The organism is Kluyvera sp. EC_51, from assembly GCF_019584505.1.
Lineage (GTDB): Bacteria > Pseudomonadota > Gammaproteobacteria > Enterobacterales > Enterobacteriaceae > Kluyvera > Kluyvera sichuanensis.
The window spans coordinates 1-56,872 of record NZ_VDAG01000081.1 but is presented as its reverse complement, the minus strand read 5'-3'; the positions used below and the strand labels follow the sequence as shown (position 1 = coordinate 56,872).

The following is a 56,872-nucleotide window of genomic DNA, read 5'->3' as shown; positions in this document are numbered from 1 at the left end:
GAATCGAGGCCTTCACAAACGCAATCGAACTGCAGTTCAGGATACCGCAGACGGTATACATACAGATTCCGACCGGCGGCGTGTTTGCGCCCAGCAGCGTCAGTACCACAAAAATTAAACCAAAGTGAATGGGGTCAAAACCTGCTTCAAGGGCGATCGGCAACAGAATTGGCGTGAGCAGCAAAATGATCACGCTACCATCAAACAACATCCCTGCAACGGCAATCAGCGCCAATAATAAGAACAGGATGCCGTACCTATTCTCTGTCAACTGCAGGATAGTTTCAGCGAGTTGCTGAGGGATCTGATCCAGGATGGTGATATGTCCCAGGATAGCCGCAGACATAATAAGCAACATGACAACGCCAATATCGCTGATAGTTTGCTTCAGAACATCCCAAAGCACGGCATTGTCCAGCGCTTTATAGACATAGCGACCGATAATAAACGAATAAAGCACGATAAATGCGCCAGCTTCTGTGGTGGTAAAAATGCCAAGACGGATCACGACAATCAATACCACCGGGAACATTAACGCCCAAAAACTCTCTTTGAAACTACACCATACTTCATGCCGATTAGGGAGTCTTTCCACTTCGGGCTTGATATTCATCTTTCTGGCTAAAAGATAATTGGTACCCATCAGAATAGCCGTCAACAGTAACCCCGGAAATATCCCAGCCATGAACAGTTTTCCGATAGAGACGTTGCCAACAAAACCATACAGGATCAGTAAAATGCTCGGCGGTATTGTTGCCGTAATCAGCGAGCTAAAAGCAATAACCACGGCGCTAAACGCTTTTGGATAACCCCGGGCAATCATCGGTAACCCCAGCACTCGCGCCTGCATCGCGGCATCGGCAGTCGCTGAACCGGAAACACCGCCCAGCAGGCAAGCTAATAGGACGTTAATTTGCGCAAGGCCCCCCACCATCCACCCTGAGATTATTCGGGCAAAATCTAACAGGCGTGTTGTAACTCCAGACTTATTGAGCAGATTACCCACCAGCAAAAAAAGCGGCGTCGCCAGAATAGGAAAAGATTGCGTCGGTGCAGAAAATTTCTGAAAGGCGATGCCAATCGGGAGGAAATCGGCGGTGAAGAAAAAGCTTAAGCTGGAAATAGCAATGACCATCCCCACCGGCATACCAATAACTAACAGTATGACGAACAGAATAACTGTTAAGAGCATATTTCCTCCTGATCATCATGCTGTTGAAATTCAATGCAACAACCATTTAACAAAAAAGTTAAAGAAGAAAAAACCATTAATAAACATCCCGTGGGAACGGCACTATTCAGCCAGGCAAGGGATAATTCTGTTACCGGGAGCATTTGGTTGTGCGTAGCCCAGGTAAAATTAAAACCATACCAGACCCCACAGAGTAAGAAACTCAGTATCAGAATCTCATTAAACCAAATACACGCCCTCTGCATTTTAGAGGGAAATAAATTGGTCAACGCATCAATACCAATATGTCGACGTAACTGAAATGCATAATCTATTGCCAACATACTTATCCATGCAAAAATGACCATCGCAATTTCCAATGACCAAATAACGGGGTGCCCAATCGCGCGGCCTAACCCGCCGATCAGAATAATAATAACAATAGCGACAAGGCCTATTCTTGCACAGGCTAATTCAAAATCTCTTAGCATCTTCATCGACAGAAAAACCTCTACAAAAAAGCAGGGCAACTGCCCCGCCTGTTCGTGGTTAGTTGATTACGCTTTCAACCTGTTTTTTCGCTTCGCTTAAACCCAGTTTTTCCGGTACGTACTGGCAACTATCAATAAAAGGTTTTACATCCACCGTGGCGATGGTCATACCTTTATCTGCCATGTCTTTCAACATGGTCTCTCCGGCCGCAATAGTATTCTCGGAAGCCAGGTCACCATGTTTTGCAGCCTCTTCTTTCAGAATGGCCTGGTTTTCCGGGCTCAGCGTTGATAACCATTTTTGTGACACCACAATGCCGGTCATCAGATGAATATGGTTCGTTTTAGTGATATTTTTCGTTATTTCATAAAGCTTAGATCCATATACTGCCGTTGGTTGCGCTTCCGCCGCATCGACAACGCCAGTCTGAATAGAGGAATAAATCTCTGACCATGAAAGCGGCGTTGGCGATCCCCCCATACATTTAATCGTTTCTATGGTGACTGGAGCTTCTAACGCCCGTACGCGTATGCCGTTCAGATCGGCAGGCGTCACAACAGGTTTCTGCGTTACCAGCATACGCGCCCCCTGATACCAGTTGAACGAGAGCGCCGTCAGCCCGGACTCGCTGGCCATTTTATTATTCCACTGCGCAAAAACAGGACTATTAATAAATGTCTTTAGCGTGGCATAGTCTTTAAAAACAAACGGTGCAGGTATAATCGCCATTTCAGGAACAAATTGGGCGAGTCTGGCGCCATCCACGACTACCCCAACATTGCTACCCGCCTGCGCATGCTGTAGCAATTCATTATCTGCACCGAGTTGACCGCTGGAAAATAATTTTATTTTAATGTCACCTTTGCTGCGCTCTTCTACTGATTTTTTAAAATCCTTTAGACCTTTATATATAGGGTCGTCAGGGGATAATGAAGTACTGACATTCAGAGATTCAGCTCCCCAGCACGCGCTAGCGCTTAAAAGGGGAATCGCACAGCATAATTTCGCCAGCCTGGATGAAGAAATAGTCCATTTTCTCATGTCACTCACCTGGAGGTTATTAATAATATGAATATATTTTTCTGATGTATGTCTGTAGCAAACTTATTCACTGCTAATCGCTCATTTCAGTGAAAATAAAAAAACGATCAGTTAAAAAAACATTTAACGTGATGTTATTTTCTTTCTTAATTGCTAACGATTACCCCGATGAACTTACCGCCACAATAACTACCATACAAGTATCTATAATGTATTTATCTAGCAGGCTCACAAAAAAAGTCGCCTGATTTTCAGACGACTTTGCTTTGCTATAACCGCTATCAAGCAAACTGCTGGTTAGCGTTCTTTTCTTTCGCCACCGAAAGATCGGCAGCATCTTCAGCAAGGCTGAGGTCACGGTCACAAACTTCTGGCATCAACAACGCTGCAATAAGACCAATCACCGAATAACAAATCAGCATAATCACAATCGGATACCACGACCCGGTCATATTGCAGAAGATCCCTGCCAAAACGGGTCCAAAACCAACGGCAACCAGACCACCCGCCTCTTTCGAGATAGCCATACGAGTAAAGCGGTTACGCGAGCCGAACATCTCAGCCATCGTAATATTTTCCAGTGCAAACAGGCCCAACACTGCAAAGTTATGGATAATAATGATAGACATCATTATCACGCTGGCGCTGTAGGTTTTATCGACAATGATGGACACCATTGGATACGCCAGAATAATGGCGGAAATACAGAGCAAAATATAAGGCAGACGGCGACCATATTTATCGGATAGCCAACCAAGCAGCGGAATGGTCAGGAAACCGATAACGGAACTGATCATCAGCGCATCCGTTGGGATCCCTTTATCAAACAGCAATGTCTGTACCAGATATCCCGCCAGGAAGGTCTGGATCAAGCCGGAATTACCCGCCTGACCAAAGCGCAGACCCGTGGCTAACCAGAAGGATTTGCTACGGAACATCGCGCCGATGGTATTGTCATTCGCCGGAGATTCACTGACAACAACATCGCCTTCACTCACTTTTTCAAACACTGGGCTCTCTTTCAGGTTCATACGCAGCCAGATAGCGAAGATCATCACCACAACGCTTGCCAGGAACGGAATACGCCAGCCCCAGGCGACCAGTTCTTCGCGGTCAAGCAGGAAGAACATTACCGCCCAGATAGCCGTCGCCGTCAGCGTACCGCAGTTGGTCCCCATCGCCACCAGAGAGGAAATCAGGCCACGTTTGCCTTTAGGAGCATATTCAGCCAGCATGGTACCCGCACCAGAGATCTCTGCGCCGGCCCCCAATCCCTGAATAATACGTAGCGTTACCAACAGTATTGGCGCAAAAATACCAATCTGTGCATAGGTCGGTAACACACCAATTAACGTGGTACAGATCCCCATCATGGTGATGGTAATAAAGAGCACCTTTTTACGCCCGACGCTGTCACCCATTTTGCCAAAAATAAATGCTCCAACAATACGTGCAATATAGCCGGCACCGTAGGTCCCCATCGCCAGAATTAATGCCATTGCAGCAGACTGTTCAGGGAAAAATATTTCATGGAAAACGAGCGCTGCACCTAATGAATAGAGCTGAAAATCCATAAACTCTAATGCAGTCCCCAACCAACCGGATACGGCGGCCCTCACTAAATCAGATGTCGTTCTTTCATGTGTTAATTGCGTCATTGCAATCATCTCCGGGTAAGATGCGTACGGCTTAATCGCATGATCTCGTTATTATTAGTTAAACGTGAGTAAGACCTTGCAGCAGGATTTCTGATCCTTTTCAAATAATTCGATTGCATCAACGACATGGTGATAGTCAAAGTAATGCGTAATCAGTTTGTCAGGATCAATTAACCCTTTTTCTAACCACTCCAGAACCACCGGGAATTTATTCGCATTAAGTCGCGAAGAATAAACGGAGAGTTACTTACCGGTGATACCTTGTTGAGTAATGGTCGACGGATCGCTAGAGAAGCCCATCAGAACAATACGGGCTGCAGGCGAAGCCAGGGTGATGGCTTCTTGCAAAATCGTCGGATGACATGCGGCATCGACAATCAGCGTCGGTTTAATCCCCTTCTCATCGAGCCATTCCGCTAGCGGTTTCTCACCGTTGTTAATGACCCAATCGGCACCACAGCGCTCTGCCATGGCCAGTCGTTCGTTAATTCGGTCAGCCACGATGACCTGCTTAACGCGATAAACGCCTTTCAACGCCTGCAGGGTGGTTAAACCCATCGGGCCCGCGCCATAAATCAACGCTACGTCAGCTTCCGTTGGATTCACCTGACCGGTGACGTTTGCCGCAATCGTAAAGGGTTCAACCATCACGGCGTGGTGATCGGCAATATTATCCGCAACGCTCCAGGCATTTTTCGCCGGGACGACGGCATATTCACTGAAACCACCATCACGATGGACGCCGAGTACCACCAGAGAAGTGCAGACGTTAGGTTTACCTACAGAACAGGGGTAGCAATGACCGCAACTGATCACCGGATCAACACAAACGCGCTCCCCCATCTGCTTATCGGTGACACCTTCGCCAACGGCATCAATCACGCCAAAAACCTCATGACCGATAACGCGTGGATAGCGCGCAAAAGGGTTATGGCCGCGATAAATATGGCTATCAGAGCCGCAGATACCGGCTATTTTCACTTTAACGCGGACTTCACCCACTCCAGGTTCTGGCAATGGACGTTCTTCAATAACCAGTTCTTCAGGCTGTTTAATCACAATACTTTTCATTTCGCGTTCCTTATCACCAGTTCCACAACGTGCCATCTTCCAGACGAGCTACCGGCAGATAGGCAGGGTCGTACGGATATTTCGCCGCCAGTTTTTCGTCAAACTCGATGCCTAAGCCCGGTTTGTCGCCTGGATGCATATAGCCATTATCGAAGGTCCAGTTATGCGGGAAGACTTCCAGCATCTGCTCGGAGTAGCCCATGTATTCCTGAACGCCGAAGTTTGGTACCCACAGGTCGAAGTGCAGCGCGGCGGCCATGCAGACCGGAGAGAGGTCTGACGGGCCGTGAGAGCCGGTACGCACCTGATAAAGAGAGGCAAAGTCAGCAATTCGGCGCATGCCGGTAATGCCGCCCGCGTGGGTAATGGTGGTACGGATATAGTCAATCAGCTGCTCTTCAATCAGCTGTTTACAATCCCAGATGCTATTGAACACTTCGCCAACCGCAATCGGGGTAACGGTATGCTGGCGAATCAGGCGGAAGCACTCCTGGTTCTCCGCAGGGGTTGGATCTTCCATCCAGAACAGGCGGTACTGTTCAATGCTCTTACCAAAGCGGGCCGCTTCAATTGGGGTCAGGCGGTGATGCATATCGTGCAGCAGATGTTCGTCAAAGCCGAACTGATTACGTACCGCATCAAACAGTTTTGGGGTGAAATCGAGGTATTTCTCGGTGGACCACAGTTGTTCATCTGGCCACTGCCCTTTGGTGGCCGGTTCGTAGGCCAGCCCTTTGCCTTTAGACATACCGTAGGTCGTTTTCATGCCCGGCACGCCGCACTGAACGCGAATGGCCTTAAAGCCCATCTCTTTATGACGCGCGTAATCTTCCAGCACTTCATCAATGGTATGGCCGGTAGTGTGGCAGTACACCATCACGCCCTCACGGGACGCGCCGCCCAGCAACTGGTACAGCGGCATATTGGCGGCTTTAGCTTTAATATCCCACAGCGCCATATCAACCGCAGAGATGGCGGACATCGTCACCGGGCCGCGACGCCAGTAAGCGCCTTTATAGAAGAACTGCCAGATATCTTCGATGCGGTGCGCATCGCGCCCCACCAGTTGCGGGCACAAATGATCCTTCAGGTAAGAAGCAACGGAGAGCTCGCGACCATTTAACGTTGCGTCACCATAGCCGACTAAGCCGCTATCGGTGGTAATTTTCAGCGTGACAAAGTTACGTCCAGGACAGGTTACAAAAACCTCAGCGCCCACAATTTTCATCTTCAATCCTTAGCTTTACATCTCATCGGTTAGTGAGGCGAAATTACGCCCGACCAAACTACCATACAAGTATAAAGATCAAAATTTACCGGATAAGATCACAAAAATGAGGGGACAAGCTCAGTTCAAAAGACGAGAAATACGAAGAAAAAAGAAGGGGTATGGCCCTTTAGGGCCAGACGTCAGGCGCGTCCCCAACCGGCGACGATAATCAGCATACCGCAAAGAGCAACGGCTGCACCGAGCCAGTCATACATCGTCAGCTTTTCACCTTCAACGACACGTAGCCATAGCAGAGCAGTAAAGATATACACCCCACCATAGGCGGCATAAACGCGGCCGCTGGCAGCGGGATGCAGCGTAAGCAGCCAGACAAACAGGGCCAGCGCTAACCCTGCCGGCAACAGCAACAGCGGCGTCGCCCCCCGCTTCAACCATAACCACGGTAAATAGCAGCCGATAATTTCACACAGCGCGGTAGCAAAAAAGAGCAGCGAAGTTTTTAACATCGTTTATCTTCATCAACATACGAATTTCCCTATGATACGCAAAAATCAACCGGATTCGACCACGGGATTTTCGCGGGTATGCCCGTCGCCAGAGTTGTAGTAGACTGCTTTCAGGAGTCATCGTATTCACCACGTTAAAGGAACTCACCGATGAAAATTACACTTAGCAAACGCCTTTGCCTGACGGCTATGCTGACGCTGGGTGCCATTGTGTACACCGCCTCCGCTTCTGCTGAAACCAACAAACTGGTTATTGAATCTGGCGATAGCGCACAGAGTCGCCAGAACGCGGTGATGGATAAAGAACAATGGAACGACACCCGTCAGCTGCGCCAGAAAGTGAACAAACGCGCTGAAAAAGAGTGGGATAAAGCAGACGTTGCTTTTGATGCCCGCGACAATTGCCTGAAAAGCACCAACGTGAACGCGTACTGGGAACCCAACACCCTGCGCTGCCTTGACCGCTCAACCGGGCGCGTTGTTCGCTAATCACAGCAAAAAAGGGCGCTTCTCAGCGCCCTTTTCTTTGTCACTTATCTATTCACATCAGTAATACTCAATGGTGTTTTTGATGGTGTAGCGCTGCGTCACCGACGGCTTAACGCTCTGGTCCACCACCTCTAACTCGCAGCTCACCGGATTATCGTGGCGATCGTAATCACAGCTTTGCGTAACGTTACCCGCAGGCTGTTTATTGAGCATACTCACGGCGGTGTAGTCGAGTTTTTTACGCGAATCCTGCGATGGGGTTGAGATAACCGACAGCGTGACCCCTTTTAACGTAGACACTTTGCCCAGCGGATACCCTTCATTGTCATAGCGGTAATCCACCTCGCTATCTTTACCGAGCGCTTTGACCACAAAGCCATTGTCGTCGGTTTCCCATTTCACGCCCGCCGAAGGGAATTCAGCCAACTGGCATTTTCCCTGTAACCGAACGCGTTTCTCGTGGGTAACGCCGTCAAGATAATAGTTGGCGTTCAATACCAGCAGTGCGCCAGAATCCTGCTCGATATCATGAAACTCCAGCATGTCGAAACAGCCTTCCGGCGACAGTTGCGCGCTCACCCGCTTTGCCACCTCGCCTTTTTCGTTAAGCAGCGTCTGGCTGAAATCCTTCACCGGACCGCGCAGCGGGTCGAAGTCGAATTCGTTAGAAAAACTTGCCATTTCCGGGGTGAACGCGGCCGGCGCGTTTTTGTTATCGCAGCCACTCAGCACGGCAAGCGCCGAGGCCAGTAAAATCAGTTTCTTCACGCCACAATCCTGTTTCGGGAATTTATTCAATTATATTAGCAATATAAAATTGTTTATAGTCTGGCCAGGCGGAAATCAAAAATTAACCGCCCTTGCTAAGAAACATCAGAAAATGAGATTCAAAGACAAACGCTTACACTCCCCCTGCTATACTTTTCACGAATCTTATGAAAAGGAGCCGATCATGCTGTCTTCACGTTGGATACTGGCACTACTGCTCGCAGGCGCTATGCCCGCGCTGGCCGCCGTACCTGATTCCTGTGAACGTGTCAGGAGCGACATTCAGCAGAAAATCACGCAAAACGGCGTCGCTGAAAGCGCCTTTACTCTTGATATCGTGCCTAACGATCAGGCCGATCAGCAAGGGGCACAGGTCGTCGGACACTGCGCAAATGACACCTTTAAAATTCTCTACACCCGCACCGATAACGCCCAGTAATGCGCTACCGCCTCTCTTGAGAGGCGGTGTCGTTTAGCCCTTCTTCTCCACGATAAATTCCAGCGCAAGCCCAATCAGCACGCCGTCACGCAGCGAATGATCGTCAGAAAGCGCATCCAGTCCGCCCTGAAAACGCAGCTTTTGCGACGTGGTGTTAATGGTTAATTTCGAGTGCAGGCACGGCAGCGCCTGAGAACTGATGGGATACACTACGCGCCCGGATACCAGCACCGGAATTTTGCGCAACTCAGCGGATCTCAGTACCCCAATGGTGGAATAGAGCACGGCAACCGGCGTTACGGCGAGGACTTTGCCGTCCGTCACGCTGATAAAATCGAGCAAAATTTCGGGGCGCAAAAAATTTAACCCTTTGTAGGGAACCGTGACCGTCTCAATCGCGGGCATCGGAATAACGGACGAATCAATATCCTGCATGGGTAGGTTCCATAAGTAACGGATTAGCGGTAAGAAAATCAGCCTGCGGGAACCCGCAGACCGTAACAAAACTGTTTTTATATTGTAAAACAATTATGCACATGACCTCTTCACCTGGCAAACACCGCCACGCAAATACCCTATCAGGATGACCTCCTGTTTTGACCGGGATTAATACTTGTATACCACCAACCAGGTATCATTCTTCTCCATTGTTAGCAGGTTTTTAATTTCACGCTGGAATCATTAAACAAAAATAATGGAGTGAGCAATGTCTGATCAGGAAAAGCCAGGGGGGCTAAGCCGACGCACCCTCATTAAATCGTCGGCTATCGGCTCCTTAGCATTCGCAGCGGGCGGTCTCTCGCTCCCCTTCTCTTTACGCGCGACGGCTGCCGCCGTGCAACAGGCCAGCCAGCCGGAAGACAAAGTGGCCTGGGGCGCCTGTTCAGTCAACTGCGGCAGTCGCTGCGCGCTGCGCCTGCATGTGAAAGACGATGAAGTGTATTGGGTCGAAACCGACAATACCGGCCACGATATCTATGGCGATCACCAGGTACGCGCCTGCCTGCGCGGCGTTCTATTCGCCGTCGTATCAACCACCCCGATCGTCTGAACTATCCGATGAAGCGCGTAGGTAAACGCGGCGAAGGTAAATTCGAACGCATTAGCTGGGATGAAGCGCTGGACACGATCGCCAGTAACCTCAAGCGCGTAGTGAAAGATTACGGCAACGAATCCGTCTACATTAATTACTCTTCCGGCATCGTCGGCGGCAATATCACTCGCTCCTCACCATCCGGCTCCGCCGTAATGCGCCTGATGAACTGCTACGGCGGCTCACTCAACCAGTATGGCACCTACAGCACCGCCCAGATTGCCTGCGCCATGCCGTATACCTACGGCACCAACGACGGCAACAGCACTTCCGATATCGAAAACAGTAAACTGGTGGTGATGTTCGGCAACAACCCTGCAGAAACTCGCATGAGCGGCGGCGGCATCACCTATTATCTTGAACAAGCTCGCGAACGCTCAAATGCGCGCATGATCGTTATCGATCCGCGCTATACCGATACCGCCGCAGGCCGTGAAGATGAGTGGATCCCGATTCGTCCGGGTACCGATGCCGCACTGGTTGCCGGCATTGCCTGGGTACTGATTGACGAGAATCTGGTCGATCAGTCATTCCTTGATAAGTACTGCGTTGGTTACGACGAGAAAACCCTACCGGAAGGCGCGCCGGCTAACGGTCACTACAAGGCATACATTCTCGGTCAGGGCGATGATGGCGTGGCGAAAACCCCGCAGTGGGCTTCGAGCATTACCGGTATTCCTGCCGACAGAATCATCAAGCTGGCACGTGAAATCGGCAGCGCTAAACCGGCCTATATTTGCCAGGGCTGGGGGCCGCAGCGTCAGGCAAACGGCGAGCTCTCTGCCCGTGCGATTGCCATGCTACCGATTCTGACCGGTAATGTCGGTATTAACGGCGGTAACAGCGGCGCGCGCGAATCGACCTATACCATCACCATCGAGCGCTTCCCGGTGCTGGAAAACCCGGTCAAAACGGCCATCTCCTGCTTTACCTGGACCGATGCGATTGACCACGGCGCCGAGATGACCGCCACCCGCGACGGCGTGCGCGGCAAAGATAAACTGGATGTACCTATCAAGTTTTTCTGGAACTATGCGGGCAATACCATCATTAATCAGCACTCAGATATCAATAAAACCCACGAGATTTTGCAGGACGACAGCAAATGCGAAATGATCGTGGTGATTGAGAACTTTATGACCGCCTCGGCGAAGTACGCCGATATCCTGCTGCCCGACCTGATGACCGTTGAACAGGAAGACATTATTCCCAACGACTACGCCGGGAATATGGGCTACCTGATCTTTATTCAGCCGGCAACCGCGCCAAAATTCGAACGCAAGCCGATCTACTGGATCTTAAGCGAAGTGGCGAAACGTCTGGGCAACGATGTGTACCAGAAGTTCACAGAAGGACGTTCTCAGGAGCAATGGCTGCAGTATCTGTACGCCAAAATGCGCGCCAAAGACGCAGATTTACCGACCTATGATGAACTCAAAAAGATGGGCATCTATAAGCGCAAAGACCCGAACGGGCACTTTGTCGCCTACCAGAGTTTCCGCAAAGACCCAGAAGCCAATCCGTTAAAAACGCCGTCGGGCAAAATTGAAATCTACTCCAGCCGCCTGGCCGATATCGCTGCGAAATGGCAGCTTGAGAAAGACGAAACCATCAGCCCGCTGCCGGTTTACGCCTCCACCTTTGAAGGCTGGGACGACCCGCTGCGCGGCACTTTCCCGCTACAGCTGTTTGGTTTCCACTTTAAAGCTCGCACCCACTCAAGCTACGGCAACGTTGATGTGCTGAAAGCCGCCTGCCGTCAGGAAGTGTGGTTAAACCCGCTGGATGCGCAGAAACGCGGGATCCAGAACGGCGACATGGTGCGCGTGTTTAACGGCCGCGGTGAGCTGCGAATTCCGGCGAAAGTCACGCCGCGCATTATGCCGGGCGTGTCCGCAATGGGCCAGGGCGCCTGGCACGACGCCGAGATGAACGGCGACCGGATTGACCACGGTTCCTGCATCAACACGCTGACCACGCATCGCCCTTCTCCACTGGCGAAAGGCAACCCGCAGCACACCAACCTGGTTGAGATCGAGAAGGTATAAGGATTAGCCCATGAGCACCCAATACGGATTTTTCATCGACTCGGCCCGCTGCACCGGTTGTAAAACCTGCGAGCTGGCCTGTAAAGATTACAAAGACTTAACTCCGGACGTTAGCTTCCGCCGTATTTACGAATACGCGGGCGGCGACTGGCAGGAAGATAACGGCGTCTGGAATCAGAACGTCTTTGCTTACTATCTCTCCATCGCCTGTAACCACTGCGAAGACCCGGCCTGTACCAAAGTGTGCCCTAGCGGCGCGATGCACAAACGCGAAGATGGCTTTGTTGTCGTCAACGAAGATGTCTGCATCGGCTGCCGTTACTGCCATATGGCCTGCCCGTATGGTGCGCCGCAGTACAACGAAGCTAAAGGTCATATGACCAAATGCGACGGCTGTCATGAGCGCGTGGCGGAAGGCAAGAAGCCGATTTGCGTGGAGTCCTGCCCGCTGCGTGCGCTGGACTTTGGGCCTATCGAAGAACTGCGGCAGAAGCACGGTACGCTTGCGGCGGTGGCGCCGCTGCCGTCCGCGCACTTCACCAAGCCAAGCATTGTGATTAAACCCAACGCCAATGCACGTCCGTGCGGCGATACCACTGGCTATCTGGCCAATCCGAAGGAGGTGTAAGATGGGAAGCGGATGGCATGAATGGCCGCTGGTGCTGTTTACCGTGCTGGGGCAGTGCGTAGCAGGCGCGACAATCGTCACTGGGCTAGGCTGGCTGGCAGCGCGCCATGAACCGGCAGAGCAGCGCCGCATTGTGCTCACTATGTTTTTCCTTTGGGTTATCATGGGAATCGCATTCTTTGCCTCGGTGCTGCACCTTGGCTCGCCGCTGCGGGCGTTCAATTCGTTGAACCGCGTGGGGGCATCGGCGTTGAGTAATGAGATTGCCAGCGGCTCCGTGTTCTTTGCCGTCGGCGGTTTCTGGTGGCTGCTGTCAGTTCTCGGGAAAATGCCTGCGGCGCTCGGACGGGTCTGGCTGCTGCTCGGCATGGTGCTGGGGTTGCTATTTGTCTGGGCGATGACGCGTGTTTATCAGATAGATACCGTGCCAACCTGGTATAATGGTTATACGACGGCCTCGTTCTTCCTGACCGTCTTGCTCACCGGGCCGCTGTTTGCCGCGCTGCTGCTGAAGCTGGCGAAAGTGCCGTTTAACGGTAAGTTCTTCGCCGCGGTCAGCGTGCTGGGCTATTTGCTCAGCCTGGCGGTCGTGGTGCTGCAAACCTCAGAGTTGGGCTTTATTCACAGCTCGGTTCAGCAGGCTAACGCGCTGCTGCCGGACTGGGGCCGCTTACAGGTGTGGCGCTTCGTCCTGCTGGCAGCAGGTTTGGGCTGCTGGATCTGCCCACTGTTGCGCCGCGTTCCGCCACGCGCTGTGGGGCTAGCGCTGGGGTTAGTACTGGTACTGGTTGGCGAACTTATCGGTCGCGGGCTGTTCTATGGCCTGCATATGACCGTCGGCATGGCGATTGCCGGGTAAATCATCGGCGCGGGAGTTTTCCCGCGCCCCTATAAGGAAATGCAGTAATGAATGACGTTCAGCACAACGACGCCTTAGCGTTCTCTGCCCGGGTACTGGGTGCCCTGTTCTATTTTGCACCTAATAGCACGCTCGCCGAGCCGCTGGTTGCCGCTTTCACCGACGGTGAGTGGCTTGAGCAGTGGCCGTATGCCGTTGAACATGCCGATGCCCTTTCCGCTGGGTTTGCTGCACAAGGCGATGAATCGCTTCCTCAGGCCTGGCAACGCCTGTTTATCGGGCCATCAGCGCTGCCGTCACCACCGTGGGGATCCGTCTGGCTGGATCGTGAGAACGTGCTGTTTGGCGACTCTACCCTGGCGCTGCGCCAGTGGATGCGTGAAAACCAGATTGCTTTCGATGTAGAGCAAAACGAGCCGGAAGATCACTTCGGCACCCTGCTGATGCTGGCGGCCTGGCTTTTGGAAAACGGCCGTGATGACGCCTGTAATCAACTGCTGGCCTGGCATCTCCTGCCGTGGGCACCGCGCTTCCTCGCTGAATTTATTGAAAAAGCGGGCCATCCGTTCTTTATTGCTCTGGGGAAACTGGCCCAGCAAACGCTGGCGCAGTGGCAGTCCTCGCTGCTGATCCCCGTCGCTGACAAAAAGCTGTACCGCTAAGCCACCGAGAAAACGATGCAGCGTCTTCATCACTACCCCGATATTACGGCGATGTTTCGTCGCCTGCTGATTGCCACCGTCATAGGCGTCCTCGCGGCGCTGGCGGTGGCGCTCTTTCGTCACGCGATGTATCTGGGGGAGTGGCTATTTCTCAGCAATGATAGCGGCAGCCTGGTCAACGCCGCTGAAGGGCTGGTGTGGTGGCGACGGCTGATTACTCCCGTCCTTGGTGGGCTTGCCGCCGGGATGCTGCTGTGGGCCTGGCAGCGCCACACCCGCCAGCGCCCGCACGCGCCCACCGACTATATGGAAGCGCTGGAAAGCGACGAAGGCAAGTTTGATACCGGTGCCAGCCTGATTAAATCCGCCGCCTCATTGCTGGTGGTTATTAGCGGTAGCGCCATCGGCCGCGAAGGGGCCATGATCCTGCTGGCCGCCCTCGCCGCCTCTTTTTTTGCCCAGCGCTTCACGCCAAAAGATGAGTGGAAGCTATGGATCGCCTGCGGGGCCGCCGCTGGGATGGCCAGCGCCTATCACGCACCGCTGGCGGGCAGCCTGTTTATCGCCGAGATCCTGTTCGGCACCCTGATGCTAGCCTCGCTTGGCCCGGTGGTGATTGCCGCCGTGGTGGCGCTACTGACCACCCAGTTGATGAACGGCGGCGCAGAACTGCTCTACCGCGTTGGCGATCTGCCCGCGCTCACTGCCGCCCATTACGCCCTGATGCTCACCACCGGACTGGTCTGCGGTTTAGGCGGGCCGCTGCTGATGTGGTTGATGGACATGAGCCACCAGGGTTTTCTGCGGCTCAAACTGTCGCCTCCCTGGCAGCTTGCGCTCGGCGGGCTGTTTGTCGGATTGCTTTCGCTGTTAACACCCGCCGTCTGGGGCAACGGTTATAGCGTGGTGCAGGGTTTTCTGCTGACGCCGCCGAGCTTTGCCATTATCGCCGGTATCTTTGTATGCAAGCTGCTCGCCATTCTTGCCAGCAGCGGCTCGGGCGCGCCCGGTGGGGTCTTTACCCCAACGCTGTTTATTGGCCTGGCGGTCGGGATTTTGTTTGCTAATACGTGGGGGCTGGTGTTTCCTGCCCATGAGGCGATGGCAATACTGCTGGGGGTCACGGGGATGGCCACGCTACTGGCGGCAACGACGCATGCGCCTATTATGTCAACGCTGATGATTTGTGAAATGACCGGGCAGTATACGTTACTACCCGGTTTACTGATTGCCTGCGTGCTGGCGTCGGTGTTGTCGCGAACCTTACGCCAGAATTCTATCTACCGTCAGCACGTTACGGAGCATCGCTAAGTCAACGTACTGGCTCAGCTCGCGCTGTTCCGGACGCGGCAGGTACGGCAGTTCACCCACCAGCGGTGCCGGCAGTTTTTTGCTGAGGACGTCGATAATTTCCGCATAGTGCGCCAGACCTGGGTTGATACGATTCGCCACCCAGCCAATCAGCGGCAGGCCGTCGTTAGCGATAGCCTGAGCGGTCAGCAATGCATGGTTAATGCAGCCTTCCTGAATGCCAACCACCATGAGCACCGGCAGTTGTTCCTGCACTACCCATTCCGAGAGCGGACGCAAATCGTTCATCAGGCTGCGCCAGCCGCCGGTCCCTTCAACCACCACGTTATCGACCTGCTGGCTCAGATTGGCCAGGCCGTCAGACAATAAGGTGTAGTTGATCGGGCAACTGTGGGCAACGCTGCTCTCTTCTTCGCTCAGCGCAATCGGGTTGATAGCGTCATAGGGTAAGTCCAGCGATGAAACGGCCTGCAGAACCAGCGCATCTTTATTGCGCAGCCCCTCTGCGGTTTCCTTGCTGCCTTTGGCAACTGGTTTGTATCCTGCCACCCGTTTCCCGCTGGCGGCGAGCGCCTGCAAAAGCGCACGAGAAACCACCGTCTTGCCGACAGAAGTATCAGTACCAGTAATAAAGAAACGATTAAGCATCACAAACTAACCCCACTCCTGCGCCATGAAAATATCATGGCAATGAATAATTCAACGGAGTGAAAGTTTACGTGATGTGCGAATGGGTCAGATTGAGATAGCGCAATTTTTTGCAAAACTGCTAAAAATTGTTAACCCTGTAACAGTCTAATCAGCAATGTTCCATTATACAGCGCGTCTTTTACCAGCGCCGCCCCCGCCATGGTGCCGCGGTTCGAGAACTGTGTCTGCTCTACCGCAATGTGCTTGCTGTAGGCGGGCAGCGACTGCTGGCGAATGCAGTCGCCAATCGCCGGGAAGAGGATGTCGGCGGCCTGATTAAACGGCGAGCCAATCAAAATTTTCTGCGGATTGAAAAGGTTAACCATGATGGCGAGGATTCGCCCGACGTTGGTTCCGATGCTGCTGATGATATCCTTTGCCAGTAAATCGCCCTGCATCGCGGCCTGACATAGCCACTCCACGCTGAGCGGCTTTTGATGCAGCATGGAGCTCATCGACTGCTGCATGCGCACCTGGGTCAGTTCCATCACGCTTTCCACGCTGGCGATGGTCTCCAGACAGCCGTGGTTGCCGCAATAGCAGCGCTTACCGTACGGGTCGACCTGGGTATGACCAATCTCTACCAGACTGCTGCTGCCAGCATGCAGTAAACGCCCATCGGTAATCACCCCCGCACCGACGTTATGATCGATAACCACCTGAATCACATCGCGCGCGCCGCGTGATGCGCCAAACAGCGCCTCGGCCATCGTCCAGGCGCTGATATCGTGCTGGATATACACCGGCACGCCGGTATGCGCCTCCAGCGTACCGCCCAGCGGAACATCGGTAACATCATAAAACGGCATACGGTGAATAATGCCGTTCTCGGTATCGATAATACCCGGCAGGGTGATGGCAATCGCGGTCAGACGTTCAAGCAGGCTCTGGTGGCGAATAAAGAACTGGTCAATATGGGACACCACCCGATTCAGGAAGGGAATCTCATCTTCCAGCGCAAGCTCAAGCTGCTCTTCCACCACCAGCTTACTGCTGAGGTCACGCAGCGCCAGATGGATAACACCCCGGCTGATACGCACGGAAAGATAGTGCCAGGCTTCCGTTTCCACCATCAGGCCCACGGCAGGACGGCCGCGGCTGCCTGCTTCCTGAATTTCCGTTTCCTGAACCAGGTGAGCTTCCAGCAGTTCGCGAACAATTTTGGTGATACTGGCGGGCGCCAGCTGCGCAAGTCGGGAAAGGTCGATACGCGACACCGGGCCGAGCTGATCAATAAGGCGATAAACCGCCCCTGCGTTGGTCTGCTTGATTTGATCGATATGCCCTGGCTGACTGTCCGCTACCACCGTAAAAACTCCCTTATTTTCGCGCTTCGAAATAAACACTTTGGGCTATGGTGAAGTACTTGAACGCTCTGCGTCAAATTTTTACTTAGCCTTGTGATTTACTGCACAATTTTTCACACATTTGGCAGCGAAACGCTCACCTTTGCCGCGTTTAACAGATGCTGTTTGAAACGCTGTGCCGCCTGGCTAAGCTCATGGTGTTTAGACCACACCAGCCACATTTCCGACACCGCATCCTCTTCGGCGATGGGCACCCAGCGCATTTCATGCAGTTGTACCCGGCGAAACGACGCCGGCAGTATCGATACCCCCAGCCCCGAAGCCACAAGGCCGATAATCGTCATCGCCTCACCCACCTCCTGCGTGATGGTCGGTACCGCATCGTAGCGGCGCATCAGGCCCAGAATATCGTCATACAGCCCGGTGCCCACGTGCGGGTCAAAAAAGACAAACGGCTCTTTCCCCAATTCCACCAGGCTGACCGCTGGTTTATTGGCGAGCGAATGGTCGCGGTGAATCATCGCCAGCAGCGGTTCGCGCAGGATCACCTGCCAGTCGAGGGTGTCAGGAAGTTGGGTATTGCGCATCAGGCCCAGCTCAAGCGCCCCCTCCGTTAACGGCGAAATCTGCTCGCGGGTATTGGTTTCCCGCGTCTGGATATGCACATCCGGGTAGCGCTGACGAAAGGTGGAGAGCGTATCTGAAACCGCCTTGATAAACGGCGCTGAAGAGGTAAAACCGATATGCAATTCCCCCGTCTCCCCGTGATGCAGACGGCTTGCCCGCGCGGCCGCTTCGTTCACCTGCAGCAAAATCTGGCGGCTATCGGCAAGAAACTGTCGCCCCGCTTCCGTCAGGCTTACGCTGCGGTTGGTGCGGGCAAACAGCCGCGCCCCAACTTGTTGCTCGAGTATCTGGATCTGCTGGCTTAGCGGCGGCTGGGAGATATTGAGCCGCGCCGCCGCGCGCCCAAAGTGCAGCTCTTCGGCGACGGCAATGAAATAACGCAGGTGGCGAAGTTCAATATTCATATTTTAAAAGTATCAATTGAGATTATTAATATATTAGACAGAATATTTACAATTTCCTACTCTGATTATGTGACCTGAGTCGATATTACCCACTGTTTTATGCAAGGATTTCCCGTGAGCCGCACAACCACCGCAGACGACGCGCCTGCCATTGATGTCCGCGATGATACCCCCCTTCAGTCAAACGCTTTTATTCGCCGCGGTACGCCCGCCTTTATTCGGGTAACGCTCGCGCTGTTCTCTGCCGGGCTGGCAACCTTCGCGCTGCTGTACTGCGTGCAGCCAATCCTGCCGGTGCTGTCGCATGAGTTCGGTATTTCGCCTGCGGGGAGCAGTATTTCGCTCTCTATCTCGACGGCAATGCTGGCGGTCGGCCTGCTGTTCACCGGCCCGCTCTCCGATGCCATCGGCCGAAAAAAGGTGATGGTCACCGCGCTACTGCTGGCCTCCTGCTGTTCGCTGCTCTCCACGATGATGACCAGTTGGCACGGCATTCTGATTATGCGCGCGCTGATTGGCCTATCGCTTAGCGGCGTGGCGGCGGTCGGCATGACCTACCTCAGCGAGGAAATCCATCCCAGCTTTGTCGCCTTTTCGATGGGGCTCTATATCAGCGGGAACTCGATAGGTGGGATGAGTGGACGCCTGTTGACCGGGGTCTTTACCGATTTCTTCGGCTGGCGCGTGGCATTGGCGGTCATCAGCGCCTTTGCGCTGGCGTCAGCGGTGATGTTCTGGCGCATTTTGCCGGAGTCTCGCCACTTCCGTCCAAGCTCACTAAAACCGAAAACGTTGCTGATTAACCTGCATCTGCACTGGCGAGACCGTGGTCTGCCGCTGCTGTTTGTTGAAGGTTTTCTGTTGATGGGCGCGTTCGTCACCCTCTTTAACTACATCGGCTATCGCCTGATGCTGTCACCGTGGTCGCTTAACCAGGCGGTGGTTGGCCTGCTCTCCGTGGCCTATCTGACCGGCACCTGGAGTTCGCCAAAAGCAGGGATGATGACCACGCGCTACGGTCGCGGGCCGGTGATGATCTTCTTTACCGGGGTAATGCTGCTCGGCCTGCTGCTCACGCTGTTCTCACCGTTATGGGTGATTTTCCCCGGTATGCTGCTCTTTTCCGCCGGGTTCTTTGCCGCCCACTCGGTTGCCAGCAGCTGGATTGGCCCGCGCGCTCGCCGCGCAAGAGGCCAGGCGTCGTCGCTGTATCTGTTCAGCTACTACCTCGGCTCCAGCATCGCCGGGACGCTCGGCGGCGTATTCTGGCACAACTACGGCTGGAACGGCGTCGGTGGGTTTATCGCGCTGCTGCTGGTCGGCGCGCTGCTGGTGGGTTTCACCTTACATAAGCGCCTGCATTAATCCGCAACGCCACGTAGCCCGGACGAGGCAATGCCGACTCCGGGACATCCCCGGCGGCGCTCCGCGTGAACGGGCTACGGTACTGATAACTAATACTTATACTATTGACATAAAATGCGTTGCCATCTCGCCATACTAGCTGGCAATTCCTATAATGGCCCCACTTCTGTCTTACCAATGTAGCGCTATGACGACCCGTGCCAGCAATACCCAACTGAACCTTCGCATTATCTCGATCGTTGTTTTCACCTGTATCTGCTACCTCTCTATCGGCCTGCCGCTCGCCGTGCTGCCGGGCTTTATTCACTATAACCTCGGCTACAGCACGTTTGTCGCGGGCGCGGTAATCAGCCTGCAGTACATTTCGACGCTGGTCAGCCGACCGCACGCCGGGCGCTATACCGATATCTGGGGTCCAAAAAAAGTCGTCAGCTTAGGGATCGTCTGCTGCCTGATGAGCGGCCTGTTCACCCTTGCGGCGGCAGCGGCTCACGCCAGCCCCATTCTGGCGGTAGCGCTGTTACTGGTCGGCCGTGTGTTCCTCGGCGTAGGCGAAAGCTTCACCTCTACTGGCTCAACGCTATGGGGGATTAAAACCGTCGGTGCGATTCACACCTCTCGGGTGATCTCCTGGAACGGCGTTGCCACATACGTGGCGATGGCGGCAGGTGCGCCGCTGGGCGTTGTGCTCAACGGCTGGTTCGGCATCAGCGGTTTTGCCGCGCTGATTGTGATTATTGCCGTCGTGGGGCTACTGTTTGCTCGTACTCGCGCCGACGTCAGCGTCAGCGCCGGCGTCAGGGCGCCCTTTCACGTGGTGGCCCGCAAGATCTGGCCATACGGTCTGGGGCTCGGGCTAGGCACCGTTGGCTTCGGCGTCATTGCCACCTTTATCACTCTCTACTTCTCTTCTCACGGTTGGGCGGGCGCGGCGTTTACCCTGTCGTTGTTCAGCATTGGGTTTATCTGTATTCGTCTGGTGCTTGGCAACACCATCACCCGCTTTGGCGGGCTGCGGGTATCGCTTATCTGCTACGTGGTGGAGTGTCTGGGGCTGCTGATCATCTGGTTTGCCCCAAACGCGTGGATGGCGGGCGTTGGCGCATTCCTGACCGGTTCGGGCTTCTCGCTGGTCTTCCCGGCGCTCGGCGTTGAAGCCGTGAAGCAGGTGGAAGAACAAAATCAGGGAACCGCGCTGGGGACCTATTCCGCGTTTCTCGACCTGGCGCTTGGCCTCACCGGCCCGGTGGCTGGCTGGATCGCCGGTTATCAGGGCTTAGGCAGCATTTACCTGATTGCCGCTATCGTCGTGGCCTGGGCCTTTGCGCTGATCCTGCGCGTGTACCTTTCCCAGCGCGCCAGACAGCCCCCCTGCCAGAGCTAACCCTTTGCGGGGCGGTCAAGAACCGCCCCGTTACGGATGTACAACAAATCTCGTACATTACGTTACACGCCGAAACCAATCACTCACGGAAAGCCGGCTCGCTCATCGATATAGTTACTTCAACGGCCCCGCAGTGGGGTTGAATGAAAAAACCAATTCGAGGGTATCAGAATGAAAAAAGTATTAGCTCTGGTTGTTGCCGCTGCTATGGGTCTGTCTTCCGCTGCATTTGCTGCTGACGCAACTGCAACTCCGGCTCCGGCTGCTTCCGCTACCGCAACTCACGCGGCACCGGCTAAAGCCACTCACCACAAAAAACACAAGAAAGAAGCCGCTAAACCAGCTGCAGAGCAGAAAGCTCAGGCCGCTAAAAAGCACAAAAAAGCCGCTGCTAAACCAGCCGTAGCGCAGAAAGCCCAGGCTGCTAAAAAACACAAAAAAGCAGCAGCTAAACCAGCTGTAGCGCAGAAAGCTCAGGCTGCTAAAAAGCACCACAAAGCAGCAACTAAACCAGCTGTAGCGCAGAAAGCGCAGGCTGCTAAAAAGCACCACAAAGCCGCTGCTAAACCAGCTGTAGCACAGAAAGCTCAGGCTGCTAAAAAGCACCACAAAGCCGCTAAACACACTGCTGCTAAACCAGCCGCTCAGCCAGCTGCATAATCATTCTTGATAACGTATCCGCGTAGCAATACGCTGATACAGGTGGCGCCGGGAGGCTAGCAGCAATGCTGAATCCGGGCGGCCACCTGAGTTAATCAATTATCATATCGGCGCTTATATAGCGCCGATTTTTTCCTGGAGAGCAATCATGTTGCGGCGCTATCGTTTCGAGCTCATCCTGGCATTCCTTATCATCTGCGCGCTGATCGCAACCCAGTTTTTCTTTTACTGAGCGTAGTTCGCTGATTTTACTCCCACTTTTTGCTTCTCCCGTCTATAGTAGTCTCATTGGGTTTATTTTTTATAATCATAATTGCCCCATCAGAGAGTGATATGCGTACAGCCTTTGTGTGTTGTTTACTGGGAACGTTATCCGTACTACCGTTGATTTCCCATGCTGATGACGATGATATTGGCATCAGTGCAAAAGACATTAAAACCCTGTTCTTTGGTCAGGACGATCGTACCCTTGTCAGCCATCCCGCCCAGGCCCCCTGGGATGCGATTGGCCAGCTGGAAACCGCCAGCGGCAATCTGTGTACGGCAACCTTGATTTCTCCTCACCTGGCGCTAACCGCCGGGCACTGCCTGCTTGAGCCACCGCGTGGCAAGCTGGATAAAGCCGTTGCGCTGCGCTTTGTTTCGCAGAAAGGGACCTGGCGCTATGAAATTCATGATATTGAAGGCCGTGTCGATCCTTCTTTAGGCAAACGCCTGAAAGCGGATGGCGACGGCTGGATTGTTCCTGCTTCCGCCGCACCGTGGGATTTTGGCATTATCGTGCTGCGCAACCCACCTTCTGGCATCACGCCGCTGCCGGTATTTGCGGGCAATAAAGACGATCTCACCGCCGCGCTGAAAGCAACGGGCCGTAAAGTCACCCAGTCAGGCTATCCGCTTGACCATCTTGATTCGCTGTACAGCCATGAGGATTGTACGGTAACGGGCTGGGCGCAGACCTCGGTGCTCTCTCACCAGTGCGATACGCTACCGGGCGATAGCGGTTCACCGCTGCTGCTGAAAACGGACTCGGGCTGGCAGGTGATTGCCGTACAAAGCTCCGCGCCAGCGGCAAAAGACCGCCAGCGTGCCGACAACCGCGCCATCTCGGTGACCGGTTTTCGCGATAAGCTGGAAGCGCTGGCCGCCGGAAACTAACTCTGTCGCTGCTGGTGACGTAACGCCAGCAGCGACGAGAGCGGCATCGGCTCGCTGAAGTAAAATCCTTGCAGCTGATCACAACCTGCGAGCCGCAGCAGCTTCATTTGTTTCTCCGTTTCAACCCCTTCCGCTATCACCGTCATGCCGAGCGCACTGGCAATACGAATGGTCCCACCGACCAGCGCCGCCGCCTGATCGTCATCGTCCACCAGCCCGGCCAGCGACTTGTCGATTTTAATAGTGTCAAAGTTGAAACGCCGCAGGTAACCAATGCTGGAATAGCCGGTGCCGAAGTCATCCAGCGCCACGGCGGTGCCCAGCGCTTTCAGCGCAGAAATCGCCGCCCTTGCCCGCTCTGGTCTTTCCAGCACGTAAGTTTCGGTGACTTCAAGCTGCAGTCGTGCCGGCGGGAAGCCGGAGGATTTCAGCACGCTTGAGACCTTATCCTCAAACTCCGGGTCGCGAAACTGGGCCGGGGAGATATTCACCGACAGCTTCAAATCGTTATGTGCCAGCAGATCCCGACAGGCTCGCGCCAGCACAAACTGCCCAAGCGAGTAGATAAGCCCGCTGGTTTCGGCGATGGTAATAAACGCATCCGGCATCAATTCGCCCTTCGGCCGCCGCGGCCAGCGCACCAGCGCTTCGACTCCAACCATTGCCTGCGAGCGCGCACAGACGATCGGCTGGTACCAGACTTCAAACTCATCATGCTCCAGCCCGTGGCGAATATCGTCCTCCAGCGACAGTTGATACTCGCGAGCGCTGCTCAGCTCGGCATCGTAATGGGTAATACGCCCTTTGCCGGTGATTTTCGAGTGGTACATGGCAATATCTGCCTGACGGAATAGCTCCGAGCTGGTTTTCTCCTGCAACGTACCGCTGGCGATACCGAGACTGGCGCTGATATGTAGCGTTCGTTCGCCGATACGGATCGGCGTACTCAGGTAGTCCAACACGCTCCCGGCAAACGCTGAGGCGCTGGCTTCAGAGTGTGTGCCGCCTACGGTCATCGCAAATTCGTCGCCGCCCATGCGCGCCAGCATACCGCCGTGCGGCACCAGCGTTTGCAGCATATCCGCAATACGAATAATCAAAATATCGCCGACATCATGACCATAAATGTCGTTAACATCTTTGAAACCATCGAGATCGATAAACACTACCGTTTTGATATCCCGATCGCCACGGCGGCTGATTCGCTCAAGCTGCTCAATCAACGCTCGGCGGTTGGGCAGATGGCTCAGCCAATCGGTTAACGCAATCTCCCTCGCCTGCCGCTCGCCGCGCGCCAGTTTCCACAGCCCCAGGCTGCTGACGAGGATAAACAGCAGAATTAACCCGGTTGCCAGCAGCACAATTTCACGAATTTCCGGCGAAGCCGCCTGCGCGGCCTCGACACCAGGTTGACGAAGCTGCCAATCAAGCCAGCCGACTACCTCCCCGCTGGAGGTCCGCACCGGTATGTTGTATTTATTTTGCGGCGAATCGGTGAGGGTCAGATTTTCAATCTGGAAGGTATTGCCGAGAGTGCTCAGCAGCAATGGGTTGATGTGTCGGGTAATCACCAGATAGCGGCGGGTCGCGTCATAGACCTTCAAGCGCCCAACCATTGGGCGGATCAGACCAATGCCGATAAAGGCGAGGCCTTCCCGGGTTTTGGTTATCCCAGCAAAGTTATTTTTTCCCCGGCGCAGTGGGTCTTCATTGTGGGCTATCAGCGCTTTTAGCCCACTACCAAAAAACGCGAGATCGTGCTCGTTAAACGGCGAACTGCGAAACGAGCCCCACAGCACATGGTAGTTTTCGTCCAGCACGAAGGTGCCGTCATAAAGATTATTGATTTTGAAACCCGCGCCCCAGGTGTTGTACAGCCAGGTGGTATCCAGCTTTGGCGCATAAACTTCGCGCACCGCGTCATCCCAGATGGCGTTATCGATAACCAGCGAGAGGACGCGATTGATAGAGGTCTGCATCGCGCCGTCAACGGAGAGCGCCGAACGGCGGGCATCGATATCGTTGGTTTTGCTGGTAATAAGGCTTTGGGAAAGGTAGAGAAGCGAAATAATAGAAAAAATCAGGCCAATGCCCGCGAAGAAGATAATCACGAACAGCGTTCTGGCTGTGGCTATATTACGCCAGCGTGACGGATCGAACATAGTTCACCCTCGCATCAAATGCGCTAACCCTTTGTTACAAGCGTAATACAGACACAAGATTTCGCTGCCCGATTTCTCAGGCAGCGATCACATCAGGCGAGCTTAATCATCACCATACCGATCAACAGCAGGCCTAAACCCCCCCAGCCTTTGTTGTTCAGTCGCTGGCCGAAGAGGATCCACCCCGCCGCCAGCGTCGCGGCGACGCCGAAACCACCCCAGATGGCGTAGGCGACGGAGAGGTCAATCCCCTTCACCGCCTGTGACAGCGCACTGAACGCGGCCAATACGGCGACCAGCGACAGGATACCGTAGCTTTTGCGACGGAAGCCGTCCGAGAACTTGAGGAAAATATTAGCGACAATTTCCAGTACGATGGAGCCTGCCAGCCATAAGCCGTGAATCATCTCAAAGTTATGCATGATTCACCTCTTTGTGCAGCGTTTTGTTCGCCTTCGCGGGCTTACGAGTACCGGACTTAATCAGTACGATACCGGCAATCAAGGTTGCCAGACCTGCGGCCTTCATCACCGTAAGGCTTTCGTCAAACAGCAGTACGCTGAACAGGGTGATCAATACGATACCAATGCCTTCCCACAGCGCATAGGCTACACCCAGAGCGATTTTTTTAACCGCAAACGAAAGGAAAATATACGACAAGGCGATCATCACGAGCATCAAAATAAAGCCGGTGTTTCCATCAGATACGCTCGCCCATTTCATAGAAAGCGTACCAGTAATTTCAGCAACAATGGCCAGGGCTAATAAAATCCAGTAAAACATGGTCCTTCTCCTGCATGAGAATATAATCCGTGCAGTTCGCGGCGATGCGCAAACTGAAATAAAATGATTAAAATTTAGCTCAAACGAAGAAGGGTACTATAGCGCGTTGCGCCAGTGCTGCTCACCACAGAAGGCAGAAAAGGAAGGTAAAACAGAAGGTTTGGTAAAGCTGAACGTCCTGAACATATTGTCCATAAAATTACAATTATCCGCGGTATTGCTTCTCATCGTTGCGGATTAAAATTGTCCTCGGTAGTTAAACACAGCTAATTTCTAACACAGATGTCGAAGTATCTCAAAATGTTTGCAAATCTTTACTGAGGCTGTTTGATGTTAATGCATTTATTATTAGTTGATTCGCAATTATCATATTCTGCATAGGTTTTAGCAGGAGCTAACAACATGTCCAGGCCGATCATTACGCTTAATGGATTAAAAATTGTCATCATGCTGGGCATGCTGGTCATCATTCTCACCGGCATTCGTTTTGCCGCCGATATCATCGTGCCGTTCGTGCTAGCGTTGTTTATCGCGGTGGTGCTGAACCCGTTGGTGCAGCTGATGGTGCGCTGGCGCGTGCCGCGCGTGCTGGGGATTTCACTGCTGATTGGGGTGATTATTCTCGCCGCTGTGCTGTTGCTGGCGACGCTCGGCACCTCGCTTAATGAACTGACGCGCACCCTGCCGCAGTACCGTTCGTCGCTGGCGGTCCCCATCTATAATCTCGAGCCCTGGCTGCAGCGCTTTGGCATCAGCGTCAGCCCGGATGAGCTGATTAAGTATATCGATCCTAATGCCGCTATGACGCTGGTCTCACGCTTTCTGACCCAGCTTTCAAACGCCATGTCGTCGATCTTTTTACTGCTGCTGACGGTGGTGTTTATGCTGTTGGAGGTCCCGCAACTCCCGGCCAAACTGCAGCAAATTATGGCGAAACCGACGGAAGGGATGGCAGCAATACAGCGGGCGCTGGATAGCGTAAGTCACTATCTGGTGCTGAAAACCGCTATCAGCGTGGTGACAGGTCTGGTGGTATGGGCAATGCTGGAACTGCTCGGGGTACGTTTTGCCTTTATTTGGGGGCTGCTGGCGTTTGCGCTCAACTATATTCCGAACATCGGTTCGGTACTGGCGGCCATTCCCCCTATCCTTCAGGTGCTGGTGTTCAGCGGCTTTTATGATGCGCTGATCGTCCTTGCGGGGTATCTGATAATTAACCTCGTATTCGGCAACATTCTCGAGCCCCGCATCATGGGACGCGGACTGGGACTCTCGACGTTGGTGGTGTTTCTGTCGTTAATCTTCTGGGGCTGGCTGCTTGGCCCGGTCGGCATGCTGCTCTCCGTCCCGCTGACCATTATCGTCAAAATTGCCCTTGAGCAGACCGAAGGCGGCAAAAGCATTGCTATCCTGCTCAGCGACTTAAGCAAGTAACGTCAGAACAGCGACAACAGCAGCGCCACGGGAAAGCTAAACGGCCAGGTGGCGCCAATTAACAGCGTCGCAATCAGGCGAATTGAGGTGCTTTCGCGGGTAAGAAACCAGGTAATAATGGCGCAGATAACCGCCATCACGGCGTAGAAGATGAGCATATGTTGATATAGCGTCACCAATCGAATCCTTGTAATTGATCGTTAAAGCGGCGCAATATGCTACGTTTTTTGACGTACATCAAGTTTTTCGCCACTTATCGCTGAAATATTGTGCAACCAGGACATCCGGCTCCAGCCGAATTGACTGCTAAATCGAAAAAACCCAGCACTACGTTACGCCGCGCTGGGTTTTATTTCTGTGACACGCTGTACGATTAGCGCTTTGGCACGGTGGACGCGAAGATGCTGTCCGTCGTTGGATCGCTCACATAATGGTTGGGATCGTACTGCGGTACTAAGTTTACTTTTTCCGTATCCCAGGCCTGCGCGACGCAGGCGGCGCTCACGCGGCGTTGTCCTTCACAGGCCGCCACGCGGCTGGCTGAATAGTAGGTCCCAATCCCCATTACCGCGGCAATCACCGCAGCAGTACACACAATACTTTTTTTCATTTTTCTGGCTATACCCGGTTTTACAACGGCGCGGATCCTCGCACGTTGCACCGGGTATGTCAAAACCAGGGAGGGGTAGCGGCAGGCATCGCGCCTACCGCGAAGGGGGTAAATGATGAGGAAAGGTCGCTAGTGACCTTCAGGTTTATATCTTTCAAAAGCCGCCAGCCAATCGTACCTCGTCAGGGTGCCAACCTCTTTCTCCCCCTCCTCAAGTTTGATGATTAGCCTTCGCTTATTGATGCTCTCCTGGTTAAAGAAATAAGGTGTCAGCCTCTTTGCCAGCGACGCATACATCTCCTGAGCGATACGTTCACCGGCCTCGGGGCCATATTTCTCAAACTCATTTTTGATATCCTGAAAATCCTGATTCACGCCATCTCCCTACCGATCATGCGCTAAACGCGCGATCAATGTTTTATCATTACATGGCGAACCACGGTGTAATCTTCCAGTCCGTAGACAGACATATCCTTACCGTAGCCCGAAAGTTTCTGACCGCCGTGCGGCATTTCGCTGACCAGCATAAAGTGGGTGTTCACCCAGGTGCAACCATACTGTAAGCGCGCGCTCAAACGATGCGCACGCCCGACGTCCTGCGTCCACACCGAGGATGCCAGCCCGTACTGGGAGTCGTTCGCCCAGCCCAGCACCTGTTCTTCGGTATCAAATGCCGTAACGCTCACCACCGGGCCGAACACTTCACGCTGGACGATATCATCGTCCTGTTTTGCCCCCGCCAGCAGCGTTGGCTGGAAGTAATAGCCTGCGCCTGCCGCTTTCTCGCCGCCGGTCACCACTTTAATATGCGGCAACGCTTTAGCCCGCGACACGGCGTCGCTCACCCGCGCCAGATGCGCCTGCGAACTGAGCGGCCCCAGTTCCGTACTTTCATCTTCCGGCGCGCCGGATTTCAGGCTCGCTATTGCCGCACCGAGTTTCTCCACCAGCCGTTCATAAACGCCTTTCTGCGCGTAGATTCGACAGGCGGCCGTACAGTCCTGCCCGGCATTGTAGAAACCAAAGGTTCTGACGCCTTCCACCACCGCATCAATATCGGCGTCATCAAACACAATCACCGGCGCTTTGCCGCCAAGCTCCATATGCGTACGCTTAATCGACGACGCGGTATGGGCGATAATGTGCTCCCCAGTGGCAATCGAACCGGTCAGCGACACCATCCGTACTTTAGCGTGCCCGGTTAGCGGGTCACCCACCGTTTTACCACGGCCAAACAGCACGTTCAGCACGCCCGCCGGGAAGATATCTTTCGCCAGCTCCGCCAGGGTTAAGGCGGTAAGCGGCGTGATTTCGGACGGTTTGATCACCACGCAGTTCCCTGCCGCCAGCGCTGGCGCCAGCTTCCAGGCCGCCATCATCAGCGGGTAGTTCCACGGCGCAATCGAAGCCACCACGCCCACCGGGTCGCGTCGAATCATCGAGGTGTGGCCTTCCAGATATTCACCGGCCGCCAGCCCGTTCAGGCAGCGCGCAGCACCGGCAAAGAAGCGGAACACATCCACTACCGCCGGAATTTCATCATTGGTCACGCAGTGCAGCGGTTTGCCGCAGTTGAGCGATTCCAGACGGGCAAAGGTAGCGGCGTGTTCTTCAATGACATCCGCCAGCTTGAGCAGGCACTCCGCACGATGCTTCGGCGTGGTTTGCCCCCATTGAACAAACGCCCGGTCTGCGGCATTTACCGCCGCATCCACCTGGGCCGCCGAGGCTTCCGCAATCGTCAGCAGGATCTCACCCGTCGCAGGGTTGTAGACCGGTTGGGATTCTCCTTCACCTGCGACCAGTTCACCATTAATCAGTAACTTATGTTGCATAGCATGATCCTGTTTTATTTAAATGTCGTACCACCGTTGGCGGCCCCATCGTCTTCGCGAGTCAGCCACCACGCCCCTAAAATCGGTATCATCGTTAACAGCATGACCATCAGCGCCACCACGTTGGTTACCGGCACATCGCGAGGTCGGCCAAGCTGGTTCAACAGCCACAGCGGCAGCGTGCGCTCATGCCCGGCAGTAAAGGTTGTGACGATAATTTCATCAAACGACAGCGCAAACGCCAGCATGCCCCCGGCCAGCAGCGCCGAGCCTAAGTTCGGCAGCACCACGTGACGGAAGGTTTGCCAGCCGTTCGCGCCCAGATCCATCGACGCTTCCACCAGGCTCCACGAGGTCCGGCGGAAACGGGCAATCACGTTGTTAAACACCACCACTACGCAGAACGTGGCGTGGCCAATAACAATGGTGATCAACCCTGGTTCCAGGTTGACCGCTTTAAAGGCAGTCAGCAGCGCCAGACCGGTCACGATCCCCGGCAGTGCGATCGGCAGCATCAGCAACAGCGAAATAGCGCTTTTGCCGAAAAAGTCACGCCGCCACAGCGCTGCTGCAGCAAGCGTGCCAAGTACCAATGCAATCGCCGTCGACAGCGCCGCAATTTTTAGTGACAGTGTCACGGCATCGAAGATATCCCCGCGCGATGCCGCTTCGCTGAACCAGTGCAGCGTCAGGCCTTTCGGCGGGAAGCTGAACGCCGCGTCTTCGGTGTTGAAGGCGTAGATGGCGATGATCGCCAGCGGGAAATGCAGGAAGATAACTCCGCCCCAGGCGGCAATTTTGAGAAACAGCGGTGCCCTTTCAGAGTGCATCGAACGCTCCCAGGCGCTTCACGAACGCCAGATAGAGGGCAATCAGCACGATGGGCACCAGGGTAAACGCCGCTGCCATAGGCATATTGCCGATAGCACCCTGCTGGGAATAGACCATATTGCCAATGAAATAGCCCGGCGGCCCCACCAACTGCGGCACGATAAAGTCGCCTAAGGTCAGTGAGAAGGTGAAAATGGAACCCGCAGCAATCCCGGGGATTGCCATCGGCACCACCACGTGGCGGAAGGTCTGACGTGGGCGGGCGCCGAGGTCAGCGGAAGCCTGAAGCAGCGAACCGGGAATACGCTCCAGCGCTGCCTGCACCGGCAGGATCATAAACGGCAGCCAGATGTAGACGAAGACCAGAAAACGACCGAGCCCGGAGGTAGACAGCGTATTACCGCCGACGCCCGGTATCGTCAGAATCGCCGCCAGCAGCGTCTCCAGACCCAGATGGTTCAGAAACCATTGCGCCACCCCATCCTTTGCCAGCAACAGCGTCCAGGCATAGGCTTTGACGATATAGCTGGCCCACATCGGCAGCATCACCGCGACATAGAAAAAGGCCTTTTGCTTGCCGCTCGTGTAACGCGCCATATACCACGCCATCGGAAACGCCAGCAGCGCGCTCGCCACGGTAACCGCCAGCGCCATTACCAGCGTACGGATAATGATGTCGTAGTTGGCGGGGTTAAACAGCGCGTAAAGGTTTGCCAGCGTCAGCGTTGGCGTAACGGACATGGTGAAATCGTCGAAGGTATAGAACCCTTGCCACAGCAACGTCAGCAGTGATCCAAAATAGACAATCCCAAACCACATCAGCGGACCGAGCAGTAACAAAAACAGCCCGAGGGTTGGCCTGCGCCAGAACAGGCTGGATAAGCGCCCCTGACGGCGTGCGGGAGGAACCGGCGTCATACTCATCTCCATTCACCTCCCTCCGTCCAGCGCCACCATGGCATCGCGCGCCCATGACGCCAGCACCACGTGACCCACGGTCGGGCCTTCGGCGGTTAGCCCAGCAGAGAAGTTAGCCTGGCTGACCAGCAGTTTTTCGCCGCCTTCCAGCAGCAGTTCATAGCGCGTCGCCGCGCCCTGATACTGCACTGCCTGTATACGACCCTGTACCTGAACCTCACCGCCTTCATTAAGGCGAATATGTTCCGGGCGCAGCGCCCAGCTTCCCGTCATTCCGCAGAGCGTTTCCGCCATTGCGGGGGCGAACACGTTAGAGGTGCCGACAAAGCTCGCCACAAACGGCGTGCGTGGGCGCAGATACAGTTCGCGCGGCGTATCCACCTGCTCAATGCGGCCGTTGTTGAACACCGCCACCCGGTCAGACATCGACAGCGCCTCACCCTGATCGTGGGTGACGAAAATAAAGGTGATACCGAGATCCTGCTGGAGTTTTTTCAGCTCAAATTGCATCTGCTCGCGCAGTTTCAGATCCAGCGCCCCCAGCGGTTCATCCAGCAGCAGCACCCGCGGTTCGTTCACCAGCGCACGGGCAATCGCCACACGCTGGCGCTGGCCGCCGGAAAGCTGCGAGGGCTTGCGGGCGCCCACAAAGCCAAGGGCCACTTTTTCTAACGCCTGCGCCGCTTTTGCCTGACGCTCTTTTTTGCCAACACCTTTCACCATCAGGCCGTAGACCACGTTATCGAGCACCGACATATGCGGGAACAGCGCGTAATCCTGGAAGACGGTATTGACGTCCCGCTCCCAGGGCGGCAGTTCGCTGGCATGTTTACCAAAGATAGAGATAGCGCCGCCGGAAAGTTGCTCAAACCCGGCGATCAGCCGCAGACAGGTGGTTTTGCCGGAGCCAGATGGCCCCAGCATGGAAAAGAACTCCCCGTCGTGGATGGCAATGCTGACGCCATCCACCGCCCGCACGTCACCATAAAGCCGCGAGACGTCATGAAACTCAACTGCGTACGTCATGTTGGACTCCCGGATGATTAGCGACCGCCCATAATGGCGATATAGTCCTGCGTCCAGCGGCTGTAAGGCACGTATTTACCGCCTTCGGCGATAGGCGTTTTCCAGAAAGCGATTTTATCGAAGAAGCTGTAGCCGTTAGTCTCACAACCTTTGTCACCCAGCAGCGTGCTGGCTTTACAGCCTTCAGGCACTACCGGCAGCGAACCAAACCACGCCGCCACATCGCCCTGAACCTTCGGCGTTAACGACCAGTTCATCCATTTGTAGGCACAGACCGGGTGCTTCGCTTCAGCGTGCAGCATGGTGGTATCCGCCCAACCGGTGACTCCCTCTTTCGGGAAGACGGTGGCAATCGGCTGCCCTTCACCTTTCAGCCCGTTGGCCTGATACGGCCAGGCGCTGGAGGCCACTACGCCTTCGTTTTTGAAATCGCTCATCTGTACGGTGGTGTCGTGCCAGTAGCGGTGGATCAGCTCATGCTGATCGCGCAGCACCTTCAGCACGGCCTGATATTGCGCTTCGGTAAGCTGGTACGGGTCGCTGATGCCCAGCTGTGGCTGGGTGGCTTTAACAAACAGCGCCGCATCGGCGATGTAGATTGGGCCGTCATAGGCCTGCACGCGGCCCTGGTTGGTTTTGCCATCCGGCAGATTTTGTTTAACGAAGATCACGTTCCAGGAGTCCGGCGGCGTTGGGAAGGTTTTGGTGTTGTACATCAGCAGGTTCGGGCCCCACTGATACGGCGTACCGTAAACTTTACCGTCGACGTTAAACCAGGCCCCTTTTTCCAGGCGTGGGTCGAGGGTTTTCCAGTTCTCAATCAGTGCGGTGTTAATCGGCTGCACGCGTTTACCCATGATCAAGCGCAGCGAGGCGTCGCCCGAGGCGGTCACCAGGTCGTAACCCCCCTTCGCCATCAGGCTGACCATTTCATCGGAAGTCGCGGCGGTTTTCACGTTGACCTGGCAGCCGGTATCTTTTTCAAACTGCGTCACCCAGTCGTAGCCCTTATCGGTCTGGCCCCGTTCGATATACCCCGGCCAGGCGATAATATCCAACCGACCTTCCGCTTTCCCCAGCGACGTTGGCGGTTCGGCGGCATTCGCGGTCGCCACGGTCATCACCAGCGCGCACAGGCTGCTGCGTGCAAATTTCTTGCTCATAACGTTATTACTCCTGTCACAATGAATTTGAGCGGCAGCCGTGCCGTTAAAAATATCTCCCTTACTAAAAATAGACAGCGCCAGACGCTCTACCCGTACAGCGGCGAGATATTTGCACAGGTTGTGACCAAGGGCGCATTCCGCAAAAATGGGAAATGGGCTGAGATAATATGGATTATAGACAAGGGGTTACCGGCCAAAGGCGTTATGCATATTTCCTATGACCGGGTGTTATCAGGAGCGCTATCAGGGAATGGCAGGTGCAACCGGGGGGTTATTTCATCATTCTGCGAATCAGCGCGCCGAGGGTTTCTACCGCCCGCTCTTCGCGCTCGCTCCATCCCCAGGCGGTATTAAACCGGAAGAACGAGGCCCAGTTATCGGTCGTGGAGAACATTTTGCCCGGGGCGATGCTGATATGGTGTTCCAGCGCTTTTGCGCTCAGCACACCGGCATCCAAACCCGTCGGTAGTTCCAGCCACAGAAAGTAGCCGCTGTCATTATGGTGGATGTGCACCTCAGGCGGCAGCGCGCGCATCAGCGCCTGCCAGGCCTGCTGTTTGCGCTCCGCAAGCTGACGGCGTAGACGTCGCAGGTGCGCATCGTAGCGTTTGGTCGCCAGATAATCGACCAACGCCAGCTGCATCGGCGAACTGGTCGACAGTGTGCTCATCAGCTGTAAATGCTGAATACGCCGGGCGTGCTTGCCCGCTGCCACCCAGCCAATACGGAAGCCAGGCACCAGACATTTTGAAAATGAACTGCAGTGCAGCGTCATATCACTTTTATCCCACGCCTTTGCTGGCAGCGGTTTATCGCGGCCAAAATAGAGCTCGCTGTAGACATCATCTTCAATCAGCGTGACGTTGTATTCGCTGAGGATCTCCACCAGGCGCGCTTTCTTTTCCGGCGTCAGGGTAAAGCCAAGCGGGTTCTGGCTGTTGGTCATCAACCAGCAGGCTTTCACCGGGTAGGTTTGCAGCGCCTGCACCAGCGCATCGAGGTCGATACCCTCTTGCACATCGGTGGCGACCGACAGTGCTTTGAGCCGTAGACGTTCCAGTGCCTGCAGTGCGCCGTAAAAACAAGGGTTCTCAACGATCACCCAATCGCCCGGTTCCGTGACCGCCTGCAGGCTGAGGTTCAGCGCTTCCAGCGCACCGGCGGTGATCACAATCTCATCCGGGGAGATGGTCATGCCCTGGAGCGCATAGCGCCTTGCGATGGCATGACGCAGTTCGTCATTACCCGGCGGCAGGTTTTCAATCACGCTCATCGCCGTTGCGGTCTTGCTGACCTGTGCCAGCGAGCGGTTAAGCTGCGGCAGCGGGAACAGTTTGGGGTCGGGAAAAGCGGAGGCAAACGGCAGCACCGAGGCATTCCGGCTGGCCTGCAGCACTTCAAAGATATAGGTGTTGATGTCAACGGCGTTATCAGGCATGACCTGCGCAGGCGCCGTAACCGCGCGGGTGGTCACCGCACGCGGGGCGACATAATAGCCGGACTGCGGGCGCGCCACGATGCGCCCCTGGCTTTCCAGCAACTGATATGCGTGGCTGACGGTCATAAAGCTCATGCCGCTGTTCACCACCTGCTCACGCAGCGACGGCAGCTTATCGCCCGGCAGCCACACCCCAAGGGCAATCTGTTCCATCATCTGCTCGGCGAGGCGCTGGTATTTTTTCATGGCGAATCCCGGTGAATCTTAGATTGCGTCTATATTATATCAGCGTTACAAAATATGCATTTTTATGTAACTGATATGGGTGAGTGTTGATTTTGACGCTCACCCGCGCAAGGGTTCAACGTCGTGAACGATTGATCTGCAACATCAAACTGGCCTATGTGGTGGTAAATACATCAGCGCGCGCCACGTAACCATGGCAAAAAAATGTCAGCTCGTCATGATCTGCAGCTTGCTGAAAACGACGCGAATCACTTATTACATGAAAATGACAAGTATTGAATTGCTGGGCTACTCCGCTGCGCTGTGTTTCTCCTCGGTCATCGCCTCCCAGGAATTACACAGTGAAACGTTAGAACTGGTTAACCCACTGTTGTTCATCGTGGCGCTCGGCAGCGCACTGGCCTGCCTTTACCCACGAACCAAAAAGTTTGCCTCACGATTCACCCGCGGGTAACCAACCGATAGAGACAGCGATAACAGCCGTCAAAAAATGACCAGAATGTTAAAACTGTTATTATTTAATACCCCTCGACTGTCTCTGCCCCCATGCCGTTCCCCCCTCTAAAATCAAGCCGAGTCTTCTTCTCCACGGAGTTTGCATGTTCGGTCTTGATGCGTTTCACCTCGCGCGAATTCAATTTGCCTTTACCGTTTCGTTCCACATTATTTTTCCCGCCATCACCATCGGCCTCGCCAGCTATCTGGCGGTGCTCGAAGGTCTGTGGTTGAAAACCCGTAACCCGGTCTGGCGTTCGCTGTATCAGTTCTGGTCAAAGATCTTCGCCGTCAATTTCGGTATGGGCGTCGTGTCCGGGCTGGTGATGGCCTATCAGTTTGGTACCAACTGGAGCGGTTTTTCGCAGTTTGCGGGCAGCATTACCGGCCCGCTGTTAACCTATGAAGTGCTGACCGCCTTCTTCCTCGAAGCCGGTTTTCTCGGCGTCATGCTGTTCGGCTGGAACCGCGTCGGCCCAGGGCTGCACTTCTTCGCCACCTGCATGGTCGCGTTGGGCACCATCATCTCCACCTTCTGGATCCTCGCCTCCAACAGCTGGATGCAGACGCCACAGGGATATGAAATCGTCAACGGGCAGGTCGTGCCGGTCGACTGGTTTGCGGTGGTGTTTAACCCATCGTTCCCCTACCGACTGCTGCATATGTCCATTGCCGCGTTCTTGAGCAGTGCGCTGTTCGTCGGCGCGTCGGCGGCCTGGCATCTGCTGCGCGGCAACCAGACGCCAGCCATCCGCACCATGTTTTCCATGGCGCTGTGGATGACGCTTATCGTCGCCCCAATTCAGGCGATGGTCGGTGATATGCACGGTCTCAATACGCTCAAGCATCAGCCAGCGAAAATTGCCGCCATTGAAGGCCACTGGGAAAACCCGCCGGGCGAACCCACGCCGCTGCTGCTGTTTGGCTGGCCGGATATGGAGCAGGAGCGCACTCGCTTCGGGCTGGAGATCCCGGCGTTGGGCAGCCTGATCCTCACCCACAGTCTGGATAAACAGGTTCCAGCGCTAAAAGCGTTCGCCAAAGAAGACAGACCCAACTCCACCATCGTCTTCTGGTCATTCCGCATCATGGCCGGGCTAGGCATGCTGATGTTGTTGCTGGGCGTCATGGCGCTATGGCTGCGCAAGCGGCAAACCCTTTACACCTCGCGCCCGTTCCTGTGGTTCGCGCTGCTGATGGGCCCTTCTGGCCTGGTGGCGATCCTTGCCGGATGGGTGACGACGGAGGTGGGCCGCCAGCCGTGGGTGGTTTATGGGCTGCAGCGCACGGCGGACGCCGTCTCAGCGCACGGTGACCTGCATATGAGCGTCAGTCTGCTGACCTTTTTCGTTGTCTACAGCTCGGTCTTCGGCGTGGGCTACAGCTATATGGTGCGCCTGATCCGCAAAGGCCCGCAGCCGTTTAGCCCTGAACCGCAAGGAACCCCAGCACGTCCACTATCTGCGGCGATGTCCCACGAGGAGGAGCGAGTATGAACATCGATCTGTCCATTATCTGGTTTGTGATTATTGTGTTTGCCACCCTGATGTATATCGTCATGGATGGTTTTGATTTGGGGATTGGCATTCTCTTCCCCTTCACCCGCAGCGCGCAGGAGCGCGATGTGATGGTAAACAGCGTGGCGCCGGTCTGGGACGGCAATGAAACCTGGCTGGTGCTCGGCGGCGCGGGGCTATTTGGCGCGTTCCCGCTGGCCTACGCGGTGATTATCGACGCCTTGACCATTCCGCTGTCGCTGATGCTGGTCGGCCTGATCTTTCGCGGCGTGGCCTTCGAGTTTCGTTTCAATGCCACGCCGTCGCACCGGCCATTCTGGGACAAGGCCTTTATGGGCGGTTCGATTCTGGCGACCTTTTGCCAGGGAATCGTCGTTGGCGCGGTAATTAACGGCTTTGAGGTAACGGGACGGGCCTACAGCGGCGGTGCCTTCGACTGGTTCACGCCGTTTACGCTGTTCTGCGGCGTGGGGCTGACTATCGCCTACGCGCTGCTGGGTGCGACCTGGCTTGTGATGAAAAGCGAAGCCTCGCTCCAGCATACGATGAAGCGCAGCGCGCGCGGGCTGCTGCTGGCGCTACTGGCGGTTATCGCTATTATCAGCCTCTGGACGCCGATGCAGCATGAGGCCATTGCCCGACGCTGGTTTAGCCTGCCGAATCTCTATTATCTGCTGCCGGTGCCGCTGCTGGTGATCGCCGCCAGCGCCCTGCTGTGGCGGCACCTGGCACGAGATACCAGCCATGCGCAGCCGTTTATTCTGACGCTGGTGCTGGTGTTCCTCGGCTTTAGCGGACTGGGGATCAGCATCTGGCCCGCCATTATTCCGCCGTCCATTACGCTCTGGCAGGCCGCAGCGCCCGTGCAAAGCCAGGAGTTTATGCTGATTGGCGCGCTGTTTATTATCCCGATTATTCTGGTGTACACCTTCTGGAGCTATTACGTTTTTCGCGGCAAAGTGCCGCAGGATGAGGGCTACCATTGATGAAAAATCGCTGGGTTTCACGCCTTTTCTGGCTGGTCGCATTATGGGGCGGCAGCGTATTGGCGCTGGCCGTGGTGGGGAGCCTATTTCGTGTACTGATGACCGCGGCTGGGTTTAAATCCTGATATAACAACGGGATGAATGTTTTAAGCTTTACGTGCCCGGACTATTCTTAATTGGACGGGCCTTCACATTTCCTCCATGTTTTATTGGTCAACTACGTCCCATACACAAAAGCAATGTATGGAGTACATGATGAAGAAAATTATTGCACTGTCTGCAATCCTGGCAATGGGTCTGTGTTCAACCGCTTTCGCCGCCGACCATCAGGAGCCGCCGAAAAAGCCGCCTGTAGAACAGCAGCATAATGGCCAGCCGCCGCACGATAACAAAGGCCCGCAGCAGGATGGCAAAGGCCAGCCGCCACGCGACAACCAGGGCCCACAGCATGACGGTAAAGGCCAGCCACCACGCGACAACAAAGGTCCACAGCACGATGGCAAAGGCCAGCCGCCGCACGACAATAAAGGCCCGCAGCATGATGGCAAAGGCCAGCCGCCAAAACACGACGGCGACAACAAGCTGCCACCGAAAGACGGGCAGCATAACTAAGTAAAAAAGGCCGGAGATTCCGGCCTTTTTGTTTGGCATTGTTGCCTTTCCCGGCGTCGCGTTGCTCGGCCGGGCTACAAAGCGGCGCTATTTCCGGCGCGGTAAGGTTTTCAGCAAATCGTCCGGGCTGACCGATGCCACCACGCTGCCCGGCAGCGGCATCTTCAGGATGTGGTTTTTGATTTTGCCAATCACATGCATTTCACACGGGCGGCAGTCAAATTTCAGCGTCAGCACTTCGTCACCGTTAATCAACTGCATCGGCGTGGCTTTCCAGCTTTTAATCGACCCCTTCGCCTGTTTTGGACACAGGTTAAAGGCAAAGCGCAGGCAGTGTTTGGTGATCATCACCGGCACGTCGCCCTTCTCTTCATGCGCCTCATAGGCTGCATCAATCAGCTGTACGCCGTAGCGATGATAAAACTCACGCGCCTTGTGGTTATACACGTTGGCCAGGAAGTTAAGATGGCTTTCCGGATAGACCGGCGGCGGCGTGGTTACCGCTTTACGGCTTCCGCGCACGTAGGCCGCCAGACGCGCTTCATCGAGCATTTCTACGGTTTCACGGCGCAGCTGGTTCAGCATACTGTTAGGCACAAAAAGTGCCTCCGGCAGCATGACGTCAACCCCGCGCGGATAGTAGATCGTCTGCCCCAGTTTGGCGATCCCGTCCTGCAGCTGGCTCAGCGCTTTATCCGCATTGTTCGCCGCCGCAAATTCGCCGTCTAGGGTATGCGTCACGCTAACGCCATCTTCGCTGGTCACGCTCAGCACCAGTTGTTCCTGCCAGCCTGACAGCTCGATATCCACCGCAATGCGGCGCTCGCTGGAGGTTTTCAGCAGCACCTGCTGCCAGTTATGATCGAGATTGCGGTTCAATACCTGATGCGGACGGGCTTTATGCAGGTCAGCCGGCATCTCATTCGGCCATACGCGATAGCGGTTTTCACCGATTTTCTCTACCGTGTTGGCGCGGAAGCCGACCACTTCACGTTTAATCAATACGTTCAGGCCATCGCCGTTGGCCAGTGGCTCGCTGACTTCTACATCGAGGGTATCTTTATTGACCTTCAGCACTTCACCGACCGGCAGGCCGACGAATTTCGGCGAGTCGAACGCACCGATGTTCATCTGGCGCTGGTTAACAAAGTAATCGGTGCTGCCGCGATGGAAGGTTTTGTCCGTTGACGGCACGAAGAAATGTTCAGTGCGTCCGGCAGAGGCACGGCCTAAATCACCGCGTTCTTCAATCAGCGTATCGAGCATCTGGCGATAGTGCGCGGTGATGTTCTTCACGTAGCTCATATCTTTATAGCGCCCTTCAATCTTGAAGGAGCGCACGCCCGCGTCAATCAGCGCGCCAAGGTTGGCGGTCTGATCGTTATCTTTCATCGACAGCAGGTGTTTTTCGAACGCCACCACGCGACCCTGATCGTCTTTCAGGGTGTACGGCAGACGGCAGGCCTGCGAACAGTCGCCACGGTTGGCGCTACGCCCGGTCTGGGCATGCGAAATATTGCACTGCCCGGAGTAGGCCACGCACAGCGCCCCGTGGATAAAGAACTCGATGGTCGCATCGGTCACGTCATGAATGGCCTTAATCTGCTGCAGATTCAGTTCGCGCGCCAGCACGATCTGGCTGAACCCGACGTCCGACAGGAACTTAGCTTTCTCAACGGTGCGAATATCACACTGGGTGCTGGCATGCAGCTCAATTGGCGGCAGGTCGAGCTGCATAATGCCCATATCCTGCACGATCAGCGCATCCACACCTGCGTCGTACAGGCTGGTAATCAGCTTCTGCGCTGGCTCCAGCTCGTCATCATGCAGAATGGTGTTGAGGGTAATAAAGATTTTCGCGCCGTAACGATGAGCAAACGGCACCAGCGCGGCGATGTCCTGCAGGCTGTTGCTGGCGTTATGGCGCGCCCCAAAACCAGGGCCGCCGATATACACCGCATCGGCACCATGAAGAATCGCTTCGCGAGCAATAGCGGTATCGCGAGCCGGGCTAAGGAGTTCAAGGAGAGTGTTCTGCTGGCGCATACAGTCAGGGTTATCCAGTCGGGTCACAAAATGGCGGCTATTGTAGCCAGAAGCCGCGACGGACGAAAACAGTTTCCACCGCTTGTGCGCCGCGATTAGCATAATTTCAGTAACCTATTACCGAAATGGGCATTTCCGCTTTCGACATCCGTCCGTTAGAGTCGGTTTCGTATTCCGGACTTTCCTCGTAACGGCCACGTTATGGTTCATTGTCATGATTTGCCGCAGGCCTGCCTGCGGCGTTTTCTTTGGGATAATGAATGATAGAGTGGAAATGGGTTACCTGCTCGCCGCTGTTGCGATAGGCATGCGCCAGGTCGCCCGCAAAGCGCAATCCCTGCCCGGGATAGAGCGTCCGCCACTCCCCCTCAACGCACATATCAAGCTGCCCGCTAATCACCACTACGTGCTCAATCACCCCTTTTTCATGCGGCGTTGATTCGCTTAATGCGCCGGGCGCAAGGGTAATAGAGAAATGGTCAAAGCACAGTACCGGATCCCAGGGGAACACTGGCGTCACCACCATCGCCTGCTGTTGCGGGTCAAACGACTGCTCTGCGCCCGGTATCTCCGGCGTAATAAAGACCGAAAACGGCACGTTCAGGCCGGTAGCAATTTTCCACAGCGTCGCCACCGTCGGGCTGGACTCGTTGCGTTCGATTTGCCCTAGCATCGCCTTCGACACGGCGGTCTCTTCTGCCAGCTTCGACAGGCTCCAGCCGCGCTGCTGACGTAAGGATTTCAGCGTTGCCGCCAGGTGTTGCGCAATATTCATTCCACCTCCATTCTCTTCCATCGCCAAAGTATACCCCACGCTGCCCGTGCCGTTTTAGCAAATCCGACGGCTCCATTGTACGTTATAGCGCACAATGCTACATTGAGTGGACGTTATAACGCACAAGAGGCTTTTATGCGATCCCCTTTGGTTCCTTTCCCTACCGTACTGGCCGGTTTTGTTGCCGTGCTGGTCGGCTACGCCAGCTCTGCGGCAATCATCTGGCAGGCCGCTGCCGCCGCGAGTGCAACAGCGGTACAAATCTCCGGCTGGATGACCGCGCTCGGTCTGGCGATGGGCGTCAGTACGCTGGTGCTGACGCTATGGCGCAAAGTGCCTATCTTAACCGCCTGGTCTACCCCTGGCGCGGCGTTGCTGGTTGGCAGCCTGCAAGGCGCAACGCTGAACGATGCAGTGGGCATTTTTATCTTTGCTAATGCGCTGATTGTGATTTGCGGTCTCACCGGCTGGTTTGCCCGACTGATGAAGCTAATTCCGCATTCGCTGGCCGCCGCGATGCTGGCGGGCATCCTGCTGCGCTTCGGCCTGCAGGCCTTTGCCACGCTACAGGGGCAACTGGTGCTGTGCGGCAGTATGCTGGTTGGCTGGCTGCTGTTTAAAGCGCTCGCCCCACGCTACGCGGTGGTGGCGGCACTGGCGGTTGGTATTGTAGTCGCAGCGGTTAAAGGTGACGTTGTCACCGATTCACTCAGTTTAGCAGTGGTCGCACCGCAGTATATCGCGCCGCATTTCTCTCTCACTCAACTACTGAGCATCGGTATTCCGTTTTTTCTGGTCACGATGGCCTCACAAAACGCGCCTGGACTCGCCACGCTTCAAGCCTCCGGTTATCGCGTGCCGGTTTCACCGCTGATTGTCGTTAGCGGTGCGTTTGGCCTGTTGCTGGCACCGTTCGGGGTCTACTCCGTGTGTATCGCCGCCATTACCGCCGCTATCTGCCAGAGTCCAGACGCGCATCCCGACCCGTTGAAGCGCTGGCAGGCTGCGGCGGCAGCGGGGGTTTTTTATCTGATTGCCGGGATTTTTGGTGGTTCCATCACCGCGCTGATGTCAGCATTGCCGACGGCATGGATTCAAATGCTGGCTGGACTGGCGCTGCTCGGTACGCTGGGAGGAAGCCTGTTCCAGGCGCTGAATAACGATAGAGAACGCGATGCGGCAATGGTCACCTTCCTGGTCACCGCCAGCGGGGTAAACCTGGCAGGCGTAGGGTCGGCATTCTGGGGATTAGTGATTGGCGGCGTCAGCTTTGCGCTACTATCCCGCAAGGTTCGCGCGTAGTTGTGACGGTGTCACGCCGTTCGCTGCTTTAAAGCGGTTGCTGAAGTGGCTGGCGGAGCTAAACCCGCAGCACAGGGCAATGTCGGTCAGGGATTGCGTGGTGTAGCGCACCATCTGCTGCGCGCGGTCCATCCGGCGCTGCATCACGTACTGATGCGGTGCCAACCCCACGCTCTGACGGAACATACGCGCAAAATGGTATTCGCTTAAGGCCGCCTGGGAGGCAAGGTCGGCAAGCGTCAGCGGCGCGGAGAGATTCGCATCGATATAGTCGAGCGTATTACGCAACACCGCCGGGGCCAGGCCGCCGGTCACCGTCGGCAGTCGCCACTGCACGTTGGCGTGATGCTGGATCAGGTGCGTTAGCAGCATGGTGCTGGCGCTACTCAGGGTCAACTGGTTTGCCGGTTGCTGCCAGTCATAGCCGAGTAGAAACTGACGGTAGAGCAGCGTAATTTTCGGGTCATCGCCAAAAATCTGTTCGTCGAGGGTTAGCGTAGCCGGGCTGCGGTCCCACACCTGCTCACCTACCTTCCGCAGGTGTTCATCGGTGCAGTACAGGTGCACGAACGACAGATCGCCGCGAATATCCCACGTCGATTCGCTGTCCTTCGGCATCAGGCAAAAACGGTCCGGCCCACCGCCGTTTTTCCAGCCATGAGGGGTTTTCTGATAGCTTTCGTAGCCGTCGGCGACGTACAGACTCAGGGTGTGATGATCGCTCTTAACCGTTAGGTTGTCGCATTTGTTATACCAGGCCGCCAGCTGTATCCCAGAGTTGAGCGCCACGGTTTCCCGCAGCTGGGCGTTCTGACTCTGTAATCTTTCAAACGTTGCGTAGGCCATTAACATATCTATCACGATTATCGATAGTCTCAGTCTAGGGACTGTCGTCCGCAGAATCTAGCGTTCTCAGCGCGTCGCAGGCAAAAAAACCGCAAGAATATGCAAGTCCCCCGCAGCCTTCTGCAAGCGCCGCGCATCACATCCCCGCACACTGTGTTTTTCATTGTGATTTGGCGAGGAATGATGAACGCACTGCTCTATGCTCTGGTCGTTGTTATCTGGGGAACCACCTGGATTGCTATCTTTTTACAGCAGGGCCCGGTTCCTGAGGCGGTTTCCATTTTCTGGCGTTTTGCCATTGCCAGCCTCACCATGATGACCATTTTACTGAGTCTGCGCCGTCTACGCCCGTTGGCGCTGCGCGATCACCTGTTCTGCATCGTGCAGGGGTGCTGCGTGTTCGGCTTTAACTTCCTCTGTTTTTATACCGCCGCAAAATGGATTAACACCGGCCTTGAGTCAGTGATTTTCTCCATGGCGGTGCTGTTTAACGCCATCAACAGCTTTATCTTTTTCCGTCAGACGCCACCAAAGCGCTTCTATCTTGCCGCACTGCTGGGGTTATGCGGCATCGTCACCCTCTTCTGGGATGACCTGCAGGCGGTAGGTATGAGCAGCACGCTGCTGGCCGGGATTTTACTCAGCGCGCTCGGGACCTACGGTTTTTCGCTGGGGAATATGCTCAGCATGCGCCACCAGCGCCGTGGCCTGGAGACGCTGACCACCAACACCTGGGCGATGCTTTACGGCACCATTATCATCGGCGTTATCGCCCTGCTGCGCGGTGATGATTTCACCCCACAGTGGACGGTGAGCTATATGGGCGCCCTGTTCTATCTGGCGATCTTCGGTTCGGTGATTGCGTTCGGCGTCTATTTCACCCTGGTTGGGCGTATTGGTGCCAGCAACGCCGCCTACAGTACGCTGCTGTTCCCGCTGGTCGCGCTGACGCTGTCGACAATGTACGAGGGCTACCAGTGGCATGCGAACGCGGTGGTCGGGCTGGTGCTGATTCTTCTGGGGAACCTGGTGATGTTTGCCAAACCGGAAATGTGGCGAGTGCCGTTTTTAAGTCGGGCGTGATCCCGGCGTCGCTTTGCTCGGCCGGGCTACGATATCGCATGTAGCCCGGGCGTTTGTCTGTATCACACTGTATCTGGCCTCTCTTTGGATACCGTGGCTGGCAACATCCCCGTAATCCCGCACATCCTCGTCGCGATAGCCGCCTATACTTCGTTCGCTATCGTTTTTGATTTGATGATATCAAGCCTCTGTCCAGGAGAAATTCATGAACGCTTCAGCCTCTTCCGTATCTCCCAGTATATGTAAACCCCCATCACCCATATGAAACTTCGGGTATATCTTTTTTGGCCAAGGGAATTATGCCGAGCAGGCGTCTGCAATTGCGCAACTATTAAAAGAAGGCAGAGCATGAATAAATAAAATAAGGGCGGCACCTGCGTGTCGCCCTTTATTTACGAGAACGCTAAAGTAAAATTACTTCTGGGATGGATCGAATTTAACGGCATCAATGGCCATATCATCGATAACCTGTTTCAACGTATCCAGCGTCAGCTGGGAGTTGGAGTTAGACAGGTCTTTACCCTCGCCTTTACGCACCACTTTAATGACCGGTTTATTGGTCGCCGCGTCAATCAGTTCGCCTTCAAAGTAGAGGTTGGTATTCATGGTACGGTGGCCGGTCGCCGCTTCAGTACCCGCAACCACCATCGCGATTGGGATCACTTCGTAGAACTGCAGGCCTTCTTTGCTGGAGTCAACGGCGGTAATCGCACCGCGGAAGATCAGGCTATGCGGGCCAGCCGTCGTCGCCAGCGGCTTACGCTCGCTGATGGCTTTTTTCAGCTCGGTGTTGGTGTAGTTCAGAATGTCGGTCAGCGCTTTCTGCCCAACCTGCGTCGTCGGCTTCGGTACCGGGTAGTAGGTTACCGGGTTGTAGACGACGTTAGCGTAGTTAGCCGGTTTGTAGTCCGGAGAGATCCAACGCAGTTCCGTTTTTCCTGACGCCGTGGTGGCTTCCTTCAGGCCAGAATAATCTTTTAAAAATCCTGAATATTGCTCGGGGGTGGTGGTTTTCGATGCACAGCCCGCTAATGCCAGAACGCCCACAAGGGCCGCCGCTTTGAAAAACGCTTGAGTACGCATGAGAATAATCCCTGATAAATGCACAAATGCCAGTAAGTTATAGCAAATGAATCAGGAGTTTGTCGCGGCAAAAATGGAGTTGGCTCTCATTATTCACAAAAATGATTCACGCCATAACGGGCTTACGCCCGTTATATAAATACCAATTATGATTTCTTGCGTGCCAGCATAGTAGCAAAGCGTAATTTAATGCGATTACCGTTTTCATCGGTACGGTGAAGTTCGCCGACGTCCTCGTTATATTTCAGCAGATCCCAGCCTTCGTAATAGTTTTTCAGCTCACCGGCTTTAAAAGCAAACGGAAAACCAACGGTGCAAGGGAAATCCTCGGTGTCCATCGCGGCGACAATCAGGTTGTAGCCACCCGGTTTGGTGCAGCGCTGCATGTTGGGGATAAGGCGTGGGATAGTGCTCGACTCAAGGAACATCATCACCACGGTGGAGAGAATAAAATCATATTCACCGTCAATGGTCAGCGTGTTGAGATCTTTCACCGACGCTTGCAGGTTTTCCAGCCCTTCCGCTTCGCGAATCGACAGCAGGTTCTGGATGCTCATTGGGTTCTTATCCCACGCCGTCACATCGTAGCCGTTTGCCGCCAGATAGAGGCTGTTACGCCCGTTGCCACAGCCAAGATCCAACGTTTTACCCGGCGCAACCTGTGTTGCCGCATACAGCACGTCAGAATGGGTGCGGGTCAGGCCATATTTTTCGGTGAAGTAGTTTTCGTCACGAGTAGTCATTGTTCATCCTTCGGTTTCATCAGTGTCGACGGAGCAACACGGGTCAAAAGTTTGCCCTGAAGCAGCAACAGCAGCGTTTTAATCAGCAGCAGGCCGATCACGATATTGGTGAAAATAAACAGCGGTAGCGCCAGGTTATGGAAAAAACCAGAACCGCTGGCGTGGCCAAGATGTAGTCCGGTGGAAGCCAGTGCGGAAATACCGAACGAGAAGCTCCAGAACGAGGCGTTAAACGCCTGGCGCAGATACCAGGGCATCAGGCGCAACATAAACAGCAGCTGCAGCAGGCCATAGCCAAACAGCATTTTGGCAAACACATCCGCATGGCCACCGTTGATGCTCAGCCAGGCGTTACAGGCCACCAACGCTGGGGCCAGTTGAATGCCGAGCGAAGTACGTAGCGGTACGGAGAGCACCCCGCCGCTGCGTAAGCGTTGGACGATGGCAGGCTCGAGCGTAATCCATGAAATAACCCCTGCACCAAGAAACACCAGCCCGGCGTCGTTAAAGCCCAGCGCTCCGCAGGCCATCGCGCTGATGAAGTTGTTGGCCACGGTGGGCAAATAGAGCCCCGGCGTGGTGGCATCTGCCGGATGCTCCCCGCGCCATAGCCCGGCGGTTTGCCAGGCGGCATAGCTCAGTTGCAACGCTACGCCGACGCAAAACAGGGCCAGCGCCAACGGCCTCGCCCACGGCGTCACGCCAATGGCCACCAGCATCGTCGTCGCTGGAAACAGGCTGACAAAACTGCTGGCGATGGGATGATTCATCTCCTGCCAGACGCTGTACGGAAAGCGTACCGCCCGCGTCAGAAAAGCCAGGGTTAACAACCCCCACATCACAATAGCAAGCACCACCAGCGCATCGCCAATGCGATGACTTACCGGCAGAATGGTGCTGGCGTAACGCCAGGCAAAGCCCATTCCAATGGTGCCCAGAACCATCCCAAAGTAGCCCACGGGCAAATTAAGTACCCGAGCTTCATTCTCGTTATTATGCATTTAGTTTAATTAATCAAATTTTGTTAAGTTGTATTTTAAATGATTCTTTACTGGTGCGCTAGCGCGAAAAGGAAGTATAGATAAGCTTCACGCCAAGGATGCCCAGAACGGTTGCAGAAGTACGGTCTACCGCGCCTTTAATACGCAGATAAACGCGACGTGGTTTTTCCGCCGACAGTACCAGCGCCACCAGCGAATACCAGCCCGCATCAATCACGAAGCTCATTACCGGTACGATGTAGTAAAACGCGGTCGGAATATTAGCTGGCAGCAGCGCGGTGAAAATAGAGGCAAAGACAATCGCCGTTTTGGGGTTGCTCAATTGGGTGAGCAGGCCGTCACGAAATGCTTTCCACAGGGAAAGTTCCCGTTTTTCGCCCCCTACCGCGATCGCCATTGGCTGACGCGCGCCGCGGAAAATTTTAATCCCCATCCAGATAAGGTAGGCGCCGCCGGCAATTTTAAGACCGATAAACAGTTCCGGCACCGCGTTAAGCACCTTTTGCAGCCCCAGCATCGCCATCATGGCAAATGTCGCCGCGCCAACGCCGGTGCCCAGCGCCGTCACCAGGCCGTGCATGCGGGAATGCACCACGGCAGTTCGCGCCACGTAGATAAAACTCGGGCCGGGGCTCATGACGCCCATCACTAATACGGCTGCAATCGCTATCAGACTGGATAAAAGCATCGCTCCCCCTGGAGGCTGTTGGTATTGAAGGTCAAAACGGATACCCCGTTATACTTCATTTTTCTGTCGCGCATAAAGCCAGACCGTTGCCATCACGGGCAGATTCCCTCCAGTATTGCGATGATTTGCTACATTTACTTTATCCGCATACCCATCGAGGCCATGATGAAAAAATATCGTCTCAGCGATGAAACGCGCAGCGTGCAAATTGGCGAACCCGGCGCCAGAGAGAGCGTGGTGGTGCGTCAGATTATTGCTTTGCAGGATTTTGCCGATGTGACCTTCGGTAGCCTCGGTGGCTGGGTCGAAAACGAACTGTCGCTGAGTCACGATGGCGAATGCTGGATTTATGATGAGAACAGCCTGGTCTATGCCGGGGCCAGAGTGACCGAAAACGCGAGGGTGACGCAGCCTTGTGAAATCAGCCATCAGGCCGAAGTCGGCGGCAACGCGTGGGTTCAGGCCAGCCGGGTCAGCCACCATGCGCGAGTGAGCGGCGATGCCACCGTGCACGATTCGCAGGTTCACGGCTTCTGCCACCTGTTTGGCTACGCCCATATCGCCGAGCAGTCGCAGGTCGTGGGTGCCCGAGGCTTAACCGCCGATAGCGAACAGGTGCTACAAATCTACGATGCCGCCCAGTTGCGGCACTGTCGGGTTGTACACCAGGCGCAAATCTACGGCAAAGCCTTGCTGGTGCATGCCTTTGTTGAGCATCGGGCGGAGGTTTTCGACAACGCCCGGTTAGACGGCAACGAAGAGAACAATATCTGGGTGTGCGACTGCGCCAAAGTCTATGGCCATGCACGCATTATCGCCGGGCGCGGCGAGGATGAGATCCCCACCTTGCGCTACAGCTCGCAGGTGGCGGAAAACGCGGTGGTTGAAGGCAACTGCGTGTTGAAGCACCACGTGCTGGTCGGCGGCAACGCGCACTTACAGGGCGGGCCGATTTTGCTCGACGATCACGTGCTTATTCAAGGTGATGCACGGGTCATTGGCGATGTGCTGATCGAGTATCACATTGATATCACCGATAGCGTGGTGGTGGAGGCGCTACCGGGAGACGCGATTCATCTCCGCGGGCGTAAAGCGATAACCGGGGCGCAGCGGATTACCCGCACCCCGCTCTTCGGTGCGCTATAGCGTGGTGGCATCGACAATCCGCGCGTAGATATTCTGGTCGTGATAAACGCCGTTAAGGAACTCCGCCTGGCGTAAGCACCCTTCCAGTTGAAAACCGTTGCGCATCGCCACCTGATTGCTGCGCAGGTTATCTACCCGACACTTAATCACAAAGCGGCGAATTTCCCCACGTTCGGCATAGTAGCGAATAAACGCCTGTAGCGCCGCCGACAGCGTCCCTTTCCCCTGCGCGCTTTCATCCAGCCAGTAGCCGATATAGCCCGTTTTGTTCGAGGGCTCGATCTGGTTGAACGACAGCACGCCCGCCATCTGGTTATCAACGAAAATCAGGAACATTTTGGCGATGCCGCGCTGATGCAGCATCATATTGCCCTGCACGTTCTGACGAGAATCCTGTTCACTGTTAACGTACTGCGGCCAGTTCAGCGTCTGCTGTAACCACACTTTGTTGCGCTGCACCATCTGGTACAGCCCCGAGACGTGGCTTTCATTGACGGCATGGAGAGTGACGGAGTCATTGACGGTGATGGTTTCAGCGGTGGTCATTTAGGCTGTCTCTGAATCAAGAAAACCCCGGCGTCGCTACGCTCGGCCGGGCTACAGGCAGGTTATTTCATTACGCGGTCGTCAACGTACTGACGCTTGTCCGGCGCTGGCGGGAAGTATTGATACAGCCAGGTTTCGCTGATGGCGTCGCCGCGGCAGCGCAGGAACAGGCGCATGTCCACCGGGTCGGTCGAATCGGACGTTGGGTACCAGTCAAAGAGAATGCGGTAGCCGTCGAACGGTTCAACGTAGAGGATCTCAATCTGCTTCGCTTCCCCGCTGGAGAGCGTAATCACCGGCTCGATGCCTTTCGGCGCAGCCGCTTTCAGATCGCCGCCGACAAAGTCGATAGCAAAACGACGAGACCATTTTTCCGGGTAATGCTCGCCCGGTGCCCACCCTTCCGGGAAGCTGCCCATGCCGGTGCGGGTCGCCAGTACGCGCGCCAGCGGAGAACGTACCGGCGGCATCGCGCTCCAGTACAAGCGGTAGCTAAAGTTTAGCGTATCGCCCGCCTTCATCGGTTTTTCCGGCTGCCAGAAGCAGACGATGTTATCGAGCGTTTCACCGGTGGTTGGGATCTCCATCAGGCTGACGGCCCCTTTACCCCACTGGTTACGCGGCTCAACCCACAGGCTTGGGCGTTTGTTGTACCAGCCCATAACGTCCTGATAGTGGGTGAAATCGCGGTCAAGCTGCAGCAGACCGAAGCCCTTCGGGTTTTTATCCTGATAGGCGTTGAACTGCAGCTTCTGCGGGTTATTCAGCGGACGACACACCCACTCACCGTTGCCGAGCCACATCGCCAGGCGGTCGGAATCGTGAATTTGCGGGTGGATGGTGTCGCAGACGCGGCGCTCGTTGTTGCCGCAGCTGAACATGCTGGTCATCGGCGCAATACCGAGCTGTTTGATGTCTTTACGCGCATAGATATGGTTTTCCACATCCATGATCACCTGCGCTTTTTCGCAGTGCACCACGAACTTGTACGCGCCGGTGACGCTGGCGCTATCCAGCAGCGCGTAGACGGTGAAGGAGGTGTCACCCGGCTTCGCGGTTTCGAACCAGAAAGAGGTAAAGTCAGGGAACTCTTCCAGCGAGTCGGTATAGGTATCAATCGCCAGACCGCGTGCGGACAAGCCGTACTGGTAGGTGCTGTCTACCGCGCGGAAATAGCTCGCGCCGAGGAAGGCAACGATATCGCGACGCGCTAGCTCCGGCGCTTTAAAGACGCGGAAACCGGCAAAACCGAGGTCGGTTTGCCCTTCCAGCTGTTTGGTGTCAACACCGGCGTCGTTGTACTGGAACAGCTCCGGGCGGAAATGAATTTCACGCGCCTGGTGGCTTGATGGGTCCAGCGAGAACATGCGCACGCGACGACGGAAGCCCATCCCCACGTGGAAGAACTGCACGTCCAGTTGGCGCTCTTTGACGTTGTTCCACAGCGAATGTTCAGCGTCGTACTGAATGCTGTTGTAAGCCTGCGGCGTCAGGTTAGCCAGGGTATCCGGCAGCGGGCGCGGTGCGCCACTCCACGGCTGGCGAGAGAGATCGTGCGCCATGGATTGCAGTACGCCGAAATCAAAGCGACGCGTCTGGCCGTCGGCAATGCCGGAGTCCTCTGCCATCGCGGCCTGGGAGAATAGCGATGCGAAACCGGAAGTCCCGCACACGGCGGCAACAGCCATTGAAGATTTAAGAAAGTGTCTGCGATTCATGCCTGGCAAAGCGTCCTTTTAAAGTCGGAATGCTGCAAAATAAAAACGGCGTTATTGCCGCCCACTCTAGACAAAATTGATTGATAATCCAATTGCTAGCGCAACAAAATCTGTCAATCCAGACTCACATGATGCTTCATTACGCGTTTGAACAACGCCAGGCGCGCGCGCATAAAGCGATTTTCCACATGGAACCCGGCGAGCTTGCGTAAACCAATGCGTAAAAGCCGGTCGCGACCGCGTACGCTGGCGGGCCAGCGCACCGGTCCCGCCAATACGGTATGGCTCGCACTGGCGTCACGCGCGAAGCTGACCCAGTAGTCGGCAACCTGAGCCGCCACCTGGAGATCGCGGGGCGTGACGTAATCGCATGATGGCGTTATCTGCCCCAATGTATCAAAGACATAGGGCACCTCATTGCCATGCCACGCGCCGTGGCGATAGGTGTCGTGCTCGGCCTCGGCAACATAATCAAACCAGTAACGCCAGCAGGGTTGATTCACCCGTTGCTGAGCCTGCATCACCACGTAGCCCAGGGTGGTAAACGCCATATCCCGGCACACCTGACGGCCCAACTCCTCATCGCCTTTCACACCCGGGTAGAGCAGCTTAATCAGCCCTAGTCCCAGACGGCGCTCGCGGCGTAGTTTTTGGATTTGCTCGGCTAAGTCCACGCCAAATACGGCCATCACGCTGGCTTCATCGCTGTTAGATCCGACCAGCACCGGCATGACGTGTTGCTTTCCGGCAAAGAAAACGTCGAGCATTGGCTGCGGTAGCACCGCATCGCCGACAATCGGAGCGGGGCCAATATTATGAGGTGCAGTAAGCGGCCAGAAAGCCTCGGCGGGAATCTCTCTCAGAGAGTGCGCCGACGCGTTTGGCAGATTAAAGTGTTCGGCCAGCCGTTCGCCGCGAGCCAGCGCGTCGTCACGCGGTAGGTCGGGCAAGGTATAGCCGCTTTGAATGATGGCTTTATGGAACAGACCGATGGCTTTCGGTGACGTCATTAGCGACAGGACGCTGCGCGCCCCGGCTGACTCACCAAACAACGTGACGTTGTCACGATCTCCGCCAAAGGATTCGATATTCTCCTGAACCCAGCGTAGCGCGGCGATTTGATCCATCAGGCCAAAATTGTACAGCCGTTCGCCATCTTCGCCCTCCAATGCCGGATGAGCAAAAAAGCCGAGATGGCCAAGGCGGTAGTTGAGCGTGACCACAATCACCTCGCGCCGCGCCAGTGCCTTGCCATCGTAAGGTGGTAATCCGCCTGAGCCGATGGTAAAACCACCACCGTGCAGCCAAACCATGACCGGCAGCGGTTTCTGACGCTTAATGGGCGACCAGACGTTCAGATAGAGGCAGTCTTCAGAAAAGCGACCGGGATCGCCGCCCCCCAGCTCCTGACAGTACTCCGCGCTCTGCCAGCTGGCGGCCGAAAATGTATCCGCCTGGCGCACGCCCTGCCACGGTGAAACCGGCTGTGGCGCACGCCAGCGCAGCGGGCCCACCGGCGGCGCGGCGTAAGGAATGCCGCTCCAGCGATACACATCCTCGTCAACGACGCCCGTTAACGTCCCCTGTCGGGTCTCCACCCGCGTTGCGCTATTCTGCATTCACTCTTCATCCTGGTTTTCTTCACTGCTATGCAAAGTACCTGTTTCAGAGCAGACCGCAACGACGTTTGCTGCGCAGCGACGCCTCCTCATACAGGCTAAATTCGTCCAGTACCTGGCGCCCCAGCGCCGCTTCAAATGCGTCGCGGCTGGCGTTGCCGTGGGCGCGCGTCTGCCCATCGCCACCCAGATTAGACTGGAAAATCCCCGCCGCGCTGACCGGCAGAAAATCTTCATAGGTGATGGGCTGAGCGATAATCCAGCCGCGCTCGATAAACGGCTGCGGGTCATCGCCCGGATGAATCGCCTGCCGATGGGCGTCGCCGGTCGGCGTTAATCGGTAGCGGAACCAGGCCAGCCCCTGCTGGCGCAGTAAGAATTCGCTGTCCGGGAAGGCTTTGAACACCTCTTGCAGATGCTGCTGGTGACTCAGGTTATCTTTGCCCACGCCGGCCTCACTCAACAGCTTGTCGTACAAAGCCCGACCTTTAGGCGTTAGCGCGATCCCGCGCTGCTCAATTTCACCAAAACGCGCGGTGTGCGTTCCGCTCGACTCACCCGCAAACTGCACCGGCTCTTCCAGCGCTTTAAAGCTGGTCTGGCGCAGTAGCAGCGGTACCGACCGCCGCGGCGGGCCTTCAATCACCGCCTTCGGTTCCATGCCGTAGTCGGACATCAGTTCCTGAGCGCGGTCGATATCCAGCGTGCGCGGCGTGAGGTGGTTAATGTGGCAGCCGGGGAAGCAGACCACATCAGCGATCAGCCGGTGCTGCTGGTGCAGCGCCTGATAGGTTTCTTTATCCACGGTGGTATGTCGATGCCAGCGGAACGTCTCCAACGCTTCGCGGACAAACTCCTGCGCCTGCGACGCAGTGAATCCGCCCTGCTCGTCATGGCGATCCATCAGCGCCCGGCAACGCGGGGTAAAGATATCGCGCTGTGCGAGGATCTGCGCGGCTTTCTGGCGCAGTGCCGGGTCGTCAATCAACTCAAGGCGTAATAAAGAGGTGAAGATACGGAACGGATTGCGCTGCAGCGCCGCATCCTCCACCGGGCGAAACGCCGTTGAATGTACCGGCACGCCAGCCACCGAGAGATCGTAATAGCCCACCGGCAACATTCCCATAATGGCAAACATCCGGCACAGCGTAGTAAGTTCCTGTGCCGTGCCGACGCGAATCGCGCCGTGGCGTTCAACGTTGAGGCGTGCCAGTTCGTCCGCGTTAGCCAGCTGTTCATACAGACGCGTGTTATTTTCCAGTACCGCCAGATTGACGTCAGCCACTAATGCCAACAACGTTCCATATTGCGGAACTTCTTGCTGATACATCGCTGACATCGCTTGTGAAAACTCTTCCCGAATATCATCTGCCGAAAGGGTGTGCGCCATGATGCCATGTCTCCTGTGGATATATTTGCAGTGTAGGAAAGGCCATGGCGCTATGCGGTAAGAATTTACAAACTGTGATCGCGGCAACTGACTGAACTTATTGAGCGAATGGTTCCGATTACATAACCAGAGGTTATTTAAAATGCACCTTAAATTCACTTTAAATTAACAATATATTTACACACACTGTCTGCGGCAATAATAAAATACCCTACACGGAGCCACCTATGAGCACGAAATGGTCACCGCAAGAAGTGATTCACCGGGATTACAACAATCATCCCCCAGCCTACGCCCCAGGTTATAAAACCAGCGTCCTGCGTTCGCCGCGTAACGCCCTTATTTCGCTACAAAATTCACTGTCAGAAATTACCGGCCCGGTCTTTTCGCAGCAGGATCTCGGCCCGCTGGATAACGACTTAATTCTCAACTACGCCAGAGACGGCCTACCCATTGGCGAGCGGATTATCGTTCACGGCTACGTGCGTGACGGCTTCGGTCGGCCGCTGAAAAACACGCTGGTAGAGGTGTGGCAGGCTAACGCTGGCGGGCGTTATCGTCATAAGAAAGACCAATATCTGGCGCCGATTGACCCTAACTTCGGCGGCTGTGGACGCGTGTTGACCGACGAAAACGGCTACTACTTCTTCCGAACCATCAAGCCCGGCCCGTACCCGTGGCGCAACCAGGCAAGCGACTGGCGTCCTTCACATATTCACTTCTCCATTTTTGGCGAAGCCTTTGCCCAGCGCCTGATTACCCAGATGTACTTTGAGGGTGACCCGCTTATCAAGCAGTGCCCTATCGTCAAAACCATCAATAATGATGATGCCGTTCGCACGCTGATTGCGGAGCTGGATACTCACGCCGCTGTGCCGCTCGACTGTCTGGCCTATCGTTTTGATCTGGTGCTGCGTGGACAACGCGCCACGCTGTTTGAAAATCGCACCCAGGGGGCTGCACGATGAAAGACTATTTACCGGAAACCGCCTCGCAAACCGCAGGCCCATATGTACATATCGGTCTGGCTCCGGACGCTGCTGGCTTCCATATCTTTGAAGAGAACTTCGGCGCTACGCTTGCCAACAGCCATACGCCCGGCGAACGCATCGCCATTGAGGGGCGCGTGTTTGATGGTTCCGGCACGCCGGTGCGCGATGTGCTGATTGAAATCTGGCAGGCCAACGCCGCCGGGCGCTACAACCATGTGGCGGACCAGCAGCAGGAAAAAGCGCTGGATGAGGATTTCCGCGGCTGGGGTCGCGCCTGCTCTAACTTTGATAGCGGCGTGTGGCGCTTTGACACCATTAAACCCGGCCAGGCCGTGGGCCGCGATGGGCGGATGATGGCTCCGCACGTCAATCTGTGGATCGTGGCGCGTGGGATCAACATCGGCCTGAATACGCGGATGTATTTCTCCGATGAGCAGGAGGCAAACGCGAAAGACCCGGTGCTGAATTTGATCGAATGGGAAGTGCGTCGCAAGACGCTGATTGGGCACAAAGAGACGCGCGGTAACGAGACGGTGTACCGTTTCGATATCTATTTACAGGGTGAGAACGAAACGGTGTTTTTTGATCTGTAAGGTCGGTGCGCTTTTCCCCGGCGTCGCTTCGCTCGGCCGGGCTACTTTGCGATAGGTAGCCCGGCCGAGCGAAGGTACAAACCGGAAACATAGGTAACACTTTAGACCGGATACATGGGTAACAGTTATAACTGGCATAGAAGAGGAGACTCGCTATGCCCTGGACTGAGACCCGACCTA

The 56,872-nt window shown here is 55.2% G+C and carries 55 protein-coding genes and 2 pseudogenes (1 of these 57 cut by a window edge); 22 read left to right on the top strand and 35 right to left on the bottom strand.

The annotated features are described in order from the left end of the window. The 7 genes and pseudogenes from FHC49_RS14485 to FHC49_RS14455 all read right to left on the bottom strand — a co-directional run. A protein-coding gene (locus tag FHC49_RS14485) for a TRAP transporter large permease (protein ID WP_220440146.1) crosses the window boundary here: on the bottom strand, positions 1–1,192 show its 5' portion. 86 nt of this gene lie to the left of the window's left edge; 1,192 of the gene's 1,278 nt are visible here — the first part of the coding sequence; its start codon is at positions 1,190–1,192; its stop codon lies beyond the left edge, outside the window. Next, entirely contained in the window at positions 1,183–1,668 is a 486-nt protein-coding gene (locus FHC49_RS14480) for a TRAP transporter small permease (RefSeq protein ID WP_220440145.1), read from the bottom strand. Before FHC49_RS14480 ends, FHC49_RS14485 begins: the two co-directional genes overlap by 10 nt. 52 nt (positions 1,669–1,720) lie before the next feature. After that, the gene (locus tag FHC49_RS14475) at positions 1,721–2,704 is read right to left on the bottom strand and encodes a C4-dicarboxylate TRAP transporter substrate-binding protein (protein ID WP_185669052.1); all 984 of its coding nucleotides are present in this window, start codon (positions 2,702–2,704) and stop codon (positions 1,721–1,723) included. Positions 2,705–2,985: 281 nt separating this feature from the next. Beyond that, positions 2,986–4,362: an MFS transporter gene (locus tag FHC49_RS14470; protein WP_185669053.1), complete on the bottom strand. Its 1,377-nt coding sequence runs from the start codon at positions 4,360–4,362 to the stop codon at positions 2,986–2,988. 54 nt (positions 4,363–4,416) lie between these two features. Further along, positions 4,417–5,433 (bottom strand): annotated as a pseudogene (locus FHC49_RS14465) (Zn-dependent oxidoreductase). A 13-nt stretch (positions 5,434–5,446) separates the two neighbouring features. After that, on the bottom strand, positions 5,447–6,661 hold the full coding sequence (gene rspA / locus FHC49_RS14460; protein ID WP_185669055.1) for a starvation-sensing protein RspA: 1,215 nt from the start codon (positions 6,659–6,661) through the stop codon (positions 5,447–5,449). A gap of 182 nt (positions 6,662–6,843) precedes the next feature. Then, a complete protein-coding gene (locus tag FHC49_RS14455; protein ID WP_185669056.1) occupies positions 6,844–7,170 on the bottom strand; it encodes a YnfA family protein in 327 nt (108 codons plus the stop codon). A 150-nt stretch (positions 7,171–7,320) separates the two neighbouring features. Here FHC49_RS14455 and FHC49_RS14450 point away from each other — a divergent pair, with 150 nt between their 5' ends. Continuing rightward, positions 7,321–7,659 carry a DUF1283 family protein gene (locus tag FHC49_RS14450; RefSeq protein ID WP_220440144.1) on the top strand — a complete coding sequence of 113 codons (339 nt, stop codon included), beginning with the start codon at positions 7,321–7,323 and terminating at the stop codon, positions 7,657–7,659. Between the two features lie 57 nt (positions 7,660–7,716). Here FHC49_RS14450 and FHC49_RS14445 read toward each other — a convergent pair whose 3' ends face one another. Continuing rightward, the gene (locus FHC49_RS14445; protein WP_185669058.1) at positions 7,717–8,427 is read right to left on the bottom strand and encodes a YnfC family lipoprotein; all 711 of its coding nucleotides are present in this window, start codon (positions 8,425–8,427) and stop codon (positions 7,717–7,719) included. A 184-nt stretch (positions 8,428–8,611) separates the two neighbouring features. Between FHC49_RS14445 and FHC49_RS14440 the strand changes: the two genes are divergently transcribed. After that, positions 8,612–8,866: a DUF1161 domain-containing protein gene (locus tag FHC49_RS14440; RefSeq protein ID WP_185669059.1), complete on the top strand. Its 255-nt coding sequence runs from the start codon at positions 8,612–8,614 to the stop codon at positions 8,864–8,866. Between the two features lie 33 nt (positions 8,867–8,899). Here the strand turns inward: FHC49_RS14440 and FHC49_RS14435 are convergent, their stop codons facing one another. Continuing rightward, the gene (locus FHC49_RS14435) at positions 8,900–9,301 is read right to left on the bottom strand and encodes a dTDP-glucose pyrophosphorylase (RefSeq protein ID WP_185669060.1); all 402 of its coding nucleotides are present in this window, start codon (positions 9,299–9,301) and stop codon (positions 8,900–8,902) included. A 271-nt stretch (positions 9,302–9,572) separates the two neighbouring features. Here FHC49_RS14435 and ynfE point away from each other — a divergent pair. The 5 genes and pseudogenes from ynfE to clcB all read left to right on the top strand — a co-directional run bounded on the left by ynfE (position 9,573) and on the right by clcB (position 15,467). Continuing rightward, a pseudogene (ynfE, locus tag FHC49_RS14430) lies at positions 9,573–12,007 on the top strand (selenate/tellurate reductase subunit YnfE). A gap of 10 nt (positions 12,008–12,017) precedes the next feature. Continuing rightward, entirely contained in the window at positions 12,018–12,635 is a 618-nt protein-coding gene (locus FHC49_RS14425) for a DMSO/selenate family reductase complex B subunit (protein ID WP_185669061.1), read from the top strand. A gap of 1 nt (position 12,636) precedes the next feature. Next, positions 12,637–13,494: a DmsC/YnfH family molybdoenzyme membrane anchor subunit gene (locus tag FHC49_RS14420; RefSeq protein ID WP_220440143.1), complete on the top strand. Its 858-nt coding sequence runs from the start codon at positions 12,637–12,639 to the stop codon at positions 13,492–13,494. Between the two features lie 47 nt (positions 13,495–13,541). Next, on the top strand, positions 13,542–14,156 hold the full coding sequence (gene dmsD, locus FHC49_RS14415; RefSeq protein WP_185669063.1) for a Tat proofreading chaperone DmsD: 615 nt from the start codon (positions 13,542–13,544) through the stop codon (positions 14,154–14,156). Between the two features lie 15 nt (positions 14,157–14,171). Then, positions 14,172–15,467 (top strand): voltage-gated ClC-type chloride channel ClcB, encoded by a 1,296-nt coding sequence (gene clcB, locus FHC49_RS14410; RefSeq protein ID WP_220440142.1) that lies wholly within the window; start codon positions 14,172–14,174, stop codon positions 15,465–15,467. On the opposite strand, the gene bioD is transcribed toward clcB, so the two are convergent. The 3 genes from bioD to FHC49_RS14395 all read right to left on the bottom strand — a co-directional run bounded on the left by bioD (position 15,420) and on the right by FHC49_RS14395 (position 18,495). Next, positions 15,420–16,115: a dethiobiotin synthase gene (gene bioD, locus FHC49_RS14405; protein WP_185669100.1), complete on the bottom strand. Its 696-nt coding sequence runs from the start codon at positions 16,113–16,115 to the stop codon at positions 15,420–15,422. The two genes, clcB and bioD, sit on opposite strands and share 48 nt — an antisense overlap. A 131-nt stretch (positions 16,116–16,246) precedes the next feature. Next, positions 16,247–17,464 carry a sugar metabolism global transcriptional regulator Mlc gene (gene mlc, locus FHC49_RS14400; RefSeq protein ID WP_220440141.1) on the bottom strand — a complete coding sequence of 406 codons (1,218 nt, stop codon included), beginning with the start codon at positions 17,462–17,464 and terminating at the stop codon, positions 16,247–16,249. 113 nt (positions 17,465–17,577) lie between these two features. Then, on the bottom strand, positions 17,578–18,495 hold the full coding sequence (locus FHC49_RS14395) for a LysR family transcriptional regulator (protein WP_220440140.1): 918 nt from the start codon (positions 18,493–18,495) through the stop codon (positions 17,578–17,580). A 114-nt stretch (positions 18,496–18,609) separates the two neighbouring features. Here FHC49_RS14395 and FHC49_RS14390 point away from each other — a divergent pair, with 114 nt between their 5' ends. The 4 genes from FHC49_RS14390 (at position 18,610) to FHC49_RS14375 (ending at position 23,062) form a co-directional block, all read left to right on the top strand. Beyond that, complete coding sequence (locus tag FHC49_RS14390; protein WP_185669067.1) at positions 18,610–19,860, top strand: MFS transporter; 1,251 nt, start codon at positions 18,610–18,612, stop codon at positions 19,858–19,860. A 187-nt stretch (positions 19,861–20,047) separates the two neighbouring features. Beyond that, positions 20,048–21,244 carry an MFS transporter gene (locus FHC49_RS14385; protein ID WP_220440139.1) on the top strand — a complete coding sequence of 399 codons (1,197 nt, stop codon included), beginning with the start codon at positions 20,048–20,050 and terminating at the stop codon, positions 21,242–21,244. A 171-nt stretch (positions 21,245–21,415) separates the two neighbouring features. Further along, positions 21,416–21,904 carry an acid resistance repetitive basic protein Asr gene (gene asr, locus FHC49_RS14380; protein ID WP_220440138.1) on the top strand — a complete coding sequence of 163 codons (489 nt, stop codon included), beginning with the start codon at positions 21,416–21,418 and terminating at the stop codon, positions 21,902–21,904. 333 nt (positions 21,905–22,237) lie between these two features. After that, positions 22,238–23,062 carry a serine protease gene (locus FHC49_RS14375; protein WP_185669070.1) on the top strand — a complete coding sequence of 275 codons (825 nt, stop codon included), beginning with the start codon at positions 22,238–22,240 and terminating at the stop codon, positions 23,060–23,062. Here FHC49_RS14375 and FHC49_RS14370 read toward each other — a convergent pair. The 3 genes from FHC49_RS14370 to mdtJ all read right to left on the bottom strand — a co-directional run bounded on the left by FHC49_RS14370 (position 23,059) and on the right by mdtJ (position 26,007). Then, on the bottom strand, positions 23,059–25,224 hold the full coding sequence (locus tag FHC49_RS14370) for a bifunctional diguanylate cyclase/phosphodiesterase (protein WP_220440137.1): 2,166 nt from the start codon (positions 25,222–25,224) through the stop codon (positions 23,059–23,061). The two genes, FHC49_RS14375 and FHC49_RS14370, sit on opposite strands and share 4 nt — an antisense overlap. Before the next feature lie 92 nt (positions 25,225–25,316). Next, positions 25,317–25,646, bottom strand: coding sequence for a multidrug/spermidine efflux SMR transporter subunit MdtI (gene mdtI, locus FHC49_RS14365; RefSeq protein WP_220440136.1), 330 nt, complete (start codon positions 25,644–25,646; stop codon positions 25,317–25,319). Further along, a complete protein-coding gene (mdtJ, locus tag FHC49_RS14360) occupies positions 25,639–26,007 on the bottom strand; it encodes a multidrug/spermidine efflux SMR transporter subunit MdtJ (protein WP_185669073.1) in 369 nt (122 codons plus the stop codon). The genes mdtI and mdtJ overlap by 8 nt, the downstream gene beginning before the upstream one ends. A 402-nt stretch (positions 26,008–26,409) precedes the next feature. Between mdtJ and FHC49_RS14355 the strand changes: the two genes are divergently transcribed. Beyond that, positions 26,410–27,441 (top strand): AI-2E family transporter, encoded by a 1,032-nt coding sequence (locus tag FHC49_RS14355; RefSeq protein ID WP_220440135.1) that lies wholly within the window; start codon positions 26,410–26,412, stop codon positions 27,439–27,441. A 2-nt stretch (positions 27,442–27,443) separates the two neighbouring features. On the opposite strand, the gene FHC49_RS14350 is transcribed toward FHC49_RS14355, so the two are convergent. The 9 genes from FHC49_RS14350 to FHC49_RS14310 form a co-directional block, all read right to left on the bottom strand. Then, a complete protein-coding gene (locus tag FHC49_RS14350) occupies positions 27,444–27,617 on the bottom strand; it encodes a GhoT/OrtT family toxin (RefSeq protein WP_185669074.1) in 174 nt (57 codons plus the stop codon). A 197-nt stretch (positions 27,618–27,814) separates the two neighbouring features. Next, on the bottom strand, positions 27,815–28,051 hold the full coding sequence (locus tag FHC49_RS14345) for a hypothetical protein (RefSeq protein WP_220440134.1): 237 nt from the start codon (positions 28,049–28,051) through the stop codon (positions 27,815–27,817). 129 nt (positions 28,052–28,180) lie between these two features. Further along, positions 28,181–28,426: a hypothetical protein gene (locus tag FHC49_RS14340; RefSeq protein WP_185669076.1), complete on the bottom strand. Its 246-nt coding sequence runs from the start codon at positions 28,424–28,426 to the stop codon at positions 28,181–28,183. Between the two features lie 35 nt (positions 28,427–28,461). Further along, positions 28,462–29,886, bottom strand: coding sequence for an aminobutyraldehyde dehydrogenase (gene patD, locus FHC49_RS14335; RefSeq protein ID WP_185669077.1), 1,425 nt, complete (start codon positions 29,884–29,886; stop codon positions 28,462–28,464). 14 nt (positions 29,887–29,900) lie between these two features. After that, positions 29,901–30,716, bottom strand: coding sequence for an ABC transporter permease (locus FHC49_RS14330; protein ID WP_185669078.1), 816 nt, complete (start codon positions 30,714–30,716; stop codon positions 29,901–29,903). After that, complete coding sequence (locus FHC49_RS14325) at positions 30,706–31,635, bottom strand: ABC transporter permease (protein WP_255581374.1); 930 nt, start codon at positions 31,633–31,635, stop codon at positions 30,706–30,708. The genes FHC49_RS14330 and FHC49_RS14325 overlap by 11 nt, the downstream gene beginning before the upstream one ends. A 12-nt stretch (positions 31,636–31,647) precedes the next feature. Beyond that, positions 31,648–32,661, bottom strand: coding sequence for an ABC transporter ATP-binding protein (locus tag FHC49_RS14320; RefSeq protein ID WP_220440132.1), 1,014 nt, complete (start codon positions 32,659–32,661; stop codon positions 31,648–31,650). A gap of 17 nt (positions 32,662–32,678) precedes the next feature. Next, complete coding sequence (ydcS, locus tag FHC49_RS14315) at positions 32,679–33,824, bottom strand: putative ABC transporter substrate-binding protein YdcS (RefSeq protein ID WP_220440131.1); 1,146 nt, start codon at positions 33,822–33,824, stop codon at positions 32,679–32,681. Positions 33,825–34,098: 274 nt separating this feature from the next. Beyond that, positions 34,099–35,511, bottom strand: a complete 1,413-nt coding sequence (locus FHC49_RS14310) for a PLP-dependent aminotransferase family protein (RefSeq protein ID WP_185669082.1) — start codon at positions 35,509–35,511, stop codon at positions 34,099–34,101. A 259-nt stretch (positions 35,512–35,770) separates the two neighbouring features. Here FHC49_RS14310 and FHC49_RS14305 point away from each other — a divergent pair, with 259 nt between their 5' ends. The 5 genes from FHC49_RS14305 (at position 35,771) to FHC49_RS14285 (ending at position 39,121) form a co-directional block, all read left to right on the top strand. Then, positions 35,771–35,965 (top strand): hypothetical protein, encoded by a 195-nt coding sequence (locus FHC49_RS14305; protein ID WP_220440130.1) that lies wholly within the window; start codon positions 35,771–35,773, stop codon positions 35,963–35,965. Between the two features lie 145 nt (positions 35,966–36,110). Beyond that, positions 36,111–37,502, top strand: coding sequence for a cytochrome ubiquinol oxidase subunit I (locus tag FHC49_RS14300; protein WP_185669084.1), 1,392 nt, complete (start codon positions 36,111–36,113; stop codon positions 37,500–37,502). Further along, on the top strand, positions 37,499–38,509 hold the full coding sequence (gene cydB, locus FHC49_RS14295; protein ID WP_185669085.1) for a cytochrome d ubiquinol oxidase subunit II: 1,011 nt from the start codon (positions 37,499–37,501) through the stop codon (positions 38,507–38,509). Before FHC49_RS14300 ends, cydB begins: the two co-directional genes overlap by 4 nt. Continuing rightward, positions 38,509–38,634: a DUF2474 domain-containing protein gene (locus FHC49_RS14290; RefSeq protein ID WP_185669086.1), complete on the top strand. Its 126-nt coding sequence runs from the start codon at positions 38,509–38,511 to the stop codon at positions 38,632–38,634. The genes cydB and FHC49_RS14290 overlap by 1 nt, the downstream gene beginning before the upstream one ends. 127 nt (positions 38,635–38,761) lie before the next feature. Continuing rightward, positions 38,762–39,121 carry a hypothetical protein gene (locus tag FHC49_RS14285; RefSeq protein WP_255581373.1) on the top strand — a complete coding sequence of 120 codons (360 nt, stop codon included), beginning with the start codon at positions 38,762–38,764 and terminating at the stop codon, positions 39,119–39,121. Positions 39,122–39,208: 87 nt separating this feature from the next. Here FHC49_RS14285 and FHC49_RS14280 read toward each other — a convergent pair whose 3' ends face one another. Further along, positions 39,209–41,167 (bottom strand): U32 family peptidase, encoded by a 1,959-nt coding sequence (locus tag FHC49_RS14280; RefSeq protein WP_220440186.1) that lies wholly within the window; start codon positions 41,165–41,167, stop codon positions 39,209–39,211. Between the two features lie 199 nt (positions 41,168–41,366). Further along, entirely contained in the window at positions 41,367–41,942 is a 576-nt protein-coding gene (locus FHC49_RS14275; protein ID WP_185669087.1) for a helix-turn-helix domain-containing protein, read from the bottom strand. A gap of 135 nt (positions 41,943–42,077) precedes the next feature. Between FHC49_RS14275 and FHC49_RS14270 the strand changes: the two genes are divergently transcribed. Further along, positions 42,078–43,244 carry a benzoate/H(+) symporter BenE family transporter gene (locus FHC49_RS14270; protein WP_220440129.1) on the top strand — a complete coding sequence of 389 codons (1,167 nt, stop codon included), beginning with the start codon at positions 42,078–42,080 and terminating at the stop codon, positions 43,242–43,244. On the opposite strand, the gene FHC49_RS14265 is transcribed toward FHC49_RS14270, so the two are convergent. Next, on the bottom strand, positions 43,221–44,090 hold the full coding sequence (locus tag FHC49_RS14265; RefSeq protein WP_220440128.1) for a helix-turn-helix domain-containing protein: 870 nt from the start codon (positions 44,088–44,090) through the stop codon (positions 43,221–43,223). The genes FHC49_RS14270 and FHC49_RS14265 overlap by 24 nt on opposite strands. A gap of 183 nt (positions 44,091–44,273) precedes the next feature. Between FHC49_RS14265 and FHC49_RS14260 the strand changes: the two genes are divergently transcribed. Next, positions 44,274–45,173 carry a DMT family transporter gene (locus tag FHC49_RS14260; RefSeq protein ID WP_220440185.1) on the top strand — a complete coding sequence of 300 codons (900 nt, stop codon included), beginning with the start codon at positions 44,274–44,276 and terminating at the stop codon, positions 45,171–45,173. A 414-nt stretch (positions 45,174–45,587) separates the two neighbouring features. Here FHC49_RS14260 and FHC49_RS14255 read toward each other — a convergent pair whose 3' ends face one another. From FHC49_RS14255 to FHC49_RS14240, 4 genes are all read right to left on the bottom strand, one after another. Further along, a complete protein-coding gene (locus tag FHC49_RS14255) occupies positions 45,588–46,256 on the bottom strand; it encodes a DUF3313 domain-containing protein (protein WP_185669090.1) in 669 nt (222 codons plus the stop codon). Between the two features lie 146 nt (positions 46,257–46,402). Further along, entirely contained in the window at positions 46,403–46,999 is a 597-nt protein-coding gene (tehB, locus tag FHC49_RS14250; protein WP_220440127.1) for a tellurite resistance methyltransferase TehB, read from the bottom strand. Further along, positions 46,996–48,000 carry a dicarboxylate transporter/tellurite-resistance protein TehA gene (tehA, locus tag FHC49_RS14245; RefSeq protein WP_220440126.1) on the bottom strand — a complete coding sequence of 335 codons (1,005 nt, stop codon included), beginning with the start codon at positions 47,998–48,000 and terminating at the stop codon, positions 46,996–46,998. Before tehA ends, tehB begins: the two co-directional genes overlap by 4 nt. Positions 48,001–48,058: 58 nt before the next feature. Further along, on the bottom strand, positions 48,059–48,688 hold the full coding sequence (locus FHC49_RS14240) for a LysE family translocator (RefSeq protein ID WP_220440125.1): 630 nt from the start codon (positions 48,686–48,688) through the stop codon (positions 48,059–48,061). 165 nt (positions 48,689–48,853) lie between these two features. Here FHC49_RS14240 and ydcK point away from each other — a divergent pair, with 165 nt between their 5' ends. Then, the gene (ydcK, locus tag FHC49_RS14235) at positions 48,854–49,834 is read left to right on the top strand and encodes a YdcK family protein (protein ID WP_220440124.1); all 981 of its coding nucleotides are present in this window, start codon (positions 48,854–48,856) and stop codon (positions 49,832–49,834) included. Here the strand turns inward: ydcK and rimL are convergent. From rimL to FHC49_RS14215, 4 genes are all read right to left on the bottom strand, one after another. Beyond that, positions 49,829–50,380: a 50S ribosomal protein L7/L12-serine acetyltransferase gene (gene rimL / locus FHC49_RS14230; protein WP_220440123.1), complete on the bottom strand. Its 552-nt coding sequence runs from the start codon at positions 50,378–50,380 to the stop codon at positions 49,829–49,831. The genes ydcK and rimL overlap by 6 nt on opposite strands. Positions 50,381–50,442: 62 nt before the next feature. Next, a complete protein-coding gene (locus tag FHC49_RS14225; protein ID WP_185668699.1) occupies positions 50,443–52,098 on the bottom strand; it encodes a glucan biosynthesis protein D in 1,656 nt (551 codons plus the stop codon). A 113-nt stretch (positions 52,099–52,211) separates the two neighbouring features. Continuing rightward, the gene (locus FHC49_RS14220) at positions 52,212–53,717 is read right to left on the bottom strand and encodes a carboxylesterase/lipase family protein (protein ID WP_220440122.1); all 1,506 of its coding nucleotides are present in this window, start codon (positions 53,715–53,717) and stop codon (positions 52,212–52,214) included. 46 nt (positions 53,718–53,763) lie between these two features. After that, positions 53,764–55,107: a VOC family protein gene (locus FHC49_RS14215; protein WP_220440121.1), complete on the bottom strand. Its 1,344-nt coding sequence runs from the start codon at positions 55,105–55,107 to the stop codon at positions 53,764–53,766. Between the two features lie 227 nt (positions 55,108–55,334). Between FHC49_RS14215 and pcaH the strand changes: the two genes are divergently transcribed. Then, on the top strand, positions 55,335–56,075 hold the full coding sequence (pcaH, locus tag FHC49_RS14210) for a protocatechuate 3,4-dioxygenase subunit beta (RefSeq protein ID WP_220440120.1): 741 nt from the start codon (positions 55,335–55,337) through the stop codon (positions 56,073–56,075). After that, a complete protein-coding gene (gene pcaG, locus FHC49_RS14205; RefSeq protein WP_220440119.1) occupies positions 56,072–56,692 on the top strand; it encodes a protocatechuate 3,4-dioxygenase subunit alpha in 621 nt (206 codons plus the stop codon). The genes pcaH and pcaG overlap by 4 nt, the downstream gene beginning before the upstream one ends. The last annotated feature ends 180 nt before the right edge of the window (positions 56,693–56,872 follow it).

Coding starts and splice junctions, on each gene's coding strand:
- FHC49_RS14270 (WP_220440129.1), top strand. CDS start 42,078: ATGCGATCCCCTTTGGTTCCTTTCCCTACCGTACTGGCCGGTTTTGTT.
- patD (WP_185669077.1), bottom strand. CDS start 29,886: ATGCAACATAAGTTACTGATTAATGGTGAACTGGTCGCAGGTGAAGGA.
- FHC49_RS14435 (WP_185669060.1), bottom strand. CDS start 9,301: ATGCAGGATATTGATTCGTCCGTTATTCCGATGCCCGCGATTGAGACG.
- FHC49_RS14320 (WP_220440132.1), bottom strand. CDS start 32,661: ATGACGTACGCAGTTGAGTTTCATGACGTCTCGCGGCTTTATGGTGAC.
- rimL (WP_220440123.1), bottom strand. CDS start 50,380: ATGACCACCGCTGAAACCATCACCGTCAATGACTCCGTCACTCTCCAT.
- FHC49_RS14420 (WP_220440143.1), top strand. CDS start 12,637: ATGGGAAGCGGATGGCATGAATGGCCGCTGGTGCTGTTTACCGTGCTG.
- asr (WP_220440138.1), top strand. CDS start 21,416: ATGAAAAAAGTATTAGCTCTGGTTGTTGCCGCTGCTATGGGTCTGTCT.
- FHC49_RS14325 (WP_255581374.1), bottom strand. CDS start 31,635: ATGACGCCGGTTCCTCCCGCACGCCGTCAGGGGCGCTTATCCAGCCTG.
- FHC49_RS14255 (WP_185669090.1), bottom strand. CDS start 46,256: ATGCGTACTCAAGCGTTTTTCAAAGCGGCGGCCCTTGTGGGCGTTCTG.
- FHC49_RS14480 (WP_220440145.1), bottom strand. CDS start 1,668: ATGAAGATGCTAAGAGATTTTGAATTAGCCTGTGCAAGAATAGGCCTT.
- FHC49_RS14425 (WP_185669061.1), top strand. CDS start 12,018: ATGAGCACCCAATACGGATTTTTCATCGACTCGGCCCGCTGCACCGGT.
- FHC49_RS14395 (WP_220440140.1), bottom strand. CDS start 18,495: ATGAATATTGAACTTCGCCACCTGCGTTATTTCATTGCCGTCGCCGAA.
- FHC49_RS14385 (WP_220440139.1), top strand. CDS start 20,048: ATGACGACCCGTGCCAGCAATACCCAACTGAACCTTCGCATTATCTCG.
- FHC49_RS14300 (WP_185669084.1), top strand. CDS start 36,111: ATGTTCGGTCTTGATGCGTTTCACCTCGCGCGAATTCAATTTGCCTTT.
- clcB (WP_220440142.1), top strand. CDS start 14,172: ATGCAGCGTCTTCATCACTACCCCGATATTACGGCGATGTTTCGTCGC.
- mdtJ (WP_185669073.1), bottom strand. CDS start 26,007: ATGTTTTACTGGATTTTATTAGCCCTGGCCATTGTTGCTGAAATTACT.
- pcaG (WP_220440119.1), top strand. CDS start 56,072: ATGAAAGACTATTTACCGGAAACCGCCTCGCAAACCGCAGGCCCATAT.
- FHC49_RS14290 (WP_185669086.1), top strand. CDS start 38,509: ATGAAAAATCGCTGGGTTTCACGCCTTTTCTGGCTGGTCGCATTATGG.
- mdtI (WP_220440136.1), bottom strand. CDS start 25,646: ATGCATAACTTTGAGATGATTCACGGCTTATGGCTGGCAGGCTCCATC.
- FHC49_RS14370 (WP_220440137.1), bottom strand. CDS start 25,224: ATGTTCGATCCGTCACGCTGGCGTAATATAGCCACAGCCAGAACGCTG.
- cydB (WP_185669085.1), top strand. CDS start 37,499: ATGAACATCGATCTGTCCATTATCTGGTTTGTGATTATTGTGTTTGCC.
- tehA (WP_220440126.1), bottom strand. CDS start 48,000: ATGCATAATAACGAGAATGAAGCTCGGGTACTTAATTTGCCCGTGGGC.
- dmsD (WP_185669063.1), top strand. CDS start 13,542: ATGAATGACGTTCAGCACAACGACGCCTTAGCGTTCTCTGCCCGGGTA.
- FHC49_RS14280 (WP_220440186.1), bottom strand. CDS start 41,167: ATGCGCCAGCAGAACACTCTCCTTGAACTCCTTAGCCCGGCTCGCGAT.
- FHC49_RS14265 (WP_220440128.1), bottom strand. CDS start 44,090: ATGGCCTACGCAACGTTTGAAAGATTACAGAGTCAGAACGCCCAGCTG.
- FHC49_RS14345 (WP_220440134.1), bottom strand. CDS start 28,051: ATGAAAAAAAGTATTGTGTGTACTGCTGCGGTGATTGCCGCGGTAATG.
- tehB (WP_220440127.1), bottom strand. CDS start 46,999: ATGACTACTCGTGACGAAAACTACTTCACCGAAAAATATGGCCTGACC.
- FHC49_RS14260 (WP_220440185.1), top strand. CDS start 44,274: ATGAACGCACTGCTCTATGCTCTGGTCGTTGTTATCTGGGGAACCACC.
- ydcS (WP_220440131.1), bottom strand. CDS start 33,824: ATGAGCAAGAAATTTGCACGCAGCAGCCTGTGCGCGCTGGTGATGACC.
- FHC49_RS14455 (WP_185669056.1), bottom strand. CDS start 7,170: ATGTTAAAAACTTCGCTGCTCTTTTTTGCTACCGCGCTGTGTGAAATT.
- FHC49_RS14240 (WP_220440125.1), bottom strand. CDS start 48,688: ATGCTTTTATCCAGTCTGATAGCGATTGCAGCCGTATTAGTGATGGGC.
- ydcK (WP_220440124.1), top strand. CDS start 48,854: ATGAAAAAATATCGTCTCAGCGATGAAACGCGCAGCGTGCAAATTGGC.
- FHC49_RS14215 (WP_220440121.1), bottom strand. CDS start 55,107: ATGGCGCACACCCTTTCGGCAGATGATATTCGGGAAGAGTTTTCACAA.
- FHC49_RS14310 (WP_185669082.1), bottom strand. CDS start 35,511: ATGAAAAAATACCAGCGCCTCGCCGAGCAGATGATGGAACAGATTGCC.
- FHC49_RS14305 (WP_220440130.1), top strand. CDS start 35,771: ATGAAAATGACAAGTATTGAATTGCTGGGCTACTCCGCTGCGCTGTGT.
- FHC49_RS14450 (WP_220440144.1), top strand. CDS start 7,321: ATGAAAATTACACTTAGCAAACGCCTTTGCCTGACGGCTATGCTGACG.
- FHC49_RS14225 (WP_185668699.1), bottom strand. CDS start 52,098: ATGAATCGCAGACACTTTCTTAAATCTTCAATGGCTGTTGCCGCCGTG.
- FHC49_RS14375 (WP_185669070.1), top strand. CDS start 22,238: ATGCGTACAGCCTTTGTGTGTTGTTTACTGGGAACGTTATCCGTACTA.
- FHC49_RS14440 (WP_185669059.1), top strand. CDS start 8,612: ATGCTGTCTTCACGTTGGATACTGGCACTACTGCTCGCAGGCGCTATG.
- FHC49_RS14275 (WP_185669087.1), bottom strand. CDS start 41,942: ATGAATATTGCGCAACACCTGGCGGCAACGCTGAAATCCTTACGTCAG.
- FHC49_RS14285 (WP_255581373.1), top strand. CDS start 38,762: ATGATGAAGAAAATTATTGCACTGTCTGCAATCCTGGCAATGGGTCTG.
- FHC49_RS14475 (WP_185669052.1), bottom strand. CDS start 2,704: ATGAGAAAATGGACTATTTCTTCATCCAGGCTGGCGAAATTATGCTGT.
- FHC49_RS14220 (WP_220440122.1), bottom strand. CDS start 53,717: ATGCAGAATAGCGCAACGCGGGTGGAGACCCGACAGGGGACGTTAACG.
- FHC49_RS14355 (WP_220440135.1), top strand. CDS start 26,410: ATGTCCAGGCCGATCATTACGCTTAATGGATTAAAAATTGTCATCATG.
- FHC49_RS14330 (WP_185669078.1), bottom strand. CDS start 30,716: ATGCACTCTGAAAGGGCACCGCTGTTTCTCAAAATTGCCGCCTGGGGC.
- bioD (WP_185669100.1), bottom strand. CDS start 16,115: ATGCTTAATCGTTTCTTTATTACTGGTACTGATACTTCTGTCGGCAAG.
- rspA (WP_185669055.1), bottom strand. CDS start 6,661: ATGAAAATTGTGGGCGCTGAGGTTTTTGTAACCTGTCCTGGACGTAAC.
- FHC49_RS14470 (WP_185669053.1), bottom strand. CDS start 4,362: ATGACGCAATTAACACATGAAAGAACGACATCTGATTTAGTGAGGGCC.
- pcaH (WP_220440120.1), top strand. CDS start 55,335: ATGAGCACGAAATGGTCACCGCAAGAAGTGATTCACCGGGATTACAAC.